Origin of the sequence: Selenomonas ruminantium subsp. ruminantium ATCC 12561, assembly GCF_000424065.1 — a bacterium.
Classification (GTDB): domain Bacteria; phylum Bacillota; class Negativicutes; order Selenomonadales; family Selenomonadaceae; genus Selenomonas_A; species Selenomonas_A ruminantium.
In genome coordinates this window covers 57,672-115,342 of sequence record NZ_AUJE01000007.1, presented here as the reverse complement: position 1 = coordinate 115,342, position 57,671 = coordinate 57,672, and the positions used below count along the sequence as shown (strand labels likewise).

Below are 57,671 nucleotides of genomic sequence, written 5' to 3'. Positions count from 1 at the left end.
GACCCGAAGGGGACTTGAACCCCTGACCTCCGCCGTGACAGGGCGGCATTCTAACCAACTAAACTACCGGGCCGTCTTTACTTTTTTGCCGCTGTCGTTCAGCGACATATATTATTATACGGATAAGGTATCCGCTTGTCAACACCTAAAATGCACTTTTTTAAAAAAACTTTAGTCAATTCATCAATACGTCCCCGAAATATCAACAACTTTATTAAAAATTGTCTTGTCCATTTCATCAATATTACGCCATTTGCCATCTGCATTACATGTGAGAATCTGATTGCCCTCCTGCTTAAATATCACGGACTGTACTGGTTGTGCCTGTCCTTTGCGGTCGACGTTTTTTATCTGTGCCTGCCATTGGTGATTTTTCTTGTCTGCCGTCACTGAGCCAGCCACAATAAAGACCTGCTCACCTTCAAGACTGTAGACAAAAACATCTTTTATAGGCTTTACCGCCGGTTTTTCCTGCCGCTGAGCCGCTTGTGGCGGTGACAGCTTATCGGGATTAGGGACATTTTCCGCTCGGGTAGCCACCGTGGTTTCTGTTATCTGCTGCTGAGCAGGCACATTTGAAGATGTGTTAAGCCAAAACACACCTCCCCCAGCAAAAACCAGGCCGAGAATCCCGACTATAATAATTCTGCGCTTCTGCATGATACACCTCCGCGTGAATGGTTACGTCTACCATTATACAGGAAAGGCCTTGCCAGGGGCAAGGTCTTATCTCAATGGATATGTTTGCATAAGGTAAGAACATTTTTCCCCTCTTGGTAGGAATACGTTATTTCTTCTACATTTTTTTTGACCAGATATATCCCCAGCCCACCAATGGCACGGTCTTCCATTTTCTGTTCCAAATCCGGGTCCTTGCGCGCCAGTGGATTGTAAGGAGTCCCCTCATCCATAAACACCAATTCCAATCGTAAGGGATTTTCTAAGATCCTGCCTGTTATAAATGCCTTGCCCGTGCTTTCCCCATAAGCATAGTTGGCAATATTGACAAAGATCTCCTCTACAGCCAGTTCCAGCTGCATTTGGATTTTCATGGAACAATTTAACGGCTGTAAAATTTCGTCCACAAATTCATTCACTGCAACAAGATTTTCTACTTTAGCCTCCAAGACTAATTTTTTTATTTCAGCGTTTGTCACGCCTTACACCTCCCCAGTCTGTTTGCCTTGATAATCCAAAACCATCATGGTGATGTCATCCGATTGCTCAGCCTCCCCCACATGAACCGCCAATGATTTTTGCACAGCAGTCAGCAATCCTTTCAAGTCAAGCTGCTCTGCACCCGCCTCATTCAAACATGTCAGCAAGCGTTCTTCACCATAAAGTTCTTCTGCTTCATTCAAGGCCTCCGTAACCCCATCGGTATAGAAAAACAGTTTATCATCAGGCTCCAGCATCATTTCCTGCGCCTGATAATCCAATTCATCCATACCGCCTAAGACAAAATTGCGTTTGACTTCCATATAGCAAAATTGCTGCGTCTTATGACGATAAATCAATGGCGGATTATGCCCGGCATTAACATAGATAAATTTCCCCGTCTGAATATCGAGCAGCCCCACAAATGCGGTAACAAACATCATGACATCATTGTTCTGACACAGCTGGTCATTCGTACAGGATACCACTGCCGCCAAATCATCTTTTCCAGTCATCGTCATGGCAAAATTTTTCAGAATCGTTTTCGCTATGACCATAAAGAGGGCCGCTGGTATGCCTTTGCCGGAAACATCCGCTATGGTAATCATCAAATGATTGTCATCCAGCAGGTAAAAATCGTAGAAATCTCCGCCCACTTCCTTAGCAGCGTGCATAGTGGCATAAATATCAAAGTCACTGCGTTCAGGAAATGGCGGAAAGATATTGGGCAGCATACTTTCCTGAATTTGGGTTGCCACGTTCAGTTCTGTGGCAATATGCTCCTTTTCTGCTGTTTCCTGTGTAAGATTGCGCATATAAGTTTGCAGTTCAGCGGTCATCACATTGAAGCTATCCGCCAAATACTCGATCTCATCACCGGTATGAATAGAGAGCTTTTTATCCAAATTGCCACCGGCGATTTCCCGCACGCCGTCAGCAAGATTCAAAATGGGCCTAACAAAACGCTCCCCCATACGCTGCCCCTGCCAACGGACTGCAAAGATTATCAACGCAATAGCCACTGCCATCACCAAAATTACCATGGTCATATGGGCATCCATAGCCGCAACATTTTTCTTGGCCAAAGCCAACACATCCGTACGGGTCTTACTCTCTGTAGCCAATACATCTTCTGCATCCAGTGCTGCGGCAAAGCTCCAGCCGGTTTGTTTGATGGGCGCATAAGCCAGATAAAAGTTCTTCCCATCAATCGCTATGTTGCAGACACCACTTTCTCCTGCCGTCATTTTATGGACAGCCGTTTCTATGCCTGCATCAGACAATGTACTATCCCCTATATCCTTTTGCAGCAGCTCTTTTATGATGCCCGTATCATCTTTGTAGAAAAGCATCTGCCCCTTATTGTCCAGGACAAAACAGGTTTCTGCCTGCGTATTCAACACCAGCTGGCTTATTTTATCCAAAGAGGTCGACATAGCCACAACGCCGGCAAATTCATTCTGTGCCTGATACGGTACTGCACAAGCAATGCTTAGTTTATGCGCAAATTTGGCCATATAAACATTGCTAAAAGTGAGTTTGCCCTGTTCTTTGGCCAATTTGTACCAGGGCCGGCTGGTACCGTCAAAGTGGCGGGGCCTTGCATTTTCCGGTGCTGTAAAACGTTCCGCAGAGTTCGTATCAACCGTTATCGTAAAACCATTCTTTGATGCTGCACTAATAATCGTATCTTCACCATTCATCATAGCCACTTGCATCATCATATCCTGAATATTGGCCGTCAGTCCGATTTCGTGTGCTAAAGCCTCTCGGTTCAGACCTGCAGCAAACTCCAGTTGCGGAACAAATTTCCCTGCATTTTCTCTGTTTGGTTCCGCTATGCTGCGCTGTGGATACTCGCTCTCATGGCTTAAAATCCAGTTCATTTCCTTGCGGATCAGTTCAGTACGGTCAGCAATGCGCTGCATTTCCAGGCCGATATAGCTGGCTCTTTCTGCTGCCAGGAGCTGCAAACGGTCCTCAGCCTCCTGTTTCAGTGTATCACTAACCGTTTCAGCTGCCTTGGCACCCATTTCATAGCCATTTTCGGTGGAATTTATCCTCGCTCCCATCATCCCCAGCAGGGCAATCCCGCCCAGTAAAAACAGGGAAACTATACTACAAAGAAACAATAGCCTTTGTAACTGCTTGCGAATACTTGTCCGCTTCATCAACCATCACCTCCCCTGCATATTATCCCTCCATTTCGCATGCATCCTTGTATTCTAAAGCCAGCATGGTAATATCATCGGATTGTTCGGCCTCTTGTACATGGGCAGCCAAGGATTTTTGCACCGTGTTCAAAATACCGCTTAGATCCGTATGTTCTACATCCATACCATTCAAGCATTTTTCCAGACGTTCTTCACCATAAAGCTCTTCATCTTCGCTAAGCGCTTCGGTAACACCATCTGTATACAAGAACAGTTTATCGCCTCGTTCCAACATGATTTCCTGCTGCTGGAAGGTCAGTTCATCCATGCCGCCTAACACAAAATTGCGCTTGACATCCATATAGGAGAACTTGCCTTCCCGGCGATGGTAAACCAGCGGCGGATTGTGACCGGCATTTACATAAGTAAATTTCCCGGTAGTAATATCCAGCATGCCCACAAAGGCGGTGACAAACATCATCGCATCATTGTTCTGGCACAATTGGTCATTGGTGCAGGCGACTACGGCCGCCAAATCATCTTCTCCGGTCATCGTCAAAGCAAAATTTTTCAAGATAGTCTTGGAAATAACCATAAAGAGGGCAGCTGGTACGCCCTTGCCGGAAACATCGGCAATGGTCACAACGATATGCTTTTCATCAAGCATATAAAAATCGTAAAAATCACCACCGACCTCTTTGGCCGCATGCATTGTAGCTCGGATATCAATATCTGGACAATCGGGGAAAGGCGGGAAAATACTGGGCAGCATGCTTTCCTGAATGTTTGTGGCGACATTGAGCTCCGTAGCAATTCGCTCTTTCTCAGCCGTTATCCGGGTAAGATTTTTCATGTAACTCTGCAGTTCATCCGTCATGGCGTTGAAGCAGACCGAAAGGTGTTCGATTTCATCCCCGGTACGGATATCCAGCTTTTTGTCCAGATTTCCGCTGGCTATCTCGCGCACGCCATCGGAAAGGTCCAAAATGGGATGAACAAAGCGGTCGCCCATGCGTCTGCCCTGCCAGCTGACAAAGAGGATAATCAGCACAATGACCACAGCCATAGCCAAAATTACTTTGGTCATATGGGCATCCATATCCTCAATATTTTCTTTGGCTATGGCCAGCACATCCGTACGAGCTTTCGCTTCGGTAGCAAGCACATCTTCCGCATTCAAGGCAGCGGCAAAGCTCCAGCCGGTCTGTGTGATGGGGGCATACGCCAAATAAAAATCCTTGCCGTCAATACTTATGGTACAGGCACCAATTTTTCCTTCAGTCATATTGGAAACTGCTTTTACCATGCTCTCATTGGATATGGTACGCAAATCCATCTGCGGCTGTACATGGCTCTTGAGCATCCCTGCCTCGTCTTTGAAAAAGAGCAGCTGCCCATTCTTATCCACCACAAAGCAGGTTTCAGCCTGGGCATTCAGCACCAGCTGACTGATACCTTCCAAATAAGAGGATATGACCACAACACCAGCAAAATCTCCGTTAACTTGATAGGGCATCGTACGAGCAATTCGCAGCCCACCCGTAAAGCTATCTGCGTAAACATCGGTAAATACAGCTTTTCCCGTCTGCTCTGCCAATTTGTACCAAGGACGGCTGGTGCCATCAAAAGGCGCAGGAGACACCGCATCCGGCGTGGTAAAACGTACAGCAGAGTCTCTATCCACGGAAATGGTAAAACCATTTTTTGATGCGGCACTAATCACTGTACCTTCACCATTTTGCCTGGCTACCTGTAACATAATATCCTGCGCATTGGCCATCAGCCCAATTTCCTGCGCTAGTGCCCCACGATCCAGTCCTGCGGCAAATTCAAGCTGCGGCACCAGTTTGCCGGCATTTTCCCGGCGTGGTTCCGAAATACTGCGCAGCTGATAATCCCCTGTATGTTCAAAAATCCAGCTGATTTCACTGCGGATAAGATCCGTACGGTCAGCAATACGCTGCAGTTCCAAACCAATTTGCGCAGCTCGTTCCGAGGCCAGCAGCTGCATGCGTTCTTCTGCTTCTGTTCTAAGTGTAGTGCTGACCGTCAAGGCTGCTTCTTCGCCCATTTCATAACCACTCTGCCGGGAATTTTCCCTGGCCCCCATCATGCCCAGCAAAGCAATCCCCCCTAGCAGGAGCAGGGATACCACGCTGCAAAGAAACAACAACCGTTGCACTTGCTGACGAATACTCCCATTTTTTTTCATATGCTCACCTTCCCCCAAGTCCAATATCACGCAGCCAGCGCTTACGATTATCACCATTCACAGAACCCAAGATTCGGCATTCCGGCAGTTTTTTTCCTGTATGTAAAACCTGCGCATGAATCGCTTGCCCGGACGGCTGCAACAAGGAAATATCCACATCCATGCCGGTCTTTACTGCTTCAACCAGCCCCACAGCCATCGTACCGCTGCCACATGCCTGCTCACAAATCAGCGTTCCCAGCGCCGCTACGCGGACACAAGGATAAATACGCCTTCCTTTCGCTGTTTTCACCAAAAACATCACGCCGGCAGCAGGTGTGCCTAACAAATGTTGTTGCCGCAAAATCTCCAAAGTTCTCTTTTTTACATTCTCCTCAGAAAGCGTTTTTTCCTGCTCTTTATGCAGCGGTATTACGATTTGCACAATGCCCGGCATATTGACCTGATAAAATCCCTTGCCCTTATGTACAATATCCTCTGGTCGTTCAACCAGCGGAATCTGCGCGTAAAACTCTCCTTTTTTACTGCTGCCTGCCTTTAAGTGCGGCTGAGCGCCGGAAACCTTCATCGACAATTCACCAGCCTGGCCTGCCAAATAGTAACACGCTGCCGCCCGCAGAGCATTGCCACAGAACTCGCCGCCAGCCATCATCAGACGTGGGTCTTTTTTATCCAAGGATACAAAGCCTACCTGCTCTACTTCCGGATGTTTCTCCATAATTTTTTGCGCTGCACGTCTGCGCAGCTGCCCATTTTTTTCCAACCCTAAAATCAATGCCGTAACATTGCCGCTGGGGTTAAACAGTTGATAACAGTAATCCATTTGTCTCATCGCTTTCCAATCGTAACTATCGTTGTATTAAAACCGAGTATAGATGTGTATTCCATCTTAACCGCCAGCTTGCGCACCATCGATATCCCCGAAAAATCCTTGCCATGCTCGGCCAAATATTTTACCGGATTAAAGGCGCGGCCATTATCCCTGACCGTTATTATAATCCGTTCCTTCAGCAAACGAATCAGGATATCAATCTGAGCACGTTTTCCCAAGCCACTATGTTCAGCAATAACCACGCCTAATTCCTCCACCGTCAACTGTGCAGCATAGGCCTCACGCGAACCGAAGCGTTTATTTCGTCGGCAAAAATCCTTTACGGCCAAGACAACTTGCGTGACTTCCTGTATGTCAGCCGAAATACTTACCTCCCAGAACCTATTCACGGCTTCCCACTTTAACATGAGGAAACTATCCCAGCCTTGCTCTTGGGCTTTTTTCCGCAGGTAAACATACAGCCATACCAAAGACAATGCAGCGGCGGCAGCTGGTGCCGCCCACATCAGCAAAAGACTTTTATAGGACAGCAGATAATATAACGGCACGACCAGGATAACCCCCTCCAACGCGGAAAATAACGTTGCTGCCCATTCCTGATGCGTAGACTGAAAAAACGCCCGCAAGATGAATACCGAGGGTAAAAACAAAACATAGAGCAGACTGATCCTAAAATATAAGATAAAATCTGCGTTAATCAGTCCTGTATTTACCCCATATAAGTGCATAAATGCCAAAGGAAAGAAAAATAATCCGGCAAAAACCAGCAGACAAATGACAAAGGTAAGCCGCAAGGCACGCTGTAAAACATAGCGTACGCCGGTCATATCCCCGCCTCCGTACAGGGCACCACAAACATTTGCCAACGCTGTGCTGGCACCATCTACAAACATCAATGCATAGAGCTGACCCGCATTGCAAAGCGAAATCAATATTGCCCCGATATAACCGATTTGCTCGATTACAATACTGTTTATGGCAAAATGACGTACCACCAATCCCAAGGGAATCATGGCCATGGGCAAACCAATTTGCATAATCCGCCGCAAAAGTACAGAATTGATTTCTCTTAAGGAGATAAAATGCCAATCCCGCTTCTCACGCTGAAAATACGGCCATAACAAAAACAGCGAACAGGCATAACCCACTCCCGTTGCCCAGCCTGCCCCGCCGATGCCCCAGCCAAAAACAGCAATAAAGAGATAATCAAATCCGAGGTTGCAGATATTGGCTGCCACTGGTACGGCAATGGACAGCTTGTGTTCTCCTGACAATCGCAGGTAAGCAGCCATACCATTGGCCAATAACAGCAATGGACTGGTCAGCCATAACGGAAGCAAATAGGCTTTCACGAGTTCTGTCAAAGAACTTTCTCCTGCCAGCATTGCTGCCAGTGGTTCAACCAGCAGACCTCCAGCCACGCCTAAAACAGTCATGATTACTGCCCCGCCACCAATAGTCAGGGTAAACACCTGATTGCAGGCAGCTTTATCACGGGCACCGATATACTGCGCAGCCAGAACCGAGCCGCCATCCACCAAGAGAAAAAATACAATATTGCGGGCATAATAAACCGGCATGGTCAGATTGATTCCTGCAAAGGCTGCAGGCCCGATAAGCTGACTGACCAATATGCCATCCACAATGGAGGCCAAATAGAGAGATACAATAAAGCCCATAGTAGAGCCTAAGTATTCCATATACTTTTGTGTAACCAAAATACCGTTGCGCTGCATAGCCTCACCTTTTTCTATACCATGTTATAATTATTCGCGATAAATGATGATTTTCCTTTTACTCCCCCAAGGTTATGGCATTACAGCCAGTTTTTTGCTATGATAGGTAGGTAATTATTTTTATCGAGGTGTTTTTTCTCTATGCAAACAGCAAATCAGCCACGCAAGCCAAGACTTGCCGCCATTGAATACATTCGCGGCATTTCCATGATGGGCGTCATCGGCATTCATATCGGCTCACAGTACATTATGAATCCGTCCGCCAATATTCATCTGGTGGCACTTTTTGAAACCTTCACCCGGTTCAGCGTGCCCATTTTCTTCTTTATCTCTGCTTTTGGACTGTTTTACAACCTGAACATCCATGCTCCCTTTGACTTTTGGTCGTTCAGCAAAAGGCGCCTGAAGACCGTACTGATTCCCTATCTCGCCTGGTCGCTGTTCTATCTCATCCATGACGGCCTGCTCTATGGCGTTGGTTTTCCTGACCCGCTTCATCTGTTATCCATTTTGTTCTTCGGCAATGCCAAATACCAGCTTTACTTTATGGTCATTCTCCTGTGGTTTTACCTGTTGATGCCGCTGTGGATTGCGATTGTTCGCAGGTTGACGATTCCCTGGCTGGGCATACTTCTTGCCTTGCAGATTGCCTTTGACTACTGGTCGAGCTTCAGCACTAGCTTCAACATTTATGTCTACGGCCTGCCGGATGACAGTATGCTGAAACCTTTCCTGATGTATCGTCTTAACTACTGGGTGCTGCATTACTTCTTTATCTTCCTGCTGGGCGGCTATCTCTCCGTACATAGTGAAAAGTTCATGGCGTTCATGAAAAAACACCTTCATGGACTGACCTGCTTTTTCTTCTTTACGCTCGGTGGTCTGATGACCTATTACTACGAAAAGATTTACTTTGACGGTTATACTGCTTTGGAAGCCATTAACACAGCACATCAGCTGTGCCCCTGGGGCATCTTCTATACCATCGCTGCCAGTCTGTTCTTCTTTGCCATCTTTACCGAGCAAATCTATCCGCAAAGATTGAATGCACTGCTCCATATTTTGGGCAAGCATTCCTATTTTGCCTATCTTGCTCATCCGCTCATCATTACCTATATTGCCCTTTGGCTGCAAAATAACGGACGTATTATGACAGCCCCTGTAATCATCGGTTTTTACTGGGCCACCTTGATTCTCTCCATCCTGGCCGCCATTATCTGTCGTAAACTGGGCGAATACCTCCCTATGATAAATAAACTCACCATAGGTATTTATCCGAAAAAATAAATCAGCGGCAACGGTTAATTTTCCGTTGCCGCTAATTTAATGCCTGCCTGACGCAGGGAATTGCGAAAATCTGTTAATTCTTCTTTGGTGGGTTCCGGCACATCTTTCAGCGGGTAATCCCAGCCTAGTGCCTCCCATTTGGCAATGCCCATGGTATGGTAAGGCAGTACCTCAACTTCAATATCTCCCGACAAGCTATGCACTAAACGGATAAGCTCTGCTAAACTTTCCTTCCCTGCCGTATAGCCGGGAATCAGCACATAACGCAGGGTCACGGGCTTACGCCGGACAACAAGCGCGAGATTTTCCTTGATCAGGCTGAACTTTGCCTTGGTTAAAAGCTGATAACAGGCATCGGTACTGCCTTTTAGTGAAAACAGCACCCGGTCCACATAAGGCAGGACCTGCATAATAGCCTCTTTCGACGCCAACCCACAAGTATCAATAGCGGTATGAAAGCCCCTTTGCTTAGCAGCTGTCAAAAGGTCAGCCAAAAACTCTGGCTGCATTAGCGGCTCTCCGCCGGAAACCGTCAGTCCGCCGCCAGAGGATTCGTAGAAATTGCGATATTCCTCCATCTCCTGCAGAACTTCTGCTGCGGTTATGGTCTGTTCACCTTTTGCCCAGGTATCGGGATTATGGCAAAAGGCACAGCCCATGCGACACCCTGCTAAAAAGAGTACATAGCGGATGCCGGGGCCGTCCACCGTGCCAAAACTCAGCTTGGAATGATAATAACCCTTTATCATCGTAAATTACATCGCTTCATAGAAGGTACGGGAAATGACCTCCAACTGATGCGGTCTGTCCAGCTTGATGAAGTTCACCGCATAACCGGACACACGGATGGTGAGCTGTGGATAATTCTCCGGATGTTCCATCGCATCTTCAAGCACAGCTCTATCGAGGATATTGATGTTGATGTGATGTGCCTCATAGCTGCTGTAACCATCCAGCATCGCCGTGAGATTCTGTACCCGGATTTCCTCGGTCTTGCCCAGGGCCGAAGGAATCATGGAGAAGGTATAGGAAATACCATCACGGCAATCGGCATAGTCCAGATGGGCAATGGACTTCATGGCTGCTAATGCGCCGTTCTTGTCGCGGCCATGCATGGGGTTCGCACCCGGTGCCAATGGTTCGCCAATCTTGCGGCCATCCGGCGTAGTACCCGTCTTTTTGCCGTACATGACATTGGACGTAATGGTCAGAATGGACAGCGTATGCTCTGCACCGCGATAAGCCTTATGCTTTCTGAGTTCCGTGATAAATTCATGCGTCAGTTCATGCGCCAGTTCATCAACGCGCGGGTCATTGTTGCCAAATTTCGGGAAGTCGCCTTCCACCTTGAAATCCGTAGCTACGCCAAATTCATTGCGCACAGGCGTAACCTTGGCATATTTAATCGCCGACAGCGAATCCACGGCACAGGAGAGTCCTGCCACACCAAAAGCCATCAAACGTTCAATCTTGCTGTCATGAAGTGCCATCTGACCGGCTTCATAAGCATGCAAATCATGGGAATAGTGAATCACGTTCATGGTATTCACATAGAGGTTTGCCAGCCATGCCAGTACCTTGGAATATTTCTTGCGCACATCGGCATAGTCGAGAACGCCATCTGCTGGCAGGGGCATTTCCGGTGCCAACTGTTCATTCGTCTTTTCGTCCTTACCACCATTGATGGAGAGCAGCAAGGATTTCGCCAGATTGGCTCTGGCACCGAAGAACTGCATCATCTTGCCCAGCTTCATAGCCGATACACAGCAGGTAATGCCGTAATCATCGCCATAAGCCGGACGCATAACCTCGTCATTTTCATACTGAATGGCGCTGGTCTTGATGGAAATTTCTGCCGCATACTTCTTGAATCCTTCCGGCAGTCGTTTGCTCCAAAGCACCGTGAGGTTCGGTTCCGGAGATGGGCCCAGATTTTCGAGGGTGTGCAGTACACGGAAGGAGTTTTTCGTGACCAGCGTACGGCCGTCTTCGCCCATGCCGCCCACGGACTCCGTTACCCAAATCGGGTCGCCGGCAAACAGCTCATTGTATTCCGGCGTACGGAGCATACGCACCATGCGCAGCTTGATTACCAGCTGGTCCATAAGTTCCTGTACTTCAGCTTCCGTAATCTTGCCTGCTGCCAAATCACGTTCGATATAGATATCCAGGAAAGTGCTCACGCGGCCGATGGACATGGCTGCACCATTCTGTTCCTTAACGGAAGCCAGATAACCGAAGTACACCCACTGCACAGCTTCACGGGCATCCTTTGCCGGAGCACTGATATCAAAGCCATAGCTCTGTGCCATGGTCTTGAGGTCATTTAACGCCTTAATCTGCTGCGCAATCTCACTGCGGGCACGCATTTTCTCGGCGTCCATATCTCCGCTGTACATTTCTTCCTTATCCTGTTTTTTCTGTTCAATCAGAAAGTCCACACCATACAGCGCCACACGGCGATAATCGCCAATGATGCGGCCACGGCCATAGGCATCCGGCAGGCCGGTCAAAAGCCCTAAGTGACGCGCCTTGCGCATTTCCGGCGTGTAAAGTTCAAAGACCGCTTCATTATGGGTCTTTACATGTTTGGAATAGATTTCCGTTATCTTATCGCTGACCTTGTAGCCGTATTCTGCAGCCGCCTGCTGCGCCATGCGCAGGCCACCATTGACAATCAGACCGCGCTTCAAGGGCGCGTCGAGCTGCAGGCCCACAATGGATTCATGTTCTCTGTCGATATAGCCGGGAGCATGCGAAATCGTCGTGGAAACCTTTTCCGTATCCACATCCAATACGCCGCCCTTCTGACGTTCTTCAGCCAACAGGCGCTTGCACTCGTCCCAAACTGCGGTGGTGTTTTCCGTAGCGGAAGCCAAAAAATCTGCTGCGCCTTCATAAGGCGTGTAATTCTTTTGGATAAAATCACGCACATCAATCTTCGTCTGCCACTTACCGGGACGGAATCCCTGCCACATTTCTTTCATTACGTCAATCCTCCTGTTTTCTGCCTGGAAATACAAAAACGCCTGAGCAATGCATCCGCACTCTGCCCAGGCGGTCAGCTATCCAAGCAAAGGTACAGTACCTTGTGGTAATCCACTAATCCGCCAGTCCTGTACCTGTTCTTATTACCTGCTACTAATTATAACGAGTATCTTTTGAGCTGTCAATATCTGGATTATCGATAAAATTCCTGTGCCTGTACCTATCTGAAAAGGGTTTTATAGCCTGTTTGGCGAATTTTTTACATAGGATTTTGTCCAAATCATACAAAATAAATCTGCGAGGTAAATGTAATGAAAACAGATAAACAGGCTTTGCTCAACTATTTATTAGGCGGTGGTGTACAGCAGGAAAAACCTGCCTCCTCTGTCATACGCCAAGGGCAGACGAATTATACCCAAGGACATGCAAAAGCTATCCCCGTCCCCACCCGTGAGGAAATAGAGGCACAACGCCGCATAGAGGCTGAAAAAAAGGCCGCAGCCACCGTTACTCCGCAATCCTTCGTCCCTATGAATTGGTCCCAGCTGAAATCCTGCTCACAGCCTATGTCCGAAATAAAGGCTGCAGCTCAGCCCAAGGAAATAAAAGCTCCACCTTGGGAACGTTAACCAACACTGGTACGCTGTGCGGCTTCCACTGCATCTGAAAGCGCTGTACTATACCCTTCGTTATAGCCCGTCTGATAGCCGTCATACTCACAGCTGGCACCATAATCCCGCAGAAGATTCAATATGTCCTCCAACTGGTCTTCCGTCCATTCACTCATGGCGCACAGCGTTCCTAACCGTTCGATACATGCCAGTTCTTTCCCCTGTGTATCCATTGTCATAAGCAAAACCTCCTATCAATTTCCTGCATCCCCTCAGGAAATAACACACTTACGACAGTATAGCATGGTAAATTTTTTAGCACCAGTCTTGACTTTTCCCCGCATTTTTCTCTCCCGTATCGTTCTAAGCAGAAAAATTTTTCCTGCTAAAAAGCAAAAAAAAATCAAAAAATAGCACCTCACAAGCTTCCCCTGTGAGGTGCTATCCTTATGCCATTATAGCCAAATAACGCGTCATTGCCTGTTCCATCATATATTCATAGCACCGGAAAAGGTTATCCAATACCGAATGATTTTCCTGACAACGTTTCTGATGAAAGAATGCCTGTATCGCCTGACGAGCAGCGATATCGTCTTCATCATAAATGTCCATCAACAAGCTCTTGCTGATCGCATGGTTGCGGCTTTTTTCCTCGGACATGGGCGACAACAACAACTGATACAGCCTGGATATCCGATTAGAAAAATCCTTGACATCTTTAGCTGGGTATTTCTTGAAGTGAATGGACAAAATCTGCCCGACGAGCATCTTCATATCCTCCCACTTGTCCTCATTCATTACCCAGCGTTTCTGATGGCGCAAATCTTTCTCGATATACGCATAGGCCCTCAATCGCTCTGCCCAGGAAGTTGACAACAGCCATCGATAAAAATTCTCCAAAGTAATCCCTCACTTTCTCAGCGACTACCTGACTTCTTATCTTATCGATTCCAGCTCCACCTGAAACCGCTGTTGTCTGACGGTTTCATCTCCCTCTTAATTCTCTAATTTCATTCTACACTAATATGTTAATTTTCGCAATAGTTAATCACTGTATACTTAAAAAAAACGCCACCACAGGGATGACGTTTTCCGCAATTATTTATACTCTGCCGCTAATTTTTTGAACAAGGGCAGGGATTTTTCAATGGTTTCCGTTTTTATGCAATAGGCAGCGCGGAAATATCCCGGGCAGCCAAAATCTGTGCCCGGCACCAGCAACAGGTCATATTTCTGTGCCCTTTTGCAGAACGCATAATCATCTTCTTCGAGACACTTGGGGAACAGATAGAACGCTCCCTGTGGCTTTACACAGTCAAAGCCGGCATCGATAAGTCCCTGATAAAGGAGCTGGCCATTTTTGACATAGGTACTGATATCGGAAGGCTTATCGGCGCAGCGCCCTACTACCAGCTGCCAAAGGGAAGGCGCATTCACATGGGTCAGCACGCGGGCGGCACCGGCAACAGCACCATAGACTTTTTCAAAATTCGCCACGCTGTCCGGCACGACGATATAACCGATACGTTCGCCGGGCAGGGAGAAGGATTTACTGTAGGAATAGCAGACCAATGTATTGGCATAGTATTTCGGAATATAGGGTACCGTATACCCTTCAAAAGCGATTTCCCGATAGGGTTCATCGGCAATGATAAAGATGGGATGATTGTATTCTTTTTCCTTGGCCTGCAGGATTTCCGCCAGCTTCTTGATCGTTGTTTCCGAATACACCGCACCGCTGGGATTATTGGGGCTGTTGACGATAACAGCTTTGGTATGATTGGTCACAAGTTTTTCAAAGGCTGCAAAGTCAATCTGCCAGTCCTCCGGCTGCGCAGGTACGACTACCAGCTTGCCGCCTACGGATTCCACAAAAGCCCGGTATTCCGGGAAGAATGGTGCAAAAGTGATGTATTCGTCTTCCGGCTGGGACAGCGCCTTGAAACAAATGGTAATGGATGCGGCTGCGCCAGCCGTCATAAACAGATTTTTCTCCGTGATGTTCATGCCAAAACGGTTGTTGATACTGTCAGCCAGCGCCTTGCGCACCTGCGGATTGCCCGGCGCTACTGTATAGCCGTGAATGGCTGCAGGCTCCATATTATTCAGGATATCCACCGCCGCATCCTTAATAAAATCCGGCGTGGGGACATTGGGATTGCCCAGACTGAAATCATAGACATTTTCTTCACCTACTTCCGCAGCCCGTTTTCTGCCAAATTCAAAAATCGTGCGGATAGTCGATTTCTTGGTGCCCAATTCATACATTTTGTTATTAACCATATGGCTTACCTCACTTATGAAACGAAATATGTTCATTTAGACGAAACACTGTTTACATATTAACACATTCCTGCCCCAAAATAAAGCTAATAGCTGATTTTTTACACAGTAAAATATCGCAGAGCACTCGCCCTGCGATATTTTCACCGATAATGATTTGCTTACTTTGTTCTCACAACATTATCACCATAAATCGTCTTGAATTCATCACGCATGGAAATGGTATTCCAACCACGCTTATCCGCAAAGGCCTTCAGCTTGTCAGCCTTTTCCTTATTGCCCAGTTCACGCTGGGTATCATCGCAGAGAACAAAGAAGGATTCACTTGGATATTGGTTATCTTGAAGGGTATATTCCAGCATGCCGCTGTCCCCCATCGAGTTGCCAAACGCCAGTACCGGCTTCTTGCCAATCTGGTTCAAGATAGCAAAAATCTTTGCCGTCTTACCATTTTCATTGATTGGCTCACCGGAAATAACGATTTTTTCCTGGTACCTATCATAGAAATGGTCTGCCGCCTTATCCGTCCCCATCTTGGTGGACGTGTAGCGAAAATCACTTGCCGCGATGCGGTCAAAACTGATGGGAATAACATCTTTTAGAAGTTCTCGTGTCGTATCGATACCACATGCCGAATTAACATATACGACAAAGCCACTATTCTTCAAGTAGGAAATGATTTCCACCATGGGCAGGTAGAAGGCCTCGCCACGTTTCAGGTTGCTTAACCCATCCTCATTTGTTTCCATAAATTTGCGTACGTATGCGCGATATTCTTCCGGCGTCATTCCCGCATATGCCTTCGTCAAATAATTAAACAGCGTTTTGTTTTCTTCTGGCGTAAGCCCTGTCTTATTCATGATTTTAGGCTGAATTTTCTTGGCGAAAGCGACCATTTTCTTATCTGGCTGATAGTTAGCGTCTTCAACCAGAGCACGATGCAAAAACATCATTTCCTGAAAATAGAGCGGTGCTGTTTCACAATAGAACGTACCGTCCATGTCAAAAACAGCTACACGGTCAGCCTGCGGGATAAAGTTCTTACTTAGCGGATTTGTCGCATTTTCGACAAACTGCACCACTTTCTGTTTGGTTGGCGAATTACCCTGCCAATACTTAAAATCCGCCGGCTTTTCCACTTTTATCGCGGCCACTTCAGCACGCGTTGCCGCCTGACTGACACCACCACAAATAAGCGATGCCGCCAACAGTCCCGAAAAAATACTTGCGCACAACTTTTTGGAATTGTACATTTCTCTTCCTCCTCTAAAACACTTCTTGTCTTTACTCTTTTTCGACATATTCAAAAAAAATCCTTTTTACATCTTTTGCAGCCAAAAAAAAGAACCCGAAGCGGTAATGCCGCCTCAGGCCCTTATCCTTTATTCACAAAAATATTTCATCGCTGTTTTTTTCCACTCATGCTTGGAGTAGAGCATAACGTGTTTGCTGACCTGACATTCCTCACCAAGTTTTTTGACCACCTGCTCACATTCTTCGCGGCTGTGGCCGTGAACCATGGTATATAGGTTGTAGGGCCAATCATGCGCGGTGTTGCGGTCATAGCAATGGGTTACGGAAGGGCTGGCCGCCATATGCTGCGCAATTTCATCCAACCTGTCCGCCGGCACCTCCCAAGCCACCAATACATTGGCCTTAAAGCCCACTTCCCGATGACACAGGACAGCGCCCATCTTGCGGATTTTCTTTGTTTCCTGCATGGCCTTGACCCGTTCCAAAAATGTTTCTTCGCTGACGCCTACCTGCTCTGCGAGTGTCTTATAGGGTTCAGCTACCAGCGGGAATTCTCCTTGCAGGACACGGACAATGCGTTTATCTAATTCGCTTAATTCCGTAATGCTTTCTGCGTTCATGTCCCTGTCCTCCTCAATGCAGCTTGAACTGCACATTGATTTTGTACTTCTTGTTGGCTTTGAGATTCAACATATCTTCCACGCCGTTTAAGGACTGTACTTCGTCCAAAATCCGTGCTTCTGTTTCTAAATCCGGGGTCAGGAGCGTAAACCACAAATTATAGCGTCCCTCCCGTTCATAGTTGTGCGTAGCACCAGGATAGAGATTGATGGCTTCTGCCACGGTCTGCATTTTTGACGGGTCAACTTTTAATGCCACCAGTGTTCCCTTGTAACCCAGATTGTTGGAATCAAAAAACGTACCAATCCGGCGCAGATAGCCCTCTTTTTTTAATTCCTGCACCCGCGTCAAAACCGTCTGTTCGTCCGTATCCAATTCCTTAGCCAATTTGGCAAACGGCCGGCTGCATACAGGCAGACTGCCCTGCAAAAGGTTTAGCAGGGATTTGTCAAAATCCGTCAGCTCCATCATAATGTCCCTCTCCCTTGTCGTTATCGAGATTCTTTCGCAATAGCCATTGTTTTAGCGCAATATGAATCCGATTCACATTTCTCTGTTCTTATTCTAACAAAGAATCACCGATAACGTCAAGTAAATCTGAACGGCCTTCATTTTTTAACGAGGAATAGGGCAGCACAGAAATCTCCTTGATGCCCAGCTTGCGTTTGATGGCGGCGATGTTTTTCGCCCGCTCATTCTTGCCAATCTTGTCCACCTTGGTGGCGATAATCAACACGGGAATACCATTATCTACCAGCCAGTTAAACATATCTACATCGGAAGCCATCGGCTCATGACGGCTATCGATAAGCTGGCAGACAAAGGTGAGCCGCGGAGAGTTCAGCAGGTACTCTTCAATAAACTTCGACCAGATTTTCCGCTTTTCCTTCCCGGTCTTGGCATAGCCATAACCGGGCAAGTCCACAAGATAAAACGCCTTACGTTCTTCAACCTCGGCAATCTTAACGCCCACTTCAAAGAAATTGATGGTCTGCGTCTTGCCAGGCTGGGAGGACACGCGGGCAAGATTATTGACACGGGTCAAAGAATTAATCAGCGAGGACTTGCCTACGTTGGAACGACCGATAAAGACGATTTCTGGCAGGTCGGCTTCGGGGTATTGGTCTTTTTTGACCGCAGAAGCCACATACTGCCCCTGCGTGATAATTACTCTATCCTTCATATATTCATCTCCTTACATAATAAATTGCAGTTTGTCGGCAAGTTCGTGATAAAGGTATCCAGTTCATACGTAGTCAGGGGCAAACGGGGAGTACTTTTTCTGTTTCCCGCTAAACGACCCCCTCGGAAAAAATAGCTGTCCAGTTACCTGCGCCGGGCAGGCCAACGGCGCTTCTTTCAGCGTATTATCCTAGCATCGTTCTACATGGGGCCGGCCTTCACTACGTTCAGGCAGTCGCTCCTAACAGAAAAAGCACTCCCCGTTCGCCCCAAGTTACGGATTAGCCTATTGCCACAAACTCGTTGCTTCTGTCACAAGAACATCGATGTACTTGCTGCTTATCACTGCGAAAATGACGGTTTGTACGGACATCACTTAGGGCGGAGGTGGTGATGCTTTTCGCCGTGGAACGATTGTCCGAACGCAGTGAGGACTGGCCCACAAACAAAAAGTTCCTAGAAGTTGAGCTGAACATACGCGCCGCCGGTCTTGCCCGGCGCAGGTAACTAAAAAGCGCCTCCCTTGCTTGTGGGGCATTTAGTGCAACGGCGAAAAGTATTACCACCTCCGCCAAAACTGAGCTGTAACAAAAATATTTCAACAAGAACTAACCAACATACTGCAACTTACTTAAAAGCCCGTTGACACTTTCGGTCAGCGGACTTTTTAAGCTAAGGGAATTTTCACATCCCCTTTTTCCTTATTCGGAAATACTATTTTAACAATGCTATTTTCAGCACTTCATCCATGGATTCCACAGGCTTGAATTCGAGTTTCTCCCGCACGGTTTCGGGGATATCTTCGATATCCTTTTCGTTGTCCTTGGGCAGAACAATGGTTTTCATACCTTCGCGGTAAGCAGCCAAAACTTTTTCCTTGAGGCCGCCGATGGGGAGCACATGGCCCCGCAGGGTGATTTCGCCGGTCATGGCTACATCACTTCTGACCTTTCTGCCGGTCAGAGCCGAAATCATACCCGTAGCCATCGTAATGCCAGCTGAAGGGCCGTCTTTCGGGATTGCTCCTTCCGGCAGATGGATATGGATATCTTCCTTCTCATAGAAATCATCCGCCAGCTTGAGCTTCTCCGAACGGCTGCGGACATAAGTAAGCCCTGCCTGCGCCGATTCCTGCATGACGTCGCCAATCTGACCGGTCAGAATCAGCTTGCCCTTGCCCTTGAGTACGGTGACTTCCGTGGGCAGGATAGTGCCGCCGACTTCCGTCCAGGCCATGCCGGTAACTACGCCGACCTGCGGCTTTTTATTCGCCTTGGTGTCCTGGAATTTGACCTTGCCCAAGAAGTCCGTAAGGTTCTTCTTAGTCACTTTAATCGGTGCTTCTTCGCCCTCTACAATCTTGCGGGCGGCCTTGCGGCAGACGCTGCCGATTTCCCGTTCGAGTTCACGGACGCCGGATTCACGCGTGTAATCGCTGATGATTTTCTGCAATACGCCTGCACCAAAGCTGATATCCTTGGCTTTAAGTCCATTCTGCGTGCGCTGACGGGCTACGAGGTAGCGCTTGGCGATCTCTAATTTCTCCACTTCCGTATAGCTGGAGAGCTGAATGATTTCCATTCTGTCCCGCAGCGGGCGGGGAATATTGCCGAGATTATTAGCCGTCACAATCCAAAATACTTTGGAGAGGTCAAAAGGCAAATCCACAAAATGGTCACTGAAGGTGGAATTCTGCGCCGGGTCGAGCACCTCGAGGAGTGCTGCTGACGGGTCGCCATGATAATCACCTGAAAGTTTGTCCACTTCATCGAGCAGGAACACAGGATTCTTCTTGCCGACCTTGCGGATGCCTTCAATGATGCGGCCGGGCATAGCACCTACATAGGTACGCCGATGGCCGCGGATTTCGGCTTCATCACGGACGCCGCCTAAGGATGCCCGCACGAATTCACGTCCCGTAGCTCTGGCCACTGAAGTAGCAAGTGATGTCTTGCCCACCCCCGGAGGCCCTACCAGACAGAGAATCGGCGCACTCTTATCCTTGGCCAGCTTATGTACAGCCAGATAATCTAAGATTCTATCCTTGACCTTGGTCAGACCATAGTGGTCTTCATCGAGAATCTTTTTGGCAGCGGCGATATCCACCGTGTCTTCCGATTCCTCATTCCAGGGAAGTTCCAGCAGGCAGTCCACATAATTGCGGATAACGCCGGTTTCCGCATGCATATTGCTGAGGGTATCAAGGCGGTTTAATTCTTTTTCCACCGCTTTTTTGACCTCATCGGGGTAATTGCCCTCACTGAGCTTCTTGCGAGCTTCGTCAATCTCGCTCTTATTACTGTCGCCGAGTTCCTGACGGATGGCCTTAATCTGCTCGCGCAGATAGTAATCCTTTTGGATTTTATCCATCTGCTTGCGCACCTGCTTGCCAATCTTGTGTTCCATCTGCAGGATTTCCATTTCACGGGTCAGAACAGCATAGAGTTTTTCCAGGCGCTCCTTGACATCAATAGCGGCCAGAAGTTCCTGACGAGTTTCCACCTTGAGGTTCAGATGGCTGGCAATCAAATCGGCGAGCCTGCCTGCATCATCAATAATAGCTACGGAAACCAACGTCTCCGGTGGAATCTTCTTGGACAGGCGCACCCATTCCTCGAACTGATGCACTACAGCCCGGTTCAGGGCCTCCATATTCATGGACGTATCGATTTTATCGGTAAATTCTTCTACCTCTGCGGTATCAAAATTTTCCTGCTCATGATACTCATGAATGACGGCACGGTGTTTGCCTTCCACCAATACCCGCACGGTATCGCCCGGCAACTTGATAACCTGGCGGATTTCGGCTACCACACCGACCGGATAGAGTTCCTTAAAAGTAAACTCTTCCGCTTCTGCATCGGTCTGCGTAGTCAGCATAACCTCCCGGTTTTCCACCATGGCTTCTTCAATCGCCGCCATGGAACGGTCCCGGCCCACATCAATATGTATCATCATATAAGGGAATACTACCATACCTCGAAGCGGCAGTAATGGCAAAGTTCTGAGTTCAGCCATCTTAATCCCTCCTTTTTCTATATCCTAAACTATGAAATAAACAAGGCGCTGCCTGCGCAACGCCTTGTTATGCGTCTACCATCCAAATAACTTAGGCAGATGCTTCACCATTTTGAACCTTCTTATCGATGGTCAAAACAGGGTCTTTTTTGTTGTTAACCGTATCTTTGGTCACATGGCAAGCCGTTACCCCTTCAATCGAAGGAATGTCAAACATGACATTGCGCATGATTGCTTCAATGATGGACCGCAGACCACGCGCACCGGTCTTGCGCTTCAAGGCTTCCTTGGCAATTAAACGCAGTGCATCATCTTCAAAGGAGAGCTTTACGCCATCCATTTCCAAAAGCTTGGCATACTGCTTAATCAAGGCATTCTTCGGCTTAGTCAGAATGCTGACCAGCGCTTCCTCATCCAAGGATTCCAGCGTTACCACTACCGGTACACGACCGATAAATTCCGGAATCAGGCCATGCTTCAGCAAATCCTCCGGCAGGAGTTTCTTGAGCGTTTCCCCAACATTGCGCTGCTGCTTTTTGGATTTGATATTGGCGCCAAAGCCCATCTGCTTCTGACCAATACGACTCTCGATAACCTTCTCAATGCCATCAAAGGCACCACCGCAGATAAAGAGAATATTCGTCGTATCAATCTGGATAAGCTCCTGGTGCGGATGCTTGCGCCCGCCCTGCGGCGGCACAGAAGCAACCGTACCTTCCAAAATCTTCAGCAAAGCCTGCTGCACGCCTTCACCAGATACATCACGGGTGATGGATGGATTCTCCGACTTGCGGGCAATCTTGTCGATTTCGTCGATATAGACAATGCCTCGTTCCGCTTTCTCCACATCATAATCCGCTGCCTGAATGAGCTTCAAGAGAATGTTCTCCACATCCTCACCCACATAACCAGCTTCCGTAAGGGCTGTAGCATCAGCGATGGCAAAAGGAACATTGAGAATCCGTGCCAGCGTCTGCGCCAAGAGCGTCTTACCGCTGCCTGTGGGGCCAAGCATCAGAATATTGGACTTCTGCAGTTCCACATCATCTGTCTTAGCTGCGCCCATATTAATGCGCTTATAGTGATTGTAAACAGCCACGGCGAGGCTCTTTTTGGCCTCGTCCTGACCGATTACATACTGGTCGAGGATTGCGCGGATGTCCTTCGGTTTTGGGACGTCCTTGAGTTCTACTTCTGCTTCTTCACTGAACTCCTCCTCAATGATTTCATTGCACAGTTCAATGCATTCGTCGCAGATATAGACGCCTGGACCAGCAACCAGCTTTCTTACCTGCTCCTGGGTCTTGCCACAAAAAGAGCACTTGAGCTGACCTTTTTCATCCCCAAACTTCAACATGACACCACCCCTCAATCTTTAGCGTCGGTTTTTTTGGTCTTTTTGGGACGGGTAATCACTTCATCCACAATGCCGTAAGCCTTGGCTTCGGCAGCGGTCATGAAATTATCGCGTTCCGTGTCGTTATTGATTTCCTCAGCGGTTTTGCCCGTCGTCGAAACGAAGATATCGTTAATCGTCTCACGGATGCGCTGAATCTCACGGGCCTGAATCTGAATATCCGTAGACTGACCCTGAGCACCACCCAGCGGCTGATGAATCATAACCCGGGCGTTGGGCAGAGCAAAGCGCTTGCCCTTGGCACCAGCCGTCAGGAGCACAGCTCCCATGCTGGCCGCCTGACCAATGCAAATCGTGGAAACGTCCGGTTTAATATACTGCATGGTATCATAGATAGCCAAGCCTGCGGTAACAACACCGCCGGGGCTGTTGATGTAGAGATAGATGTCCTTATCCGGGTCTTCCGACTCCAAAAAGAGCATTTGCGCCACTACAACATTGGCTACATTATCGTCAATCTGACCGCCAAGGAAAATAATTCTGTCCTTGAGCAGGCGGGAATAAATATCATATGCCCGCTCGCCACGGTTAGACTGCTCTACGACCATTGGTACATAACTCATTGGTATACCCCCATATACAGGGAAAAATTAGGCAATGCTGTCGATGATGAACTGTGCCGTCTTCTTGCGAAGTACCGTAGCAGCCAAATCGCCAATGCGTCCCTGCTCCTTAATAATCTTCTGAACCTGCTGCGGCGTAGCACCGTAAGCAGCAGCCATGCCAGCAACTTCAGCATCGAGGTCTTTTGCTTCAACCTTGATGTCTTCAACCTTAGCAACTTCTTCCAGCATGAGATCCGTGCGAACATTCTTTTCAGCCGTTTCACGGTAGTCTTCGCGAATCTTGTTGATGTCCGTACCAGCGTACTGGAGGTAAGCATCAAAGCTCATGCCCTGCTGTTCGAGGCGCATAGCCATTTCGCGAATCATGCCTTCTACGCGGTTGTCAATCATAACAGCCGGAATGTCAACGGTGATGTTGTTCGTAGCCATCTCGATAGCAGCGCTCTTCTGGTCATTTTCAGCCTTGCGAGCAGCATTTTCTTCGAGGTTCTTGCGTACATCAGCCTTGAGTTCTTCAAGAGTTTCGAACTTGCTTACTTTCTTAGCCAGTTCATCATCCATAGCCGGCAGTTCCTTCTGCTTGATGCTGCGGATGGTGCATTTGAACGTAGCAGCCTTGCCAGCCAGTTCCTTAGCATGGTATTCTTCCGGGAACGTTACGTTGACTTCTTTTTCTTCGCCAATCTTAGCGCCAATCAGCTGATCTTCGAAGCCCGGGATGAAGCTGCCGGAACCAATCTGCAGCGGGTAATCCTGGCCCTTACCGCCTTCAAATGCTTCGCCATCTACGAAACCTTCAAAATCCAGCGTCGTGAAGTCGCCATCTTTAACTTCGGAGCCTTCCGGAGCGTCAACCATCTTGCCCTGACGATCCTGGAACGTCTTGAGCTGCTTTTCAACGTCTTCATCCGTTACAGCTTCTACGTTCTTTTCAACCTTCAGGCCTTTGTATTCGCCCAGTTTAACTTCCGGACGCGGCGTAACCGTTGCCTTGAATACGAGATCCTTGCCATCTTCAAGGGTTTCGATGTCAATCTGCGGACGGCTGACCGGCTCAATCTTCTGTTCTTCAAGAGCATCAGCGAAAGCCTTGGGACCTACGATATCGAAAGCTTCCTGCATGATAGCATCCATACCCACGTTGCGCTCGATGATCTTGCGCGGAGCCTTGCCCTTGCGGAAACCCGGAATATTTACACGGTTGCTGAGACGCTTTACAGCCTTTTCCACTGCCTTGGAAACTTCCGCAGCTTCAACCTCCACCGTCAGAGTAACCTGCTGGTTTTCACCATTTTCAACCGTAACTTTCATTGTCTGAAACGACCTCCTGTTATTATCTGAATCAAGGTATGGCACGTTTTTGCGTACTTTTCCGTAAAATATGCCATACTCTTGCTATAATACCATAGAACGCGCAGAAACACAAGCGTTTCTGCGCGTTCTATCGGCTAATTCTTATAAAAAAGTCAAAAAATCAATGGCTTATTTGACTAAGTTCTCCATTCGTTCCACTGGTTTGGTCAAATCCAAATGTCCGGAAATGGACTCAATCTTCTTGCCTTCGACCAGCAGCTGAACTTTTTTGATTTCACTAAACTCCGTCAGCGTGTTGACAATAGAACCAACCAGCATTTCCTCGCCGGTGGAACCACCGATAAACTTTTTGGTCAGATTCTGGTCAAAGTCGACAAAGGCCGTATCGCCCTGCACCTTGACGCTCTTGATTTTCGCCTGTTTCGGTACGATGGTGGTCAGGCCTTTTTCCTTGGTGCCATCAAGAAGCGCCTTGAGTGCTGCCGTATATTTATCCTCACTGCTCAGTTTCACGGTCTTCTGCACAGCGCACAGTTTCAAGCCCTGTTCATCCGGATAATATACCTTGATGGTCAGCTTGTCATTTCCCGTTTTGTTCTTTTCTTTATCCGGCAAAGCCTCGGGAGCACTGCCTTTATCTGCCGTAATCGTGGTCTTATCCCCTACCCCTGCCGAATTGTTTTTATCATCGCTGCAGCCTGCAGCACACAAAAGTGTCATCGCTAGTACCAGCAAGAGCAGATAGCGTAACCTTTTCATTCTCTCACCTCATCTCAAAAATTCCAATCTTATCCCTTAAAATAGCGGGCAATCCCCTTGACAATAGCATTGGCCAGTTTATTCTGGTAAACATCACTGCTTAGGAGTTTTTCTTCGTTATAATTGGTCACAAACGCCAATTCAATCAAGGATGCCGGCATATTCGTATGCCGCAGCACATAATAATTAGCGGTCTTGACCCCGCGGTTAAAGAGTCCGCCGGCTTTGGCAAGCTCCTCATTCAGCAGGCTGGCAAATTCCTGTCCCTTTGCCGAACCCGCGCAATAATAGGTTTCCATGCCATGCGCTGCCGGGCTGGAAAAAGCATTGCAATGAATGGATAAAAACAACGACACACGGCTGTCACGATTGGCTACATCGCAACGTGCCTGCAACTCCTGACGGTCAGTAGCGTTGGGCGCATATACATCCACATCACGGGTGCGAGTCATAATCACTCGGGCACCAGAATTGGTCAGCAAATTCTGCACCTTTTTGGCTACAGCAAAGGTAACATCCTTTTCCTTTACGCCCGTAGGGCCAACGGCACCGCTGTCACTGCCACCATGTCCGGCATCAAGCACAATGGTCTTGCCTTTGATGCCCGGTACAGAAGCTCCACTATTGCCGGCATTTTCCTTAAACAGTTCCAAAATGATGCGTGCCGGCTTTTTCTTCCGCCGTTCAGCAGGGGCAGTGGAAATGCGGTAATTATCTTTAGCGGGCGGATTTACAAAATCAATAGCAATCTGAAGATCTTCGCCTACCTCACTAAATCTTACCTGAGTAGCAAATTCATTTTTCAAATGAATAAAACTCTTTACTTTGCCTCTTTCCGTCTTTGGCAAAGTAATAATCAACTGCTTGCGCAGGTAAGAAAGTTCCTTCACCGTATACTTGGGTTCATCCCCCGTCATACCTATTTCGATACGCAGGGCATTTGCCCCTGCTATTTTTACCTTACTTGTTTGAAAATAATTTAATTCATGGCTCTGGCCAGAAGCCTCTGCCATCTGGGGCAGCCACAGGCCAAAAACAAAAGCCATAAGAACGCCCACCCAACTTGCCCAGCGGAATACGTTATTCATCAAATTGCCTCCCAATTAATCTTTCAGCAGTTCCAAAGCCTCAGCTTCAGCCTGCTCATTGGCTTCTTTATCCAAGGCGATATCTATGGTAATATAATCGCCCTCACCTACATCAGCGGGTAAAAACTCTTTTGGAAAATTGACTTTTTTCATGTCATCGCCCAAGAGCAGCACCGCAAGATTGCCTTCATAACGGTCAATATATGCCGAAATCATTGTGCATTCCCCATTTCCGGTGTAATCGTATAACTCTTGCCATCCGTTTTTATCGTGATGGTGCCATTTTTATCGGTTTCGTAAATCTTGAGTTTCATCGCCTTGTATTTCTTCATGGTCTGATCATGCGGGTGTCCATAGTCATTGCCTGCACCACAGGAAATAACTGCCGCCTCCGGCGCAACCTCCCGCAAAAATTCCTTCGAGGAAGAGGTCTTGCTGCCATGATGACCAGCCTTTAAGATAGTGCTCTTTAATTCCTTGCCATAGGTATTCACCATCGGCATTTCTTCTGTCTTTTCAGCGTCGCCCGTAAACATCATGGCAAATTCACCAAAAACCAGCTTGCCCACCACAGACTCATTGTTCGGGTCATGGTTATCCGTGGTCTTGCTGCCCTTTTCCACCACAGCTTTTTCCGGTGCATATACCTTGAATTTTACACCGCCGCCCAAATCCAGCTCATCACCTGCAACCAGCGCATGACGTTTGATATTCTTCTGTTTCAACACCTTCATATAGCTGGTATAAATCTTGGACTTGGAGGGCATGCCATTATCGTAAACCTCGCCCACTTCATAATCCTTGAGCACCACATCTTTGACACCACCGATATGATCTGCATGAGGATGGGTGAGAATCAGCTTATCAATACGCTTAACTCCGGCTTTTTTCAATTCATTGCGCAATTTTTCCTGCTCGTCCAAATCGCTGGTATCAATGAGCACGGTCTGTTCCGGGGTCTGAATGAGAATCGCATCCCCCTGACCAACATTGAGCATCTTTACCGTCAGTTCTTTGCCTGTTTCCGCTGCGACAGGGGCACTTTGCGCCGCACTGCTGTTGTCCGCCGTCTTACCGCCGCCACAGCCCGCAAAGAGCAGGCACAGGGATAATAAAGCCGTCATGGCTATCGTTAATCGCTTTTTCAAATCACTCACCTCAAATGCGTTTCAGGATATAGCGGTAAATGCCATCCGCTACCCCATCTTCATCCACCGTGGGCAAAACGTGTTCTGCCAAAGCCTTGAGCTCCGGCCCGGCATTGCCCATAACCAGAGCATGCCCCACAGTGCCCATCATTTCCAAATCATTCAGCCCATCCCCAAAAGCATAGCTTTCTTCCAAGGGAATGCCCATGTATTCCAAAGCCCGTTCAATGCCCGTAGCCTTGGAGATATCCGACGAATAGAGTTCCATATACTTGCGCAGAGTCGGGTCAATAAGTCCCGTCACTCCATGCCAAGAGAGCAGTTTCTCAAATACACCGTTTGCCCCCGGTGTGTCGCAGAGAAACTCCAATTTAGCGACCTGAACCTCGGACAAATCAAAATCCCGCACAAATTTATTGACGTCTATATCAATATTGCGATAGACATTTTCGAGTCCCTTGAACTCAGGCCGCAGATACACATGAGGCTGGCTTTCCAAAATATATTCCAGCCCATGTTCCTCGGCCAGTGCTACCATATCACGAACCGTCTTCGCTGGCATATCCTGGCGAAAGATTACTTCACCATTTAGCATGACAACCGCACCATTCATCAGTACGAAACCATCAAAAAGTCCTTCCTGCGTCAGCTCATCGCTAAGGTAAGCAAACGGACGCCCGGAAGCAATAAACGTATGGTGCCCTGCCGCCCGCAATTCACGGATAGCCTTTTTTACCGACAGGGACATTGTTGTTTTTTTATGATGAATGTTAATCAGTGTGCCATCAATGTCAAAAAATATCGCTTTGGTCACAAAAAAACCCCAATCTTTAATAACTAATGAGAAAACTTCTACTCCCCATGTTACTAAAAATCGAGGTCTCTTTCAAGTGATTTTTCTTTAGCATCACTCAGGTTCCATAAATTACTCTCTGCACTTCTTGTAATGAAGTAAGTCCTGCCACTGCTTTTTCCTGCCCATCATCAAACAAGGATTTCATCCCCGCTTTCCTTGCCAAAGAGTCTAATTGCTCCCGGCTTTTTCCAGCCAGAATCGCTTCCCGGATTGACTGGTCGACTACCAACAGTTCATGCAGGGCCAGCCTTCCCTTATAAGTTCCATCAGCTGTACAGCGGCGAACCAGCCGTTGCGCCAGTACGCCAGACAACGTTGCCGCCAATAAATAGGGTGGTATGCCCATATCAATTAACCGAAACACCGCTGACACCGCATTTTCCGTATGCAGGGTCGTAAGCAGTAAATGACCAGTCAAGGCCATACGGACAGCCATCATAGCCGTTTCTTCATCCCGGATTTCGCCAAGTAAAATTCCCTGTGCGTCCTGCCGTAAAGCAGCCCTTAATCCCTGTGCATAGTCAAGACCGGCTTTGGAATTAAGCTGCACCTGATTAACGCCCTTTATGTGACGTTCAATGGGATCCTCCAATGTCAGCCAGTTTTTATCCTCGGTATTCAATTCCTGCAGAGCCGCATACAGCGTCGTACTCTTGCCGCAACCCATAGCGCCCGAAACAATGACCAAGCCTGCGGGACGGTGAATAAGCTCCCGAAATTTTTGCTTAACATCGGGCAAAAAGCCCAATTCATCTAAGGTGAGCAATTCTTCCTGCAGATTCATCAGACGCAGAACCAGCATTTCGCCTCCATAGACTGGCATAGAGGCCGCCCGCACATCAATCTTCCGCTCTCCTGCAGAAAAGACAAAGGCACCGTCCTGCGGCTGCTGATGTTTGGCAATGTCCATATTCGCCAAAACCTTGATCCGCGAAATAAGCGAAGAAGCAAGGTCCCCCGGCAGACGATACGGCATGGCCACCAGCAAACCATCAATACGCAGGCGAAAGCGCAATTCCCCGCCTAATGGTTCTATATGCAAATCACTGGCATTACGCACTATCGTTTCCTGTAAAAGAAAATCGGCGAGCCGTACAATCGCCGCACCTTCCTGCGTACTGCTGTTTTGTCTTTGTTCCTGACGGCACTGATTCACGAGTATCCGCCAAAAATTTTCTTCATTTGCCATAAGTCTCGCCGCCTTTTTTAAGATATATGTCTACTTCTCGACATCTATCTTAAATCCTGCAACACGTTAGGCTTTAATGAAATTTGTTAATATGGTCTTGCCATTTGGTGTCATGATGGACTCCGGGTGAAACTGTACACCATAAATAGGATAATCCTTATGCTGTACCGCCATCACTTCCCCATCTGCGGTTCTTGCGGTAACATGCAGGCAATCCGGCAATGTATCCGCCTCTGCCGCCAGCGAATGATAGCGTGCTACCAGCATATCCTGCGGGCAATCCTTAAATAGAGGACAATCTTCTGTAAAATGAACAGCAGACTGCTTGCCATGCATAAGTTCTTTGGCATAAGTTACGACACCGCCAAAAACTGCACAAATCGCCTGATGGCCCAAACATACACCTAAAACAGGAATTTTCGGTCCCAATACCGTGGCGATTTCCATAATATTGCCAGCATCTTCCGGCCTGCCCGGCCCTGGAGACAGAATAATGCGCTCAGGCTGCAAAGCCTCAATTTCGGCCACGGTCAATTCATCATTGCGGATAACGCGAATATCCGGCTCGATGCTGCCGATAAGCTGATAAAGGTTATAGGAAAAACTATCGTAATTATCCACCAGTAAAATCATAGCTCGTCATCCTCCGCATATTCCAGGGAACGCACAACCGCCTTGGCCTTGTTGATGCATTCCTGATACTCCTTCTCCGGGTTGGAATCAGCGACAATTCCCGCACCGCTCCGGACAAAGACCTGCCCGTTTTTCTTGTAAGCAATGCGGATAGCAATGCAAGTATCCATATTGCCGGTAAAGTCAATATAACCGATAGCCCCGCCATAAATGCCCCGCTTATTGTTCTCCAGTTCACCAATCAGCTGGCAGGCACGGATTTTAGGTGCCCCGGACAAAGTGCCTGCAGGCAAAACTGCGGCAATGGCATCGAGAGCATCTTTATCCGGACGGATTTTGCCCCGCACAGTGGAGCCAATATGCATGACATGGGAATAGCGCTCAATGGAATGCAGTTTTTCTACTTCCACCGACCCAAATTCGCTGATTTTGCCCAAATCGTTGCGCCCCAAGTCCACCAACATATTATGCTCGGCCAGTTCCTTTTCATCCGCTAAAAGTTCCTGCTCCAAAGCCTTGTCTTCAGCAGCATTTTTTCCTCGCGGGCGGGTACCAGCCAAAGGGAAGGTATGCAGAATGCCGTCCTCTAGTTTGACCAGGGTTTCCGGCGATGCACCGGCTACCTCCACATCCAAGCCAGAAAAATAGAACATATAAGGTGACGGATTAACCGTCCGCAGCACCCGATAAGTATTGAGCAAACTCCCCTTAAACGGTGCCGCGAGCCGATTGGAAAGCACAATCTGGAAAATATCGCCCTCATGAATATGATGTTTGGCCTTCTCGACCATAGCACAAAATTGCTCCTTGGAGAAAAGCGGCCTGACTTCGCCCAATAACTGACCAGTCAAATTCTTCGCCTTTTGTCCGCTGCGCAGCAATTTTGCCATGCGGCGCAATTCAGTGACAGCCTGCTGATAACCCTGCTCACCATCTTTTAAGAACATATTGACCATCAGCACAATCTTCTGCCGTACATGGTCAAAGGCAATGACCTTATCAAAGAGCATCAGGTCAACATCGCGGAATTTTTCCGTGTCGTCTACATGCACTTTCGCCTTAGGCTCGCTGTAACCGATAAAATCATAGGCAAAGTAACCGACCAGACCGCCAGTAAACGGAGGCAATTGGGAAAAGCGCGGGCTGCGGTATTCTGCCAGGATTTTGCGGATTTCCTTTGCTGGGTCAGCTCCCGGCAGCGATTTTTCACCTGCCTTGAACTCCCCATCAAGACAGGTGATTTCCAACCGCGGCTCAAAGCCCAAAAATGTATAGCGTCCCCATTTTTCACTGGCCTGAGCTGATTCAAGCAGATAACAATGCTCGCTCGTATTCTTCAAGATGCGCAAAGCCTCAATGGGGGTAATAAAATCCGCCAATAGTTCACAACTGACCGGCACAATATCATATTCGGCGGTCAACTGCAATTTTTCGATATCATCATAACGCGGAAAAAATTCCATACAAAAAGCCTCCTTTGTTAACATTCCCATAAAAAAAGTTAGCATTTCAGAGGCCTTATGTCAAGCATTATACACTTAATTGTAAAATTTTGTTTGTAGAATCAATAAATCAATCAGAAGAAGATTTCACAGTCATCTTCTACTTTTTTGCAGTTTGCCAAAACATTTTCCATGACCGTCTGAACATCAGCACCTTCAACAAAGGTTACCTTCATCTTCAACGCCATAAAATTTACCGTTGCATCAGCAACGCCCGGCGTATTTTTTGCTGCATCTTCCATCAGATTAGCACAGTTTGCACAGTCTACTTCAATTTTGTAAGTCTTTTTCATAACGAATCTTCCTCTCATTTGACTGAATTTATAAACATGGCTCGTACAGCATTGAGTACTGCCAGCACCATAACACCCACATCAGCAAAAATTGCCGCCCACATATTGGCAAAGCCCAAAGCGCCCAGAATCATCACCAGCACTTTGACCCCGATGGAAAAATAGATATTCTGTTTCACAATTCGCAAGGTCTTGCGGGCAACACGCTGAGCTACGGAAATTTTTAATGGGTCATCATCCATGAGTACAATATCTGCTGCTTCAATAGCCGCATCGGAGCCCATGGCCCCCATGGCAATTCCCACATCAGCGCGAGAAAGCACCGGCGCGTCATTTATGCCATCACCCACGAACGCTAGTTTCCCACTGTTTTTGCCAGCCAACAGGTCTTCCACCTTACACACTTTATCCTGAGGCAGCAACTGACTATAAACGGTATCCAGCTGCAAATCTGCCGCCACTTTATCTGCGACCTTCATGGAATCGCCAGTGAGCATCACCGTCTGCCTGATGCCATTTTCTTTCAGCGCCACAATAGCATCCTTAGCGTGTTCCTTGACCACATCCGCAATGATGATATGACCGGCATATTCACCTGCCACGGCTACATGAATCATCGTCCCTGGTGTATCGTGCTCACATTCATGCCACTTGGCACCGATAGAATCCATCAGCCTGTCGTTGCCCACATGAATGATTTGTCCATTGACCAAAGCCCGAATGCCCTGACCAGAAATTTCTTCCACCTGTTCCACATTACAGCCATCAGCCTCATGGCCAAAAGCCGTCCGCAGAGACTCAGCAATAGGATGGGTAGAAAATCTCTCCACATGCGCCGCCAAATGCAGCAGCTGTTTTTCATCCAGAACATCTGTATGAATTGCGCTGACCTGAAAAACACCTTTGGTCAGCGTGCCGGTCTTATCAAAGACAACGGTATCTACTTCCGCTAAGGTTTCCAGATAATTGGCGCCTTTTACCAGTACTCCCTGACGGCTGGCACCGCCGATACCGGCAAAGAAACTCAACGGGATACTGACCACCAGTGCACAAGGACAACTGATTACGAGAAAAATCAACGCCCTGTATATCCATGTGCCCCAATCGGCAGACATCCCCATAAACAGCATACGGGCAAGCGGCGGCAAAACAGCCAACGCAATCGCTGCATATACAACTATCGGCGTATAAACACGGGCAAATTTGGCGATAAAATTTTCCGATTTGGACTTGCGGGAGCTGGCATCTTCCACCATTTCCAGAATCTTCGATGCCGTTGACTCATCAAACTCCTTGGTAGTTCTGATTTTGAGCAGTCCATTGATATTAATACAGCCGGAAAGAACTTCGTCACCAGTTTTGATATCCCGTGGCATTGCTTCGCCCGTGAGGGCTACGGTGTTCAGCGTGGATGCGCCTTCGACCACCACGCCATCGAGGGGAATTTTCTCCCCCGGTTTCACCACGATTACGGAACCAATCTCCACTTCATCGGGGTCAACCTTTTCGAGCTGGCCGTCTTCCCCTTCCCGATTGGCATAGTCCGGACGAATGTCCATAAGCGCACTGATATCCCGCCGGCTGCGTCCCACGGCATAGGACTGGAACCATTCGCCTATCTGATAGAACAGCATTACGGCAATCGCTTCCGTATAATCCCCGTCCTCATAAACAGCCAAAGCCATCGCTCCTATAGTCGCAATCGCCATCAGCAAACATTCATCAAAAGCCCGACGATTTTTTATCCCCTTGCCGGCCTTCAGCAAAATATCATAGCCAACAATCAGATAGGGAATCAGATAGGCAATAAAGCGCCCTCCACCTGTAAGTTGTACATAAGATAAGATAATCAGCAGCACTGCTGCCACAATAATACGCAGGAGATTGTTCTTCTGTTTTTTGTTCATAATGCGCCTCCCCGCTGACCAGTCAAATTGACCTGTCAATTATAACATATGAATAACTGTTCATTTGTTCTATAGAAATTATAGCACCACAATATTGACTCGTCAACAAAGAAAAACTCCATACCCTCAATTGGATATGGAGTCAACAGGTCATCTGCTCAGCAGATATTCAATATGTACATTGGCGTCTAATGTCAACATGCCCGGTTCAAAGCTCGTATCAACCGCCTTGGCTGCAGCCAGCATATTCATGTTATAGGAGCGGGATTCAATAGAGCCCGTGCTTTCCGACACGCTCTTAATGCCGATAATCCGGCTGCCCAGCCCTTGGGCGATAATATCGGCCTTGTTGCGGGCATCATTTATCGCCTTGCCCAAAGCTTCCTTGCGGACAGCACTTTGATTGCTGACGGAAAAACGCAGGGAATGGACTTCGTTGGCACCAGACTGCAAGGCCGTATCGACGATTTTTCCCGCCTTGGCAATATCGCGGACATTAATCTGCAGATAATGGCTGGCCGTATAACCGCTTATCACATGATTGCGGTCATCCGTACGATAATCCGGCTGGAAGGAAAAATTCTGACTCTTGATATCACTGCCAGCTACCCCCAGCTGTTTCAAAGCCTGCGTAATCGCGATGCTTTTCTGCGCGTTTTCCGCCTGCGCCTGCGAGGCACTGCGGGCACGGGATACCACACCAACCGTTACTACTGCCTGGTCCGGCGCAATCGACGCACTGCCCCGGCCATCAACAGCTAAAACCGGTTCTTCGGCAGCAAAAGCCGCAGAGGAACACACGAGCATTACAGCTAAAAGCGTCATAAACAGTTTAGCAAATCTCATGGAAATTACCTCCCCATTACTTTACTTACCGCGCACCAAGTTCAATAAGTTCTTTCGGCGCCTTGGTCAGCGGTTCACAGCCCGTTTCCGTCACGAGTACCGTATCTTCGATACGCAAACCGCCCCAGCCCGGCAGATATACACCTGGTTCATCCGTTACCAACATCCCCGGCTGCAGAGCTTCACAAGTGCTCTTGAGGGACAGGCGCGGTTCTTCATGGATTTCCAGACCAAGGCTGTGCCCTAAACCATGACCAAAATACTGTGCTAAATCGTATTTCGCTAGATTTGCCTGCACAGCTTCATGGACGGATTTTCCCGATACGCCCGGTTTAATTTTGTTCAAGCCCAGGAGCTGCGATTCCAAAACAGCCTTATAAATCTTGCGCTGTTTTTCATCAGCCTTGCCCATGCAGATGGTACGGGTGATATCCGAAGCATAACCGCCAAAGAACGCACCAAAGTCCATGGTGACAAACTCGCCTTCATTAATGACCTTGTCCGTGGCGATACCATGCGGCAGACTGCCACGCACACCGGAGGCCATAATGGTCGTGAAGGACGGGCCTTCGGAGCCGTTTTCACGCATGCAGTTTTCCAGATGCGCCGCCGCCTGCACTTCTGTCATACCCGGACGTATATAGGTCAGCATATCGGCAAAAGCAATGTCCACAATCTCGCAAGCCTTGCGGATATTGGCGATTTCCTCCGCGTCCTTAATCTGACGCAGGGTATCCAGCTTCAACGGCGTATTGAATTCACAGCCATCTAGCAGTTCGCCGAGTTTGGCATAGTAATCATAGATAATGGCATTGCCTTCAAAGCCAACCTTCTTAGCACCAATCTTCTTCACACACTCGGCAGTCTTAGCCAGCAAACCATCTTTCTGTTCTACAATCTCAAAAAGCGGCGCCTGCTGACCAGCCTGCTCCGTATAACGGCTGTCCGTAATCAGCATGGCATCGTTCATACCGATAACCAACGTGGTATCATCACCACGGAAACCACTGAAATAGTGAAGATTCACATACTTCGTAATGATTACTGCGTCCAAGTTTTTCTCTGTCAATACAGCTCGTAAAGCCTGTAACCGACTTTCTTTCATGAATGGGTCAACTCCTATAAAATACTGCAAATTCCGGCGCCCAAGGAAGGGCGCCCGCGACTTTTAAATCCCTGGAAGGGATTTATAGTCGCTGTTTCTTTTGGTCCTTTTCTTTGCACCAAAGAAAAGGACATAGATACGCATCAACTTAATTTGTAGATAATGGCTTCAAGGGCGGCTAAGTAACTCTCAACTCCCAGTCCGCATATCTGCCCCATAGCCACCGGCGCCAACACCGAATTATGCCGGAACTCCTCCCGCTTGTGGATATTCGAGATATGCACCTCGATAAGCGGCACTTCCACCGCCGCAATCGCATCCCGCAGGGCAATGCTGTAATGGGTAAACGCCGCCGCATTGAAGATGATATAATCATACACACCGCGTGCCGCCTGAATCTTATCCACCAGCACGCCCTCGTGATTGGACTGGAAACAGTCAACTTCGATACCTGCTTCCTGCCCCCGCTTCTGCAGCATTTCTTCAATGTCCCGCAAGGTGGTGCTGCCGTAAATCTCCGGCTCGCGCGTTCCCAAAAGATTAAGATTCGGCCCGTTTAATACCAATACTTTGTGCATCTGTCCGCCCCCTTAATAGTGAATTTCAAAACGCTGTTCCATAGCCACAACATCACGAACTTCCAAGCCAAAACTCTGCACCTTGATAAAGTAATTTCCCTCGCGGATAATAGCCTCCAAACGGTCAATAGCCGCTTGCGAACCTTGCAGTTCCATCGTCACGGTGCCATCCGACATATTCTTCACCCAACCGGTGATGCCCAGTTCCATTGCGTTCTGCTGCACAAACATCCGAAAGCCCACGCCCTGCACTCTGCCTGTTGCCGTGCCAAAATAACGAACTAAATCTGCCATCATAATTACCTCCTCCAAGGTGCAACATTACAAATCTCAAGCTATATTGTACTATTTTCGCAGACTAATGTAAACCGTTAGATTATAATAGGGGTAACACCTCATCCACCACATTGCGGTCCCTCTCCGGGAGTCCACTGGACTTCCGCTCTTGCGCGCCCACTTAAGGGGAAGGCTTTTCGTTTACTTTTACAAATATGGTGGCAGTAAGCGCGGCGGGGCAGAGTAGTTGTTGGGAGCGTGTGACTGGAAGCGTTAAGAAACTATTTTTTGCCATACCATTATTTTATCTGAAAAAGCATACTGTTTGAGCGTAGCGAGTTTTTGCTTTTTCAGATACTTGATTAAGGGCAAAAAATAGTTTTAGCTTCTAGTCAATAGCGGACAGCAACTACTCTGCCCCGCCGCGCGCCTTCAACGGTACTATTTAGCAATAATATCGCGCCGCAAGATTGTATATTCCTCCACCGGCTGTTCCATCTTCATGCGGATAATCTGCTGCGGATGCGGTGCCACGGAGATTTCCTCATTATTTTCGTTGTCAATCATCGAGGTAATCTTCTGCCGGTAAAGCGGCCCTGTCGGCTGGAAGACTTCAATCTCCTGTCCCACTTTCATATTGTTACGCTGTTCTACAACAGCATAACCAGTTGCCGAGTCATAGGAGCGCACAAGCCCCACGAAATCCGAGGTCTGGTCATAGGATGTCTTGCCGTAAATCTGGTCATCCGCATCGGGCTGATGATAATAGAAGCCCGTGGTATAAGCCCGGTGAGAAACCTTTTCGAGCTCGTCCATCCATTCCTTTTTGACCGTAAAATTCTTCGGGTCAGCAAAATAGCTGTCAATAGCCAGCCGATAAGCTTTCGTAACACTTGCGGCATAGTGGACGCTTTTCATGCGGCCTTCGATTTTGAGGCTGTCCACGCCACTTTCGATAACGTCTTTGATATGCGGCATCAGGCACATATCCTTGGAGTTCATGATATACGTGCCCCGGTCGTCTTCCTCAATGGGGAAGTATTTACCCGGACGTGTTTCCTCGACTAATGCATACTTCCAGCGGCAGGACTGCGCACAGCTGCCACGGTTGGAATCGCGTCCCGTAAAGTAATTGGACAGCAAGCAGCGGCCAGAGTACGAAATACACATGGCCCCATGCATAAACATTTCCAAATCCACATCACATTTCTCACGAATTTCGCGGATTTCCTTGAGGCTCATTTCACGGGCCAGCACGACGCGTTTAGCCCCCAACTCTTTCCAGGCATTGACCGTCGCCCAGTTGGTATTGTTCGCCTGCGTGCTGATGTGGAGTTCCATAGCGGGAATCAGCTTGCGGCAGAGCATAAATACGCCCAAATCAGCCACGAGCAGGGCATCTACGTTAATTTCCTGCAAGTAGCGCAGATAATCCGGCAGTTTTTCCATATCGCTGTTATGCGGGAAGATATTGACCGTCACATAGACCTTTTTCCCGCGCGCATGGGCAAAATCCACAGCTTCTTTCAGTTCCTCATAGGTGAAGTTGCCGCCAAAGGCACGCAGGCCAAAAGCCTTGCCACCTAAGTAGACCGCATCAGCACCATAGAGAACCGCCATTTTCATCTTTTCCAAATTCCCGGCAGGTGCCAGGAGTTCAGGTTTCTTTATCATGTATCCAATCTCCTCGTGACGGCGAGTCCATCGCCGTTTTCCAGTATTTCCGTTACATAGGGCGGCTGGCTGACCAACGCGATATACTCCCGCAGGCGTTTGACAATTGTCTTAAACCGCCGCGGCGTAGGCACATCGCCCTTGACATAGCCGCGAAACAGCACGTTATCCGCCAGAATCACGGCCTTATCGGCCAGCATTGGCTGTATCTTGTGGAAATAGTCCACATACTGCCCCTTAGCCGCGTCAATAAACACAAAGTCAAATTTTTGACCGGTCAATTGCAGTTTCAGCAGATTTTCTGCCGCGTCGCCGCCCATAATATGAATCCGGTCAGCGTATGCTGACCGGTCAATATAGCCCTGTGCCGTCTTTATCCGTTCGTCACTGAGCTCTAATGTCATGATGTCAATATCTGAGGCACCATTTTGCGCCATGAGCAGGCTCGAATAGCCGATGGCTGTGCCGATTTCGAGTACGCGATGGGGCTTTGCCTCCTGCACAACCTGCAGGAAGGCCTGCCGCCCGCGTTCGTTGATGATGGGAACATGATGGAGAGCAGCAAAGTCCTCCATCTCCCGTAATAATTCTTCCAAATTTATCGCACCTGTTCTACAATCTGCTGATGTTCAGCGTAGGATTTTGAGTAGTGATTATGGCCCTTGCGGTCAGCCACGAAGTACAGATAATCCGTATCCGCAGGATAGAGTACTGCCTCAATGGCCGCCATGCCCGGGCTGGCAATCGGCCCCGGGGGCAGGCCCTTAATCTGATACGTATTATAAGGAGACTCAATCTTCGTATCCTTGATGCTCACATCTTCCTTGGGCGCATCCAAGAGATACTGAATCGTGGTATCCGTCTGCAGGGGCATGCCGATTTTCAGCCGCTTGAAGAAAACCTGCGCGATAATCGGCCGGTCTTCTTCATACATGGCTTCTTTCTCCACCAGGGAGGCCAATGTAATCAGCTCATGAATGGAGAGGTTCATCTCCTCTGCCCGCTTCCGCATTTTGGGCGTCAGCCGGTTATCCATATCCTCAGCCATCATCTCCAGTATACCTTCAACCGTCGGGTCATCATGTAGCACATAGGTATCGGGGAATAAAAACCCCTCGCAGGCATAGCGAATATCTTTGTCCCGCTTGATATAGCTGTAAGGGGCAAAATCCTTGGCCTTGCACAAAAACTCATCCTCGTCCACCAATCCTTCATCACTTAGGCGTTTGGCGATTTCCTTGATACCAAAACCTTCGGGAATGGTGAACTTAACCTGAGTAGTTTCCCCGTTCACCAGCTTATTGATGATTTCTTCCGGCGGCGTATTGGGCTTGAACGCATAGGTGCCGGACTTGAACTTATCCGCCGCAGCGCTTTTTTTCACCTGCAGCCAAAAAGCCTTTTTGTTGGTGATAATCCCATGCTTGACGAGTTCGTCACTGATATCACTGGCACTCATGCCCTTTTTGACCGAAAAGAAGATGGTCTGATTGGGGTCAAGATTCTTCGGTGCTGCTTCATCGGCGGTATTAAATGCGAGTACCACCGCCAGCGCAATGACCACAACAAAGGAAACACCAATAGCTGTCCAATGTTTCCAGGTCAGCGAATGGAAAAAATCCGTCCCCTTCTTCATCCCATCGTGGATATTTCCGAGCTCCACATCTTCGCCATTCATCCATTTTCCCAGCTTATCCTTAAACTCCCCAATTTTGGATAGCAAATCCCCCACACCAACATCTCCTGTCCTATTTTTTCGGCAAAACGAAAAACTGCCATTCTGCAAAGAATGGCAGCTTATTACCTATTTTACTCCTGTTCCGATTCTTCAACCAGAGCGTCGTAGGCTTTCTGTACCGCCTCGAATTCCTCATCGGTGGGCTCGACGTACTCGTCTTCGCCGTCAGCACCCTTGACGATTTTGGCGATGATGACATCTTCGTCCTCATCTTCACAGCCACAGCCGCAACCGCAATGCTCATGACCATCTTCGTCGTTATGAATGCCAATCAGCAGTGCATATTTTTCGTCGCCTACGGGGATAATCATTTCTTCCTCGTAATAGTATTCGTTGCCGTCCTGATCGGTCATTACGACAACAACGCCATCTTCCTGCATATCTTCTTTATTTGCCATGTTTTTCACCTCTGTAGATTAATTGACAATTTATTTTATCCTATCTCAATGAAGACTGTCAAGCCAGCCTTGCAGGATAAATACTGCCGCCATCTTATCAATGACCTTGCGCCGCTTCTTGCGAGATACATCCGCTTCAATCAGCGAACGCGTGGCCGCAACGGTGGAAAGGCGTTCATCCCAGAAATGCACGGGCAAATCCGGATGGCGCTTGGACACCTCTGCCATAAAGTCTTTGACAATCTGGCAGCGTTCCCCTTCCGTGCCATTCATATTTTTCGGATAGCCGGAAACCAGCTCGTCCACTTCATACTGCGCAATCAGTTCGTCAAGCCGGTTGAGGTCAGCGTCGAGCTCACCACGGCGGATGGTTTCCACGCCCTGAGCCGTGAGCCCCAATAAGTCACTTACGGCAATACCGACCGTGCGGTCACCAATGTCTAACGACATGTATCTTTTCATTTCTTCAGTTTCTCCAAATAGGAACGCACCAGTTCCTCCAATAATTCATCTCGTTCCAGCTTGCGGATAAGACTCCGCGCTTCCTTGTAGCTGGTCACATAGGCCGGGTCCCCGGACAGCAGGTAACCTACCAGCTGATTGACGGGGTTATAGCCCTTTTCTTCCATAGCGGCACTGGCCTGACGAATAATCGTCTCGGCTTTGCTTTCCTCGCCGCCCATTTTAAACATCATAGTTTCTTCACTAACCATGAGAATCCCCCCTGAACTGTTTACTATGATATATCATACCACATTTCAGCGATAATTCCTACTAATTTAGGACGGGAAGACTGTCCAAAGTACCAAAAGGACGCCCAAAATCAATTTGCCGCCAATAGCTGCCAGCGACAACAGATTCCAACCGGATTTGATATCGTCAATGCTCTCCGTCAAAATTGCCGAAATATCGGCACCTTCCGCCCGCAGCCCCCGATAACGGTAAATATTATGTGCCAAATCACCAGTCAATGCCGCAATGGAAATATAGAATACAGCGAGCTGCCAGGGACGAAAGTCCACATACTGGTAAGCCAAAAACATGCCCACACAGTCAAAGATGAGCAGAAGTGCCCCAATCAGGATAAACATACGACTGATGAACTCGCCGGAAAACATCTTCCCCATAGCATCCAGTTCATCCCGCTGCTCTTTTTGCCGTTCGTCATCTTCATCAGCACCCAAGCGCTCCATTACCATCTTCAAAGATGCAATCGAGGTAAGCAGCCAAAAAATCGCATAACACTGTACCATTACCGTCATTGTTCTTCATACTCCAAATCGTTTTCATCACAGTAATCACGGGCAACATTCAGGAAATACTCCCGCTGAAACTTTTCCCAGGCAGATTTTAGCAATAAGTGCTTAATCTGCTGTCGGAATTTCAGCTGAGCACCAGGATTGCGCAGAATTTCCTGCAAACGCGTCTTAACATCGTCCCGCTGCGTAGCAGCAAAACTTTCCATCAGATTATGCCCTTCACTGTCTACCATATTGGGCAGTGGGATATAATGCTCCCAATCATCCTCTATCTCAAAGACATGATTCAGGGTTTCTTCCTCACTAAAATCATCCCGCATGATGATGACCTTGCCACTGGCAATATCGATGTAGCCCTGATGCATGTCCGACTGGGACAGCGCCTTGGCTAATTCCTGTAAATTAACTTTCATGGATAAAACCTTACCTCCCGCTTGCAATGTATATCTATTGTCCATCATTTACGATAAAAAAGCAAGCGCGTATTTACTTATTATGCTCATATGTTCCCAACAGATTCCCCATATTGTCCTGTAATCTTACAGGGCTCAGCGTCAGCTTGCCCTCCTTCACCTGCAAGGCATCCGTATGCATGGAAAATCCGGCAAATTCAATGACCACATCATCAAATTTCAAATCCCGATAGCCCTGATGGAACTTGCCGGAAATACGCTTGAAAGGCATTATCTTATAGCGGCCTTCTCCCGAAGTAAATTGGCCATAAGATGAGGTTTCCCGGCCACTGCCTTTGGACTCCAAATACATATCCAAATCCACACTGCAGTAAAAATGGCTGCCGCGCAAAGCCTGCTCTGTCTGCAAGCCGGTTCCTTTTCCATGAATACGATAATAGCGGGTGTCCAAATCATAAACGCCCTCCGCCCGCAGTTCTCCACCATAGACATTGGCGAGCACATCACTGAACTCCAGGTGAACACCATCATAATGAACATTGCCCATCACGTTTTGAAACGTCAGCCCGGGAATATGCAATTCCTGCATGATTACCTGCCCATTGCCATTTATATCGTTCAACGGCCCGGTCAAGTGACTATCCAGCGTCATCTTATCGTGAATATTAACCCCTAAATCCAGCGATGACGGATCAACATCATAGAAGCTGATACGCAAATCACCAGTCGGCATATCTGAACCATGAAAATCGACTTTTCCCTTGAGCTTCACCCCGCTGCCAATCATCGTACCACCGAAGCCGCCGGTATTGAGCTCAATTTCCATTGCCTTATCGGTGTTGATATCTGCAGTAAGATTCGCCCGGGACAGGAGATAATGCCGTTCCTTGAAGAAAACCTCCATACGGCAGTCCACAAAGTTTAACTTCATGCGGATTTTTTTCCCTTCCCGGTCAAAGTTGCTCCACTGATTCGCCATCTTCTCCGCCCGTTTGCGGCGGCGGAATTCACCAATTTTCTTGCGTTCTTCCTCACTTTTCCCCGCCAGGCTGACCTTCATCCGCCAGTCTTGATCTTCTTCCTTCACCTGTTTCATCGCTCGCGAATTGCGAATAAAATCCACAGACATATCATCTGCCAAATGCACGGAGACTTCAGCATTTTTCAGGGTCAATTCCTGAATGGTCGTGGATTTTATGTGTCCCGTCACCACATCCCAAATCCGTGCGCGAAAATACCCTTCCGGCACACGCAGGATAAGCCGGCCTTCTTCATCCCGCCATTCCAAACCGGTAAAATTCACATCACCGGTAATATGGGCGACAATTTTTTCCGCCGTGATATTCCCTTTGAGCATATCCTGCTCAGCCATAGCCTGATTAAAGATGGCCGCTGCTCCCCGGCTAAATACTTCCAACACCAGAATAACAGCAACAGAAATTACTGCTGCTGTTATAAGCAATGTTTTTTTCCAATGACTGCGTATCCAAAATAGCATAGACATATTGTTAAACCTCATCTACAAGACTGTACGCCTAAAAGGAAAAATTTAATATTCATTCTGATAATCCACCAGCATCTTATCTGCCATTGCCTTTACCTGCGGCCAGACAGCATTGATTTTTTCCGCCATCAGTTTTTTGCCATTGGCATCCGGATGCAGGCCATCTAAAGCATATTTCACCGGCAGCTTATTATTTTGATAAGTAAATACCGCAGCTGTATCAATATACACCTGTGTACGGATAAAACGATTCACTGCATCAAACCGCTGGGCATAGTCAGGAGCTGTTTCCTCCTTGAAGATATGCTGAATACTTTCGGGATTAACCATCGGCAAGGTCATGAGTATCGGTGCGATATTGTTTTCGAGACACTTGCGCTGAATTTCCTTCAGGCAGTCTATGACCACTTGCGGGTCTTCCCCTGCCCGCAAGCTGTTGCTGCCCGTCATAATCAACAGATAATGGGGCTTAAAGGGAAGCACGTCCTTATCAAAGCGGTCACGCGTCATCTGCGCGGTATCCCCGCTCTGCGAAAGATTTACTGCCGGAAAATTCAAGTAGGTCAGATAGCTGAATTCAAAGTCTGCCGGTCCAAAGGAGAAGTGCCCGCCGCCATGGCTGATGCTGTCGCCGAGCACTCCGACTTCCCACTTATCGAGCGGCGAAACCTTGTAATACTGCGGCTCTGACCAGGTTCCCAAAACATTTCCATTCTGATCAAAGGACAGCACACGCCAATAAAAACCGTTTACCAATGGCCGGGGAGATGGGTCATAGAGCTCAGCCATATCCGCAAACAAGGTCGCAAACGGCTGTGCATTTTCATTTACCTGCGGATTTTCATGGTAAAGGGCTACTTCATAGCTCTTGGCACCTGCCTGCTGCACCCAATGATAAACCGGATACAACAGCACCGTACCATTTTTACCCGAATACTCCGTTACCAGCAGCGGAGCATTCATGGGCGCAATATCCGGGCTCGTCCATAATTCTGCGGGTGCCGTAAAGGGCGTCATGGGATTCCCATCGAAATCCATCGACCGTACACGCCAGTAAATGGGGCGTTTTCCCAATACATCTTTGGCAAACTCCTGCAAAGGCGGGTTATAACGATTCTGATATACCCGTCTGGTGCGGTAAACAGCTGCTGTCGACTCGCTTTCTGCATCTAAAAAGAACGGCAGCGAGGTAAAAAATTCCACTTCATAAAAAACCGCATTGACATCCTTTTCCCATTCCAATACCGGGGAATAGGATACAGGAGCATGCTGGCTGGTTTTCAGCATTTTATCCCCTGCCGGTATGGCGTTGGCTTTTAACTGAGCCTGATAAAAAAGAATTCCTCCCATTGTACCGCCAATAATACAAGTGGTAAGAGCAATAATCACAATATAAGTGCGTCGTTGACGCCACCAGGTCATAATTTTTTGTCTCCTTGATTACGATGTTTTAACGCTTGATATACCTTTACTTGCTGACTCCGCACCCAATCACCAATTGCTGCTCCAGTTAAAGCATTCGGTGCCTGACTGCCATTTACCTGTTGCATTCGGGCAAGAATTGCCGGAGCCTGTTCCAAATAAAAGGGCAAGCTGTGATGGTCAGCCCGGATAACGGCTTGAAATTCCGCCATTGTCAGCGGTGAGGAATTTACTTTCAGCAGCAATTCTGTAATCTTGCCCGCCTTGGTGAGTCTGGGTGCCCGCATATGCTGCTCAATAACGAGCAAACCTCCCTGCAGCCATTTTTTCGGCAGGGTCATGCGCTGATTCCACTTCCGCAGTACATCCTGCCCACGAACCTCATGGCCATAATGATGTGGGAGCATTTCTGCCGGCGTTTCCCCCTTGCCCAAATCATGAACAAGGCCGCAAAAACGAGCCAGCAGGGAATCCGTCTCTGCCGCCACCGTATCCACAACCAGCATGGTATGTTCAAATGCATCCCCTTCCGGATGAAAAGCTTCCGGCTGAGTCTTGCCGATTAACTTGGCTAGTTCCGGAAAAGTCACATCAAGAAGGCCTGTTGCCTGCAGGGCACGGAAAAAACGGGAAGGCCTTTCTGTCATCAAGGCCCGCTTGAGTTCCTGCAGAAGCCGTTCAGCCGGTTCCCCTGCCAGTTCCTCCTGGCAGGCCTTCATTGCCGTTTTGGTTTCCTCAGCCAGGGTGAAGTTAAACTCTGCAGCCTGCCGGGCAGCTCTAAGCGCCCGCACCGGGTCTTCCGCAAAGTGATGGGACACCGGGCGGATTATGCCCTGCTCCACATCATGCCTTCCCCCATAGAAGTCAAAAATCTCTCCTGAGGGCAGTTCCATCGCCATGCTGTTGATGGTGGTATCCCGGCGATATAAATCTTCTTCGAGTGTTACCTCACGGCCATACTCCACCACAAAACCACGATAGCCTGCCCCCTGTTTTTCTTCCTTGCGGGCAAAAGCCACCTCGGCATGGTGACCGTCAATCTCCACGAGATACACGGGAAAAGCCTTGCCGACTCTTGATGCTTTTGGAAATACCTGTTGAAATTTTTCCTCGTCAATGCCGGCCACCATATAATCCTTGTCGTGGGCGGGCATCTGACGCAAAAAATCCCGCACCCAGCCGCCCACGATAAACACGCGGGCGCCTGCAGTGCGGACTCTATTTACAAATTCGTTTTCAGTCATCATTTACTTCATCTGTCATTCACAATATGTGCCCCACGGGTATCCAAATCCAACAGCAAAATATCTGCCGTCACCCCATGGCGGGCAAATGTCTCCTTCATCGCCTGCCCCACAGCTTCTTCCACATGGCGGCGCTGCAGACAATAGGCAATAAGACACGGACCAGCACCACTCAGACTGGCGCCCAAGGCACCTACCTTTTTTGCGGCATTGAACACATCATACATGCCGGGAATCAGTTTTGCCCGATACGGCTGATGCAGTGCATCTTCAAACACATTGCGCAGGAATTTTTCATTGCCCTTGCAAAGCGCTGCTACGAGCATACCGGCACGGCCAATATTGTTGATGGCGTCCTTCATGGATACTTCCTTGGGCAGGACTTCCCGTGCCTTTTTCGTGGACAGAGGGAAATCAGGCACCGCCACCACAAGTTTTAACCGCATTTTGGGAATCAGCGTAAAGCACTCCACATCCCCGCGGGTTACGGTGCTGACGGTAAAGCCGCCATAGATGGCCGGTGCTACATTATCCGGATGCCCCTCAATCTCGGTCGCGAACTGCAACAGTTCCCGACGGGTAAAGCGGTTGTTGATCAGCGCGTTCGCGCCCTTCAGCCCCGCTACAATGGCTGTAGCACTGCTGCCTAAGCCACGGGACAAGGGCACATGATTATCCATATGGATGACCGCTCCTTTATAGGTATCAGACATACCTGCTTTTTTGAGCAGATACTGGACTGACTGCCAGACGATATTGCGCTCGTCACGAGGGATATTTTCGGCGCCGGCACCGTCAATCGTTATACGACAGCCGGGATCCTCCGTCAATCTTAACTGCAAGTCATTGTAGACCGTACAAGCCAGCCCAATGGAATCAAATCCCGGCCCGCAGTTGGCACTTGTTCCCGGGACTCTAACCCAGATGCTGCGACTATCCACTGACTTACCCCCGTTCCTGCTCAACACGAATGACACTGCGAATTTCATCTACCACGGACAGCGCCTTGAGCGACGCTAAAGCTGCCTCAATCTGCGCATGCTCCACGCGGTGGGAAATCGCCACGATTTCGGCATGGTCAACGATGTTCCGATGCGTCTGAATAACGGATTCCAAACTTACACCGGCATTGCCGAAAGCTGTAGCCACATAACCCAATACACCGGGCTTGTCGTCTACGAGCAGGCGCACATAATAGGAAGACTCCGTCTTCTCAATGGGGCAGATGGGCTTTTCTTCATAGCAGGTGCAGCGTACCCGGCCAAAATTATCGCGCATGATATCACGGGAAACGTCAATCACATCCGCGACCACTGCCGATGCCGTAGGCAGGGAACCTGCGCCCTGGCCGTAGAACATGGCATCACCGATGGCATTGCCCTTGACAAAAATGGCATTAAACACGCCATTGACTGCAGCCAACGGATGATCCTTGGGCAGGAATACCGGATGTACCCGCACATCTACACCATGCTCCTGCGTTTCCTTGCCCACAGCCAGCAGTTTGATTACATAACCTAAATTCCGGGCATATTCGATATCATCGGGAGTAATCTTCGTGATACCTTCTACGGACACATCTTTGAGTTCCACACGGGTATTAAAGGCCAGCGAGGCTAGTATTGCCGCCTTGCGCGCTGCATCGAGCCCATCCACATCGGCAGAAGGATTGGCTTCCGCATAGCCTTTTTCCTGTGCCTCTTTCAAGACACTGGCATAATCGCTGCCGCATTCCGTCATTTTCGTGAGCATATAGTTGGTCGTACCATTCACAATGCCCATGATTTCCGTAATCTGATTGGCCGTCAGGCACTGCTTGAGCGGCGTAATGATGGGAATACCGCCGCCGACACTGGCTTCAAAGAGGAAGTCCACATCCTTTTCTTCGGCTTTGGCAAACATTTCCTTGCCGAACTGTGCCACGACATCCTTATTGGCCGTAACGACATTCTTGCCGGCTTCCATAGCCCGCAGCATATAATCCTTGGCCGGATTGAGTCCGCCCATCAGCTCGACAACGATTTCGATTTCGTCATCATTCAAGATGTCTTCAATCTTGTCCGTGACCTGATAGCCCGCCAAAAAAGGGCGTACCTTACTGCAATCGCGCACCAGAACCTTTTTAATCATCAGTTCTGCTCTCACGCGCTCGGTAATTTGCTGCCGATTCATCTCCAGCACTTTAATCACGCCGGAGCCAACAGTTCCGGCTCCTAATAAGCCTATCTTAATAACCTTCTGCATACGGTACACCCCTTTTCAACTATTCAATTAAGCCTGACCAAGAACTTCCAGACGCTTCACGCCATCAACCATGCGCAGCTTATCGAGCAAAGCTTCGAGGTCTACGCTGAGGTTCATGGTTTCAATGGATACGGTAGCATTAGCCACGCCCTGCAGGGGAATCCCCTGATTGATGGTCATAACACTGCCGGAATCCTGCGAAATCGTGTTCAGGACACTGGAAAGTACACCCTTCTTGTGTTCAAGCAGGAACGTCAGGGTGACAATCTTATTCTGGCTGGCTTCGTAGAAGGGGAACACATAATCCTTGTACTTGTAATAAGCACTGCGGGACAGCTCCATTTTCTCCACGGCTTCGTTGATGGTACGGGCATCGCCACGTTTGAGCATTTCTTTTACTTTGATGGTTTTCTTGATTGCTTCCGGAAGAATTTCTTCACGGACGAGGAAAAATCCGCTTTTCTGTTCGTTCATATATTACGCCTCCAATGGATAATTTTCTACTGACAAAAGATAGTATACCACATTATGTATACATTTGTCATCCCAAAATTTTACAACTATCAACAAATTCAGCGTTTTGCCGCCTGAATTTTGCTTTCTGTGCCCTTCAGCAGACGGCCAATGTTACTGTGGTGACGGACAATGATGAATACTGCCGCCAGCACACCAAAGAGAATAAATTCCAAAGAATAATCCATCAGCCAGGCCAATAGCGGTACACAGGCTGCTGCCACAATGGAACCTAAGGACACATAGCCTGTGACCTTTACGATGGCCAGCCACAGTAAAAATACAATCAGAGCCGGCAGGGGCATCAGCATGACCATAACCCCCAAGCCCGTAGCCACGCCCTTGCCACCTTTGAATTTCAGGAACAGGGAACAGGAATGACCAACAATGGCTAAGATACCGCAGACAATCATAAAGACCGGCGTGCCCACGAGCAGAGAAGCAAGATAAACGCTCACCGCGCCTTTGGCAAAGTCCAGCAGGAAAATGGAAATTCCTGCCGGCTTGCCCAGCGTACGCCAGGCATTAGTGGCGCCAATGTTATGACTGCCGTGTTCCCTGAGGTCTGTATGCCAGACAGCCTTGCCCAGCCACAGACCGTTTGGAATCGAGCCCAGAAGATAGGAGAGAATCCCTGCTAGCAGCATGTTCTCCATCAATAATCCTCCTCCTCATCGCGCGCACGGACAATCAGGCGCAGAGGCGTACCCTCAAAGCCATACATTTCGCGCAGACGGTTTTCGATAAACCGCAAGTAAGAGAAGTGCATGAGTTCCGGGTCGTTGACAAAGATGATGAACTTCGGCGGCTTGATATCCGCCTGCGTCATAAAGAGAATCTTGAGACGGCGGCCACGGTGCATCGGCGGCGGGTTAATGGAAACCGCATCGCGGATAAGCTCGTTGAGCACGCTCGTCTTGATGCGCATGGACTGCTGTTCGGCCACATACTTCACGAGTTCCGTCACGCGGCCCACACGCTGGCCGGTCAGAGCCGAAGCATAGAGCACCGGCGCATACTGCAGGAAGCCGATTTCCTCACGCAAGTCTTCGGTAAAGCGCAGGGTTGACTTGTCATCCTTTTCGGGATAGATATCCCATTTGTTGACGACAATCACCACACCCTTGCCGGACTCATGGGCATAACCGGCAATCTTCTTGTCCTGCTCGGTGATGCCTTCAAAGGCATTGATAACCATCAGGACAACATCGGCACGGTCAATGGCACGCAGGGAACGCATCACGCTGTAACGCTCCACCGGCTCATCAATCTTGCCGCGGCGACGCATGCCAGCCGTATCAATCAGCATAAATTTCATATCGTCCTTAACGAAATGCGTATCTATAGCATCACGGGTCGTACCGGCTACATCGCTGACGATAACGCGTTCTTCGCCGAGCAGCTGATTGACGAGGGAAGATTTGCCCACATTCGGACGGCCGATAACGGCAATGCTGATTTCGTCCTCGTCCTTTTCTTCCGGCACTTCTTCAGGGAATGCCGCTACAATGGCATCCAACAAGTCGCCCAGGTTCATAACATTGGTCGCCGAAAGAGGAATCGGGTCACCTAAACCCAGATTATAGAACTCATAGATGTTCATTTCGAGCTGGGGACTGTCAATTTTATTGACGCCTAAGATAACCGGCTTCTTGGTATTGCGCAGAATCTTGGCCACTTCTTCATCAGAAGTCGTAAGGCCAGCCCGGCCATCCACCAAAAAGAGGATTACGTCGGCTTCTTCCATGGCGATTTCCGCCTGGCTGCGCATGGATTTTAAGATATGGTTGCTTTCGTCGAATTCGATACCACCGGTATCAATCATGGTGAACTCATGGTTCAGCCATTCTGCATCCAAATAAATTCTGTCCCGGGTAACGCCGGGCATATCATCAACGATGGAAACGCGTTTCTTGCCAATCTGATTGAACAGCGTGGACTTGCCCACATTCGGGCGTCCTACGATGGCAACAATAGGTTTGCTCATTGTCAGCCTTCTTTCTTATAGTTATTCCGCAGGTTTCGTATAGCCTGCATTGCTCTGCCAGGTATAGGCAGTTTCGCCGCTGCGGTTCTTATGATAAGTTGCCCAGTCGGTAAGCGCATGGTAGTAATCGGCCCCGCCCTGCACCGGCTCTACGCGGATATTCGGGAAATGCGCGGCAAATTCCTGCAGGGTCATATCGTCAAGAAAGATATCTTCCCCAGCTCTAAGCGCCGGTTCGGGAATAATCAATGCCTGCCGCTTATCCGCCTCTGGCATAGACCGCAGCGTATCAATAATATCCTTTGCGGTCAACAGCCCCGATACATTGACCGTTGAACCAAAATGTTTGTTCTCTACCGGCACAATCCGCACCTGCAGATTTTTGACCTGCAAGGATTTCGCCAGTTGTTCCATTACCGGTGCTACGGCGGTTCCCGTCACCACATCAATCACAAAGGGCTCGTCATAGCCATTTGACCGGTCAGAATTTTGATTTGTCAGATTCCAGTCATTGATAAAGCTGCGGGTCAGGCCAATGCCGTTATCGAGCTGCGGGAAGCCGTCATAGAATTCAGTTGGCGGCACTTCGCGGCCAGCCAGAAAGTAGAATTCATCCCCTAAGTAAAGGAACGTGCGCCCTTCCTCCTGCTGGAACTTCTTCTGCCACTTCTCCACCATATCAATGACTCTCGCGGCACCTTCGCGGTCAAACTGCTGCAAGGGATAGGGGTCTGTACGATACTTCGTGATGCCCACAGGCACAATAGCCATGGACAATGCATGGGGACGGCGGGCGGCGATTTCACGGATGGAGCGCTCTAATTCCTCGCCGTCGTTGAGACCCGCACAGAGCACAATCTGCGTATGGTATTCAGCACCAGCTTTTTCGAGATTTTCAAGCTGTTCAGTAATCCGCGCCGCCCCCTTGCAGCGCAACATCTGCGCCCTTAGTTCCGGATTCATGCACTGCACCGACACATAGAGCGGCGACAGGTGAAACTGCTCGATACGCTTGAAGTCCGCCGGTCCCATATTGGTCATGGTCACAAAGTTGCCATAGAGGAAGGACAGGCGATAATCATCATCTTTTATCGACAGACTGTCCCGCATATCCGGGGCAATCATATTGACAAAGCAGAAATAGCAGTTGTTGGCACATTTGCGGATGCCGTCAAATACTGCCGACTCAAATTCCACGCCCAGTTCTTCATCAAAATCCTTGTCAAAGGAAATGATTTCCCGCTCACCATCGGCATGTTCAACCGTCAGGTCGATTTCTTCATCAGCCATGGCAAAGCTTACATCAATGATATCCCGCAGGGGCTGCTCGTTGATGGCGATGATTTTATCACCGGGAACCAGCTCCAGTTCCTCAGCCAGACTTCCCTCATTTACTCTGGATATAATCCCAGCGTATTCCTTACTCATATATTTTCTCTTTCATTCTAGTTCTAATTAAACAAAGGAGTGATGGAAAACATCACTCCCCTGAGTTTATTCTGTTTATTTAGCGAAGCTATTAGTTAGCTTTCGTGATGGACAGCGAAATGCGTTTACGCTTCGTGTCGATGCGCAGAACCTTAACCTTAACTTCATCGCCAACATGAACAGCTTCATCAGCACGTTCAATGCGCTTTTCAGCAAGTTCACCCATCGGAATCAGGCCATCGAAGCCCGGCTCGATTTCCATGAAAGCACCGAAGTCCGTCAGCTTGATGATTTTGCCTTCGATGATGTCGCCTTCAGCATACTTTTCAGCATTGTCGAGCCAGGGATCACGCATGGTGTCTTTTACGGACAGGGAAATGCGCTTTGCATCCTGGTCGATGCTCTTAACGTATACATCCAGTTCCTGACCAACTTCGAGAACATCAGACGGATGCTTCACGCGGTTCCAAGCCAAATCAGAGATATGAGCCAGACCATCTACGCCGCCGATGTCAATGAATGCACCGTAATCAACGATACGCTTAACCGTACCGCGAACAACGGTATCAGCCTGCAGCGTGGAGAATACTTCATCTTCTTTCTCAGCGCGAGCAGCTTCGAGGAGCTTACGGCGGGAAAGAACCAGACGCTGCTTGTGTACATCGATTTCGATGATTTCGCATTCAACCGTCTGACCAGCATATACGGACAGATCTTTTACGAAATGCAGTTCCATCTGGGAAGCCGGGATAAAGCCACGGAGACCATTTACGGAAGCTACGAGACCGCCCTTAACTACCTGATTGATGGTAGCCTGTACCGTTTCGCCACGTTCCATGATGGCTTCCATTTCCTTCCAGGCAACCATGCGGTCAGCCTTAACCTTGGAAAGAATGCCACCGTTGTCGCCGCCCAGGGAAACGATGTAAACATCGATTTTGTCGCCAACTTTTACTACGTCCTCAGCGGACTCCGGAGCCGGATAAGCCAGCTCGCGCTTCGGAATAGCAATTTCCTGCTTGTATCCGATATCAACATAAGCTTCATCGCGGGAAACCTGAATAACTTCGCCCGTAACCACGGTACGTTCCTCGATATTCGGCATTGCCTCCTCGCTTGCTAAGAGTTCTTCCATATTCATCTGTTCTGACACTTTTTATATACCTCCTTGATAATCCAGTCAGGTGTTGAAGCACCCGCTGTAATACCAATTTTTTCAATTTTATCAAACCACTCGTCCTGCAGTTCTTCTGCTGTTTCGATATGGTAAGTTAAGCATTTTTCTGCACAAATCTGAGCAAGCCTTGTCGTATTTGCACTGTTCTTGCCACCAATAACCAACATCATATCAACCTTGGCTGCAAGCTCTAAAGCTGCTTTTTGGCGCTGATCTGTAGCTGTACAAATGGTTCGCTGTATGTGAACATCTCTGGATTTATCCAACAAACGCGTTACAATACTTTTGAATTTGTCTCCGGAAAATGTTGTCTGGCAAACAACACCTAACTTTGCACAAGAATCCAAGGCTTCTGCCTCTTCCTCTGTTTCAACTACTACGGCCTTTCCTCCCGACCATTCAAAAATACTGTGCACTTCAGGATGCTTCTTTTCACCGACGATGACCACCTTGCAACTACTATCTGCCAATTTTTTAGCCGAAAGCTGTGCTTTTTTCACATGGGGACAAGTCGCATCCACCAAGTTCAAGCCACGGCGCTCTGCTTCTTCATAAATTTCCGGCCCCACACCATGGGAGCGGATAATCACAGTACCCTTATCCATCTCTGCTAACGCATCTACCGTGCCAACGCCCTGAGTTTTCAAGCGTTCCACCACTTGGGGATTATGGATAATCGGTCCTAATGTTGAAGAAGTGCCATCAGCGGAAGCATTCTCCTGTGCAATGGTTACAGCCCGTTTTACGCCGTAACAAAAGCCAAGATAATCTGCTAAAATGACTTCCATACATCAACCACCACTATTTTATTATGCAAAAACAGTTATACTTTCAGCCCGTTTTCACAATCTAACATACATAATAGCATAGCAAGCCATTGTTTGGCAAGAAATTTTTTAAGCAATTCTTTCAGAACAGGATATTTTCTTTATTTTAACCCCTTGGCATAGCCAATTTCAACGCATCACCGATGGTTTCTGCTCCATAAAGCCTTATTCCTTTAACTTCCTTAGCCAGCTGGCGGTAATTTTTCATTGGCAGGACAACGTGCTCAAAACCTAAGCGTTTGGCTTCGTTGATGCGCACATCGGCCTGACCTACCGCCCGAACCTCACCGGACAACCCCACTTCGCCGAAAACAATCGTCTTGGGACGGATTTGCCGGTTCGCAAAGCTCGATGCCATAGCCACGCAAATGCCTAAATCAGCGGCAGGTTCATCAATCTTAATGCCCCCCGCTACCTTCACATACACATCGCAGGCGCCTACCTGCAGATGGACGCGCTTTTCGAGCACCGCCAACAGCAGCTGAATCCGCTTGATATCCACGGAATCGGCCGTGCGGCGCGGCGGCACATAGGGAGTCGGCGCCACGAGCGCCTGCAATTCTACCAGTAGCGGCCTTGTGCCTTCTACGGTGGGAATAATCACCGTACCGCTATCCCCCTCCCGGTCCGACAGGAACAATTTGGACGCATCCGGCACATCCACCAGACCGATATCGCGCATTTCAAACAGCCCCAATTCATTGGTACTACCGAAACGATTCTTGACCGCCCGCAGTACCCGGTACTCAGCATTGCGCTCACCCTCAAAGTACAGCACCGTATCCACGATATGTTCAAGTACTCGCGGCCCGGCCAGATTGCCTTCCTTCGTCACATGGCCGATAACAAAAGCTGCTATGCCCTTGCCTTTGGCAATGCGCAGAATATCCACGGCACATTCCCTCACCTGCGATACACTGCCCGGCGCGCTCTGCACTTCCGGCTTGAATACAGTCTGAATGGAGTCAATGACCAAAAGTTCCGGCTTGGTATTTTCGATATGCGCTTCAATCGTTTCCATATTGGTCTCACTGACCACATAGAGCTTATCGGCAATGGCATTTAACCGATCCCCACGCATGCGCACTTGCCGCGTGCTTTCCTCACCGGTAACATAGAGTACACTGCGGCCGGCACGAGCCACATCCGCACAGACACGCAGGGTCAGGCTCGACTTACCCACGCCGGGGTCACCGACAATCAGTACCATCGAACCGGGGATAACGCCACCGCCCAAGACTCTGTCGAGTTCCTCCGAACCGGTGGCAAAGCGCGGCAAGTCCTCAATGGCCACCTCGCCAATGGGCTGCGGCTTTTGCGCATCGGAAAGGCCTAAGCGCAAACCGCCGCCAGAAGATGTGCCGCCCGCTTCCGGAGTAACCACTTCTTCCACCATCGTATTCCAGGCCCCGCAGCCCGGACATTTGCCCAGCCACTTAGGCACTTCATAGCCGCAATCCTGACAAACAAAGACCGTCTTTTTCTTTTTGGCCAAAATAATTCCTCCGAATCCTATCCTCTGCCGAGGATTTTTTTACAAAATCTGATGATATGACGGCCCAGCCAGACAATAGCCCAGAAAAAATTCGTGCCGAAGTTCAACAGCCGGCTCCCCAAGCCTGAAGGCTGCAGCTGATTTTTAGGCATTGACCTTCTCCTTTACCGCTTTGGGGCGCACTGTTTTGCGCGGCAGCTTCTTGGTAAATTCCAACTCCTTGCCATTCTTGCGGATGGCAATGGTATCTCCTGCCTTGAACTTACCGGCCAGCAGCATTTCTGCGATTTCATCTTCCACAAGTTTTTGAATGGCACGTTTTAAAGGACGGGCACCAAATTTGAAATCCGTACCTTCGTCCACGAGTTTTCCACGGGCAGACGGACTGATTTCCAGCTGGATATCCTTTTCCTGCAGGCGCTTTTTAACATCCTGCAGCAGGATATCCACGATTTTCGTCAGTTCCGGACGGCCTAACGGATGGAATACCAGCTGTTCGTCTACACGGTTCAAAAACTCCGGCTTAAATACATGTTTTACCTCATCCAATACCCGCTTTTCTGCTGCCTTTTCTGCCGCCTGCTGTTCGTCCTTCTCATTCACGGCAAAGCCCATAACGCCAGTGCTTTGCTTCAAGAGATTGGCTCCGGCATTGGACGTCATGATAATCACGCTGTTGCGGAAATCAACGGTACGGCCCTGCCCATCGGTCAAGCGGCCGTCATCGAGCACCTGCAGCAGAATATTGAACACATCGGGATGAGCCTTTTCGATTTCATCGAGCAGGATAATGGAATAGGGCTTGCGGCGCACCGCATCGGTGAGCTGGCCGCCCTCCTGATAGCCGACATAGCCCGGAGGCGCCCCCACCATACGGGAAACCGTATGCTTTTCCATATACTCGGACATATCAAAGCGGATAATCGCGTCTTCGGAACCAAAGAGCGCACTCGCCAGTGTCCGGGCAAGCTCGGTCTTGCCTACTCCGGTCGGCCCCAAGAACAGAAAAGAGCCAATCGGACGTTTGGGGTCTTTTAAGCCCGAACGCGCCCGGCGGATGGCCTTGGCAATAGCTTTGACCGCTTCGCTCTGGCCGATAACCCGCGCACTTAATATCTTTTCCAACTTTAACAGCTTAGCTGATTCAGATGCAGCCAGCTGACTTACGGGAATTCCCGTCCACTGGGCAGTTACCGCCGCAATATCCTCAGCCGTCACCGTAATGTGATTTTTGCCCTTCTTCTCCCAGGCCTGCTGTTTATCCGCCAATTCTTCCTGCAACTGCTGAGATTTATCCCGCAAGCTCGCCGCCCGCTCATACTCCTGGGCAGTGATGGCCGCGTCCTTTTCAATCAGGGTTTGTTTAAGTTCCTCACGCAGATTCTGAATGGCTTCCGTAGGTGCAACCTGCCCCATACGCACCTTGGAGGCCGCTTCATCCATCAAATCGATCGCCTTATCCGGCAAAAAGCGGTCAGTAATATAACGGTGAGACAAACGCACTGCCGCCCGAATGGCCTCGTCTTCGATGGTTGC

57 protein-coding genes, 1 tRNA gene and 1 riboswitch (2 of these 59 cut by a window edge) are annotated in these 57,671 nt (G+C 48.7%); of the genes, 2 read left to right on the top strand and 56 right to left on the bottom strand.

The genetic code is table 11. The features are described 5' to 3' along the window. The 7 genes from G598_RS0105300 to G598_RS0105270 form a co-directional block, all read right to left on the bottom strand. Nucleotides 1-73: transfer RNA gene (locus tag G598_RS0105300), tRNA-Asp, on the bottom strand; it reaches 4 nt to the left of the window's first position. A gap of 110 nt (nucleotides 74-183) precedes the next feature. Beyond that, nucleotides 184-660 (bottom strand): hypothetical protein, encoded by a 477-nt coding sequence (locus tag G598_RS0105295; RefSeq protein WP_026766069.1) that lies wholly within the window; start codon nucleotides 658-660, stop codon nucleotides 184-186. 71 nt (nucleotides 661-731) lie between these two features. Continuing rightward, nucleotides 732-1,157 (bottom strand): ATP-binding protein, encoded by a 426-nt coding sequence (locus G598_RS0105290; RefSeq protein ID WP_211221507.1) that lies wholly within the window; start codon nucleotides 1,155-1,157, stop codon nucleotides 732-734. A 3-nt stretch (nucleotides 1,158-1,160) separates the two neighbouring features. After that, nucleotides 1,161-3,329: a SpoIIE family protein phosphatase gene (locus tag G598_RS18500; protein WP_051179960.1), complete on the bottom strand. Its 2,169-nt coding sequence runs from the start codon at nucleotides 3,327-3,329 to the stop codon at nucleotides 1,161-1,163. Nucleotides 3,330-3,351: 22 nt separating this feature from the next. Beyond that, a complete protein-coding gene (locus tag G598_RS18495) occupies nucleotides 3,352-5,523 on the bottom strand; it encodes a SpoIIE family protein phosphatase (RefSeq protein ID WP_051179958.1) in 2,172 nt (723 codons plus the stop codon). A gap of 4 nt (nucleotides 5,524-5,527) precedes the next feature. Beyond that, nucleotides 5,528-6,346 (bottom strand): histidine racemase CntK family protein, encoded by an 819-nt coding sequence (locus tag G598_RS0105275; RefSeq protein WP_026766067.1) that lies wholly within the window; start codon nucleotides 6,344-6,346, stop codon nucleotides 5,528-5,530. Between the two features lie 5 nt (nucleotides 6,347-6,351). Continuing rightward, nucleotides 6,352-8,091: an MATE family efflux transporter gene (locus G598_RS0105270; RefSeq protein WP_026766066.1), complete on the bottom strand. Its 1,740-nt coding sequence runs from the start codon at nucleotides 8,089-8,091 to the stop codon at nucleotides 6,352-6,354. Nucleotides 8,092-8,232: 141 nt separating this feature from the next. On the opposite strand from G598_RS0105270, the gene G598_RS0105265 reads away from it, so the two are divergent. Continuing rightward, on the top strand, nucleotides 8,233-9,378 hold the full coding sequence (locus G598_RS0105265; protein WP_026766065.1) for an acyltransferase: 1,146 nt from the start codon (nucleotides 8,233-8,235) through the stop codon (nucleotides 9,376-9,378). A 14-nt stretch (nucleotides 9,379-9,392) separates the two neighbouring features. On the opposite strand, the gene pflA is transcribed toward G598_RS0105265, so the two are convergent. Further along, on the bottom strand, nucleotides 9,393-10,127 hold the full coding sequence (gene pflA, locus G598_RS0105260; RefSeq protein WP_037363313.1) for a pyruvate formate-lyase-activating protein: 735 nt from the start codon (nucleotides 10,125-10,127) through the stop codon (nucleotides 9,393-9,395). A gap of 6 nt (nucleotides 10,128-10,133) precedes the next feature. Beyond that, on the bottom strand, nucleotides 10,134-12,365 hold the full coding sequence (gene pflB, locus G598_RS0105255) for a formate C-acetyltransferase (protein ID WP_026766063.1): 2,232 nt from the start codon (nucleotides 12,363-12,365) through the stop codon (nucleotides 10,134-10,136). Between the two features lie 57 nt (nucleotides 12,366-12,422). After that, nucleotides 12,423-12,506, bottom strand: a riboswitch (ZMP/ZTP riboswitch). Between the two features lie 171 nt (nucleotides 12,507-12,677). Here pflB and G598_RS0105250 point away from each other — a divergent pair. Beyond that, nucleotides 12,678-12,995, top strand: coding sequence for a hypothetical protein (locus tag G598_RS0105250; RefSeq protein WP_026766062.1), 318 nt, complete (start codon nucleotides 12,678-12,680; stop codon nucleotides 12,993-12,995). Here the strand turns inward: G598_RS0105250 and G598_RS0105245 are convergent. The 47 genes from G598_RS0105245 to G598_RS0105010 all read right to left on the bottom strand — a co-directional run. Continuing rightward, complete coding sequence (locus G598_RS0105245; protein ID WP_026766061.1) at nucleotides 12,992-13,216, bottom strand: hypothetical protein; 225 nt, start codon at nucleotides 13,214-13,216, stop codon at nucleotides 12,992-12,994. The two genes, G598_RS0105250 and G598_RS0105245, sit on opposite strands and share 4 nt — an antisense overlap. A gap of 208 nt (nucleotides 13,217-13,424) precedes the next feature. After that, nucleotides 13,425-13,877 (bottom strand): hypothetical protein, encoded by a 453-nt coding sequence (locus G598_RS0105240; RefSeq protein WP_026766060.1) that lies wholly within the window; start codon nucleotides 13,875-13,877, stop codon nucleotides 13,425-13,427. Nucleotides 13,878-14,075: 198 nt separating this feature from the next. Next, the gene (locus tag G598_RS0105235; RefSeq protein WP_026766059.1) at nucleotides 14,076-15,260 is read right to left on the bottom strand and encodes a pyridoxal phosphate-dependent aminotransferase; all 1,185 of its coding nucleotides are present in this window, start codon (nucleotides 15,258-15,260) and stop codon (nucleotides 14,076-14,078) included. A 161-nt stretch (nucleotides 15,261-15,421) separates the two neighbouring features. Beyond that, nucleotides 15,422-16,513, bottom strand: coding sequence for an HAD family hydrolase (locus tag G598_RS0105230; protein ID WP_026766058.1), 1,092 nt, complete (start codon nucleotides 16,511-16,513; stop codon nucleotides 15,422-15,424). 129 nt (nucleotides 16,514-16,642) lie between these two features. Next, nucleotides 16,643-17,134, bottom strand: a complete 492-nt coding sequence (ahbB, locus tag G598_RS0105225) for a siroheme decarboxylase subunit beta (RefSeq protein ID WP_026766057.1) — start codon at nucleotides 17,132-17,134, stop codon at nucleotides 16,643-16,645. A gap of 13 nt (nucleotides 17,135-17,147) precedes the next feature. Then, nucleotides 17,148-17,606, bottom strand: coding sequence for a siroheme decarboxylase subunit alpha (ahbA, locus tag G598_RS0105220; protein WP_026766056.1), 459 nt, complete (start codon nucleotides 17,604-17,606; stop codon nucleotides 17,148-17,150). Nucleotides 17,607-17,694: 88 nt separating this feature from the next. Beyond that, entirely contained in the window at nucleotides 17,695-18,318 is a 624-nt protein-coding gene (gene yihA / locus G598_RS0105215) for a ribosome biogenesis GTP-binding protein YihA/YsxC (RefSeq protein ID WP_026766055.1), read from the bottom strand. A gap of 713 nt (nucleotides 18,319-19,031) precedes the next feature. Further along, nucleotides 19,032-21,335: an endopeptidase La gene (lon, locus tag G598_RS0105205; RefSeq protein ID WP_026766054.1), complete on the bottom strand. Its 2,304-nt coding sequence runs from the start codon at nucleotides 21,333-21,335 to the stop codon at nucleotides 19,032-19,034. Nucleotides 21,336-21,426: 91 nt separating this feature from the next. Further along, nucleotides 21,427-22,692, bottom strand: a complete 1,266-nt coding sequence (gene clpX, locus G598_RS0105200; protein ID WP_026766053.1) for an ATP-dependent Clp protease ATP-binding subunit ClpX — start codon at nucleotides 22,690-22,692, stop codon at nucleotides 21,427-21,429. 11 nt (nucleotides 22,693-22,703) lie between these two features. Continuing rightward, nucleotides 22,704-23,315: an ATP-dependent Clp endopeptidase proteolytic subunit ClpP gene (clpP, locus tag G598_RS0105195; protein WP_026766052.1), complete on the bottom strand. Its 612-nt coding sequence runs from the start codon at nucleotides 23,313-23,315 to the stop codon at nucleotides 22,704-22,706. A gap of 27 nt (nucleotides 23,316-23,342) precedes the next feature. Next, nucleotides 23,343-24,629 carry a trigger factor gene (gene tig, locus G598_RS0105190; RefSeq protein WP_026766051.1) on the bottom strand — a complete coding sequence of 429 codons (1,287 nt, stop codon included), beginning with the start codon at nucleotides 24,627-24,629 and terminating at the stop codon, nucleotides 23,343-23,345. 171 nt (nucleotides 24,630-24,800) lie between these two features. Next, nucleotides 24,801-25,391 (bottom strand): GerMN domain-containing protein, encoded by a 591-nt coding sequence (locus G598_RS0105185; protein WP_026766050.1) that lies wholly within the window; start codon nucleotides 25,389-25,391, stop codon nucleotides 24,801-24,803. 29 nt (nucleotides 25,392-25,420) lie between these two features. Next, nucleotides 25,421-26,479, bottom strand: a complete 1,059-nt coding sequence (locus G598_RS0105180) for an N-acetylmuramoyl-L-alanine amidase family protein (protein ID WP_037363306.1) — start codon at nucleotides 26,477-26,479, stop codon at nucleotides 25,421-25,423. 15 nt (nucleotides 26,480-26,494) lie between these two features. Next, nucleotides 26,495-26,695 carry a DUF3006 domain-containing protein gene (locus G598_RS0105175; protein WP_026766048.1) on the bottom strand — a complete coding sequence of 67 codons (201 nt, stop codon included), beginning with the start codon at nucleotides 26,693-26,695 and terminating at the stop codon, nucleotides 26,495-26,497. Beyond that, nucleotides 26,692-27,603 (bottom strand): ComEC/Rec2 family competence protein, encoded by a 912-nt coding sequence (locus G598_RS0105170; RefSeq protein ID WP_037363303.1) that lies wholly within the window; start codon nucleotides 27,601-27,603, stop codon nucleotides 26,692-26,694. The genes G598_RS0105175 and G598_RS0105170 overlap by 4 nt, the downstream gene beginning before the upstream one ends. Before the next feature lie 34 nt (nucleotides 27,604-27,637). Then, complete coding sequence (locus G598_RS0105165; protein WP_026766046.1) at nucleotides 27,638-28,441, bottom strand: Cof-type HAD-IIB family hydrolase; 804 nt, start codon at nucleotides 28,439-28,441, stop codon at nucleotides 27,638-27,640. 97 nt (nucleotides 28,442-28,538) lie between these two features. After that, nucleotides 28,539-29,672, bottom strand: coding sequence for a GspE/PulE family protein (locus G598_RS0105160; protein WP_026766045.1), 1,134 nt, complete (start codon nucleotides 29,670-29,672; stop codon nucleotides 28,539-28,541). 66 nt (nucleotides 29,673-29,738) lie between these two features. Beyond that, on the bottom strand, nucleotides 29,739-30,305 hold the full coding sequence (locus G598_RS0105155) for an anthranilate synthase component II (protein ID WP_026766044.1): 567 nt from the start codon (nucleotides 30,303-30,305) through the stop codon (nucleotides 29,739-29,741). Beyond that, entirely contained in the window at nucleotides 30,302-31,768 is a 1,467-nt protein-coding gene (gene trpE / locus G598_RS0105150; RefSeq protein WP_026766043.1) for an anthranilate synthase component I, read from the bottom strand. Before trpE ends, G598_RS0105155 begins: the two co-directional genes overlap by 4 nt. A gap of 113 nt (nucleotides 31,769-31,881) precedes the next feature. Continuing rightward, nucleotides 31,882-32,100, bottom strand: coding sequence for a cation transporter (locus G598_RS0105145; protein ID WP_026766042.1), 219 nt, complete (start codon nucleotides 32,098-32,100; stop codon nucleotides 31,882-31,884). Between the two features lie 14 nt (nucleotides 32,101-32,114). Continuing rightward, entirely contained in the window at nucleotides 32,115-34,007 is a 1,893-nt protein-coding gene (locus G598_RS0105140; RefSeq protein WP_026766041.1) for a heavy metal translocating P-type ATPase, read from the bottom strand. 150 nt (nucleotides 34,008-34,157) lie between these two features. After that, on the bottom strand, nucleotides 34,158-34,853 hold the full coding sequence (locus G598_RS0105135; protein ID WP_026766040.1) for an SIMPL domain-containing protein: 696 nt from the start codon (nucleotides 34,851-34,853) through the stop codon (nucleotides 34,158-34,160). A 25-nt stretch (nucleotides 34,854-34,878) separates the two neighbouring features. Further along, nucleotides 34,879-35,958: a M24 family metallopeptidase gene (locus G598_RS0105130; protein WP_026766039.1), complete on the bottom strand. Its 1,080-nt coding sequence runs from the start codon at nucleotides 35,956-35,958 to the stop codon at nucleotides 34,879-34,881. 143 nt (nucleotides 35,959-36,101) lie between these two features. Next, nucleotides 36,102-36,536: a type II 3-dehydroquinate dehydratase gene (gene aroQ / locus G598_RS0105125; RefSeq protein ID WP_026766038.1), complete on the bottom strand. Its 435-nt coding sequence runs from the start codon at nucleotides 36,534-36,536 to the stop codon at nucleotides 36,102-36,104. 12 nt (nucleotides 36,537-36,548) lie between these two features. Continuing rightward, entirely contained in the window at nucleotides 36,549-36,830 is a 282-nt protein-coding gene (locus G598_RS0105120) for an acylphosphatase (RefSeq protein ID WP_026766037.1), read from the bottom strand. A 423-nt stretch (nucleotides 36,831-37,253) separates the two neighbouring features. After that, nucleotides 37,254-38,486: a peptidase U32 family protein gene (locus G598_RS0105115; protein ID WP_026766036.1), complete on the bottom strand. Its 1,233-nt coding sequence runs from the start codon at nucleotides 38,484-38,486 to the stop codon at nucleotides 37,254-37,256. Next, entirely contained in the window at nucleotides 38,483-39,082 is a 600-nt protein-coding gene (locus G598_RS0105110; RefSeq protein WP_026766035.1) for an O-methyltransferase, read from the bottom strand. Before G598_RS0105110 ends, G598_RS0105115 begins: the two co-directional genes overlap by 4 nt. A 2-nt stretch (nucleotides 39,083-39,084) precedes the next feature. Further along, nucleotides 39,085-40,218 carry an endolytic transglycosylase MltG gene (gene mltG / locus G598_RS0105105; RefSeq protein ID WP_026766034.1) on the bottom strand — a complete coding sequence of 378 codons (1,134 nt, stop codon included), beginning with the start codon at nucleotides 40,216-40,218 and terminating at the stop codon, nucleotides 39,085-39,087. A 77-nt stretch (nucleotides 40,219-40,295) separates the two neighbouring features. After that, nucleotides 40,296-40,622 (bottom strand): DUF1292 domain-containing protein, encoded by a 327-nt coding sequence (locus G598_RS0105100; RefSeq protein WP_026766033.1) that lies wholly within the window; start codon nucleotides 40,620-40,622, stop codon nucleotides 40,296-40,298. 45 nt (nucleotides 40,623-40,667) lie between these two features. After that, entirely contained in the window at nucleotides 40,668-41,084 is a 417-nt protein-coding gene (gene ruvX / locus G598_RS0105095) for a Holliday junction resolvase RuvX (protein ID WP_026766032.1), read from the bottom strand. Continuing rightward, nucleotides 41,081-41,335 (bottom strand): IreB family regulatory phosphoprotein, encoded by a 255-nt coding sequence (locus G598_RS0105090; RefSeq protein ID WP_026766031.1) that lies wholly within the window; start codon nucleotides 41,333-41,335, stop codon nucleotides 41,081-41,083. Before G598_RS0105090 ends, ruvX begins: the two co-directional genes overlap by 4 nt. A 66-nt stretch (nucleotides 41,336-41,401) precedes the next feature. After that, entirely contained in the window at nucleotides 41,402-41,884 is a 483-nt protein-coding gene (locus G598_RS0105085; RefSeq protein ID WP_026766030.1) for a hypothetical protein, read from the bottom strand. Further along, a complete protein-coding gene (locus G598_RS0105080) occupies nucleotides 41,881-42,294 on the bottom strand; it encodes a UPF0158 family protein (RefSeq protein WP_026766029.1) in 414 nt (137 codons plus the stop codon). The genes G598_RS0105085 and G598_RS0105080 overlap by 4 nt, the downstream gene beginning before the upstream one ends. A 73-nt stretch (nucleotides 42,295-42,367) precedes the next feature. Further along, entirely contained in the window at nucleotides 42,368-43,798 is a 1,431-nt protein-coding gene (locus G598_RS17110; protein WP_051179956.1) for a hypothetical protein, read from the bottom strand. Nucleotides 43,799-43,843: 45 nt separating this feature from the next. After that, the gene (locus G598_RS0105070; protein WP_026766028.1) at nucleotides 43,844-45,220 is read right to left on the bottom strand and encodes an SGNH/GDSL hydrolase family protein; all 1,377 of its coding nucleotides are present in this window, start codon (nucleotides 45,218-45,220) and stop codon (nucleotides 43,844-43,846) included. Further along, nucleotides 45,217-46,464 carry a tRNA nucleotidyltransferase/poly(A) polymerase-related protein gene (locus tag G598_RS17105; RefSeq protein ID WP_051179954.1) on the bottom strand — a complete coding sequence of 416 codons (1,248 nt, stop codon included), beginning with the start codon at nucleotides 46,462-46,464 and terminating at the stop codon, nucleotides 45,217-45,219. Before G598_RS17105 ends, G598_RS0105070 begins: the two co-directional genes overlap by 4 nt. Nucleotides 46,465-46,472: 8 nt before the next feature. Continuing rightward, nucleotides 46,473-47,405 (bottom strand): homoserine kinase, encoded by a 933-nt coding sequence (gene thrB, locus G598_RS0105060; RefSeq protein WP_026766027.1) that lies wholly within the window; start codon nucleotides 47,403-47,405, stop codon nucleotides 46,473-46,475. 4 nt (nucleotides 47,406-47,409) lie between these two features. Further along, on the bottom strand, nucleotides 47,410-48,708 hold the full coding sequence (locus G598_RS0105055; protein ID WP_026766026.1) for a homoserine dehydrogenase: 1,299 nt from the start codon (nucleotides 48,706-48,708) through the stop codon (nucleotides 47,410-47,412). 27 nt (nucleotides 48,709-48,735) lie between these two features. After that, nucleotides 48,736-49,182 (bottom strand): ACT domain-containing protein, encoded by a 447-nt coding sequence (locus G598_RS0105050; RefSeq protein ID WP_014424166.1) that lies wholly within the window; start codon nucleotides 49,180-49,182, stop codon nucleotides 48,736-48,738. 98 nt (nucleotides 49,183-49,280) lie between these two features. Next, nucleotides 49,281-49,877 (bottom strand): glycerol-3-phosphate 1-O-acyltransferase PlsY, encoded by a 597-nt coding sequence (gene plsY, locus G598_RS0105045; protein ID WP_026766025.1) that lies wholly within the window; start codon nucleotides 49,875-49,877, stop codon nucleotides 49,281-49,283. Beyond that, entirely contained in the window at nucleotides 49,877-51,208 is a 1,332-nt protein-coding gene (gene der, locus G598_RS0105040) for a ribosome biogenesis GTPase Der (RefSeq protein ID WP_026766024.1), read from the bottom strand. The genes plsY and der overlap by 1 nt, the downstream gene beginning before the upstream one ends. Before the next feature lie 21 nt (nucleotides 51,209-51,229). Continuing rightward, entirely contained in the window at nucleotides 51,230-52,636 is a 1,407-nt protein-coding gene (locus G598_RS0105035; RefSeq protein WP_026766023.1) for a DUF512 domain-containing protein, read from the bottom strand. Nucleotides 52,637-52,727: 91 nt separating this feature from the next. Continuing rightward, nucleotides 52,728-53,771 (bottom strand): 30S ribosomal protein S1, encoded by a 1,044-nt coding sequence (gene rpsA, locus G598_RS0105030; protein WP_245582763.1) that lies wholly within the window; start codon nucleotides 53,769-53,771, stop codon nucleotides 52,728-52,730. 2 nt (nucleotides 53,772-53,773) lie between these two features. Further along, nucleotides 53,774-54,601: a 4-hydroxy-3-methylbut-2-enyl diphosphate reductase gene (gene ispH, locus G598_RS0105025; RefSeq protein WP_026766021.1), complete on the bottom strand. Its 828-nt coding sequence runs from the start codon at nucleotides 54,599-54,601 to the stop codon at nucleotides 53,774-53,776. Nucleotides 54,602-54,746: 145 nt separating this feature from the next. Continuing rightward, nucleotides 54,747-56,135 (bottom strand): DNA repair protein RadA, encoded by a 1,389-nt coding sequence (radA, locus tag G598_RS0105020; RefSeq protein ID WP_026766020.1) that lies wholly within the window; start codon nucleotides 56,133-56,135, stop codon nucleotides 54,747-54,749. Between the two features lie 17 nt (nucleotides 56,136-56,152). Further along, nucleotides 56,153-56,287 carry a hypothetical protein gene (locus G598_RS20345; protein WP_272867096.1) on the bottom strand — a complete coding sequence of 45 codons (135 nt, stop codon included), beginning with the start codon at nucleotides 56,285-56,287 and terminating at the stop codon, nucleotides 56,153-56,155. Beyond that, nucleotides 56,280-57,671, bottom strand: partial view of an ATP-dependent Clp protease ATP-binding subunit gene (locus G598_RS0105010; protein ID WP_026766019.1) — the 3' portion only. 1,113 nt of this gene lie beyond the right edge of the window; 1,392 of the gene's 2,505 nt are visible here — the last part of the coding sequence; its start codon lies off the right edge, out of view; its stop codon occupies nucleotides 56,280-56,282. The genes G598_RS20345 and G598_RS0105010 overlap by 8 nt, the downstream gene beginning before the upstream one ends.

Bases quoted from the DNA above. Each gene is read 5' to 3' on its own strand.
- G598_RS20345 (WP_272867096.1), bottom strand. From the start codon at position 56,287: ATGCCTAAAAATCAGCTGCAGCCTTCAGGCTTGGGGAGCCGGCTGTTG.
- G598_RS0105050 (WP_014424166.1), bottom strand. From the start codon at position 49,182: ATGAACGAACAGAAAAGCGGATTTTTCCTCGTCCGTGAAGAAATTCTT.
- G598_RS0105170 (WP_037363303.1), bottom strand. From the start codon at position 27,603: ATGACGGCTTTATTATCCCTGTGCCTGCTCTTTGCGGGCTGTGGCGGC.
- G598_RS0105070 (WP_026766028.1), bottom strand. From the start codon at position 45,220: ATGACCTGGTGGCGTCAACGACGCACTTATATTGTGATTATTGCTCTT.
- G598_RS0105235 (WP_026766059.1), bottom strand. From the start codon at position 15,260: ATGGTTAATAACAAAATGTATGAATTGGGCACCAAGAAATCGACTATC.
- ahbA (WP_026766056.1), bottom strand. From the start codon at position 17,606: ATGATGGAGCTGACGGATTTTGACAAATCCCTGCTAAACCTTTTGCAG.
- G598_RS0105085 (WP_026766030.1), bottom strand. From the start codon at position 41,884: ATGACGGTAATGGTACAGTGTTATGCGATTTTTTGGCTGCTTACCTCG.
- plsY (WP_026766025.1), bottom strand. From the start codon at position 49,877: ATGGAGAACATGCTGCTAGCAGGGATTCTCTCCTATCTTCTGGGCTCG.
- G598_RS0105185 (WP_026766050.1), bottom strand. From the start codon at position 25,391: ATGAAAAGGTTACGCTATCTGCTCTTGCTGGTACTAGCGATGACACTT.
- clpX (WP_026766053.1), bottom strand. From the start codon at position 22,692: ATGTTGAAGTTTGGGGATGAAAAAGGTCAGCTCAAGTGCTCTTTTTGT.
- G598_RS0105270 (WP_026766066.1), bottom strand. From the start codon at position 8,091: ATGCAGCGCAACGGTATTTTGGTTACACAAAAGTATATGGAATACTTA.
- G598_RS0105115 (WP_026766036.1), bottom strand. From the start codon at position 38,486: ATGATAAAGAAACCTGAACTCCTGGCACCTGCCGGGAATTTGGAAAAG.
- trpE (WP_026766043.1), bottom strand. From the start codon at position 31,768: ATGGAATTTTTTCCGCGTTATGATGATATCGAAAAATTGCAGTTGACC.
- aroQ (WP_026766038.1), bottom strand. From the start codon at position 36,536: ATGCACAAAGTATTGGTATTAAACGGGCCGAATCTTAATCTTTTGGGA.
- lon (WP_026766054.1), bottom strand. From the start codon at position 21,335: ATGGCTGAACTCAGAACTTTGCCATTACTGCCGCTTCGAGGTATGGTA.
- ispH (WP_026766021.1), bottom strand. From the start codon at position 54,601: ATGGAAGTCATTTTAGCAGATTATCTTGGCTTTTGTTACGGCGTAAAA.
- G598_RS0105180 (WP_037363306.1), bottom strand. From the start codon at position 26,479: ATGAATAACGTATTCCGCTGGGCAAGTTGGGTGGGCGTTCTTATGGCT.
- yihA (WP_026766055.1), bottom strand. From the start codon at position 18,318: ATGAAGGATAGAGTAATTATCACGCAGGGGCAGTATGTGGCTTCTGCG.
- G598_RS0105245 (WP_026766061.1), bottom strand. From the start codon at position 13,216: ATGACAATGGATACACAGGGGAAAGAACTGGCATGTATCGAACGGTTA.
- ruvX (WP_026766032.1), bottom strand. From the start codon at position 41,084: ATGAAAAGATACATGTCGTTAGACATTGGTGACCGCACGGTCGGTATT.
- G598_RS0105230 (WP_026766058.1), bottom strand. From the start codon at position 16,513: ATGTACAATTCCAAAAAGTTGTGCGCAAGTATTTTTTCGGGACTGTTG.
- G598_RS0105160 (WP_026766045.1), bottom strand. From the start codon at position 29,672: ATGGCAAATGAAGAAAATTTTTGGCGGATACTCGTGAATCAGTGCCGT.
- clpP (WP_026766052.1), bottom strand. From the start codon at position 23,315: ATGAGTTATGTACCAATGGTCGTAGAGCAGTCTAACCGTGGCGAGCGG.
- G598_RS0105250 (WP_026766062.1), top strand. From the start codon at position 12,678: ATGAAAACAGATAAACAGGCTTTGCTCAACTATTTATTAGGCGGTGGT.
- G598_RS0105175 (WP_026766048.1), bottom strand. From the start codon at position 26,695: ATGATTTCGGCATATATTGACCGTTATGAAGGCAATCTTGCGGTGCTG.
- ahbB (WP_026766057.1), bottom strand. From the start codon at position 17,134: ATGAACGCAGAAAGCATTACGGAATTAAGCGAATTAGATAAACGCATT.
- G598_RS18495 (WP_051179958.1), bottom strand. From the start codon at position 5,523: ATGAAAAAAAATGGGAGTATTCGTCAGCAAGTGCAACGGTTGTTGTTT.
- G598_RS17110 (WP_051179956.1), bottom strand. From the start codon at position 43,798: ATGTCTATGCTATTTTGGATACGCAGTCATTGGAAAAAAACATTGCTT.
- rpsA (WP_245582763.1), bottom strand. From the start codon at position 53,771: ATGGAAGAACTCTTAGCAAGCGAGGAGGCAATGCCGAATATCGAGGAA.
- G598_RS0105135 (WP_026766040.1), bottom strand. From the start codon at position 34,853: ATGAGATTTGCTAAACTGTTTATGACGCTTTTAGCTGTAATGCTCGTG.
- tig (WP_026766051.1), bottom strand. From the start codon at position 24,629: ATGAAAGTTACGGTTGAAAATGGTGAAAACCAGCAGGTTACTCTGACG.
- G598_RS0105275 (WP_026766067.1), bottom strand. From the start codon at position 6,346: ATGGATTACTGTTATCAACTGTTTAACCCCAGCGGCAATGTTACGGCA.
- G598_RS0105140 (WP_026766041.1), bottom strand. From the start codon at position 34,007: ATGAACAAAAAACAGAAGAACAATCTCCTGCGTATTATTGTGGCAGCA.
- G598_RS0105090 (WP_026766031.1), bottom strand. From the start codon at position 41,335: ATGGTTAGTGAAGAAACTATGATGTTTAAAATGGGCGGCGAGGAAAGC.
- der (WP_026766024.1), bottom strand. From the start codon at position 51,208: ATGAGCAAACCTATTGTTGCCATCGTAGGACGCCCGAATGTGGGCAAG.
- G598_RS0105130 (WP_026766039.1), bottom strand. From the start codon at position 35,958: ATGAAAGAAAGTCGGTTACAGGCTTTACGAGCTGTATTGACAGAGAAA.
- pflB (WP_026766063.1), bottom strand. From the start codon at position 12,365: ATGAAAGAAATGTGGCAGGGATTCCGTCCCGGTAAGTGGCAGACGAAG.
- G598_RS0105100 (WP_026766033.1), bottom strand. From the start codon at position 40,622: ATGGCAAATAAAGAAGATATGCAGGAAGATGGCGTTGTTGTCGTAATG.
- G598_RS0105080 (WP_026766029.1), bottom strand. From the start codon at position 42,294: ATGAAAGTTAATTTACAGGAATTAGCCAAGGCGCTGTCCCAGTCGGAC.
- G598_RS0105295 (WP_026766069.1), bottom strand. From the start codon at position 660: ATGCAGAAGCGCAGAATTATTATAGTCGGGATTCTCGGCCTGGTTTTT.
- G598_RS0105145 (WP_026766042.1), bottom strand. From the start codon at position 32,100: ATGAAAAAGACTTACAAAATTGAAGTAGACTGTGCAAACTGTGCTAAT.
- G598_RS0105055 (WP_026766026.1), bottom strand. From the start codon at position 48,708: ATGCAGAAGGTTATTAAGATAGGCTTATTAGGAGCCGGAACTGTTGGC.
- G598_RS0105120 (WP_026766037.1), bottom strand. From the start codon at position 36,830: ATGGCAGATTTAGTTCGTTATTTTGGCACGGCAACAGGCAGAGTGCAG.
- G598_RS17105 (WP_051179954.1), bottom strand. From the start codon at position 46,464: ATGACTGAAAACGAATTTGTAAATAGAGTCCGCACTGCAGGCGCCCGC.
- pflA (WP_037363313.1), bottom strand. From the start codon at position 10,127: ATGATAAAGGGTTATTATCATTCCAAGCTGAGTTTTGGCACGGTGGAC.
- G598_RS0105265 (WP_026766065.1), top strand. From the start codon at position 8,233: ATGCAAACAGCAAATCAGCCACGCAAGCCAAGACTTGCCGCCATTGAA.
- G598_RS0105035 (WP_026766023.1), bottom strand. From the start codon at position 52,636: ATGAGTAAGGAATACGCTGGGATTATATCCAGAGTAAATGAGGGAAGT.
- G598_RS0105155 (WP_026766044.1), bottom strand. From the start codon at position 30,305: ATGATTTTACTGGTGGATAATTACGATAGTTTTTCCTATAACCTTTAT.
- G598_RS18500 (WP_051179960.1), bottom strand. From the start codon at position 3,329: ATGAAGCGGACAAGTATTCGCAAGCAGTTACAAAGGCTATTGTTTCTT.